The organism is Chloroflexota bacterium, from assembly GCA_016235055.1.
In the GTDB taxonomy this organism is placed as follows: domain Bacteria; phylum Chloroflexota; class Anaerolineae; order JACRMK01; family JACRMK01; genus JACRMK01.
On sequence record JACRMK010000032.1, the window covers coordinates 1 to 57,671 of the forward strand.

Below are 57,671 nucleotides of genomic sequence, written 5' to 3' on the forward strand. Positions count from 1 at the left end.
GATGCGCCAGGGACGCACACTCGCGCATGGAAATGGGCGTGTCGTTGTAGGGACGGGTCTTTGACCCGTCCAGTTGGCCAGGTCAAAGACCTGGCCCTACGCCTGGAGTTGCCTATTTCCATGGGAGCCGGAATCCAGGCAGACGTAACACAGGCCGCTACGCGCGCCAGATGGTGGCGTGCGCACAGGACAACCAAGACAAATCAGGGCATCTAAAAATCGAAACGGAATAAGTTCACTCGTCCACGAAGTATAACGGGGAACTGACGGAGGGCAAGAAGTCCAGCGCGGCGCAAGGACCGGTCACTCCGGGGTGCATTTCAGATTGGGGGACGGGCACATGCGGCCCAACGAGACGTCACTCCCGCGGAAGCGGGAGTCCAGGGGCAACACCGCTGGATGCCCGCTTTCGCGGGCATGACGTGTGGTTGTGCCGCTCAGGGCGCGTTCAAGTCCGCGCCGTCATCGCTCTGCGCCATCAGCGCCAGGAACGTCTGCACGACCCGCGGGTCGAAGTGCGTCCCCGCCTCGGCGCGGACATAGGCCAGCGTCTCAGCGTCCGGCCAACCGCTGCGGTACGGGCGGTCGGAGCGCAGCGCATCCCACACGTCCACCACCGCGAAGATGCGCGCCGTCAGCGGTATCTGCTCGCCTTTGAGACCGCGCGGGTAACCCGTGCCGTCCCACTTCTCGTGATGACAGTACGGGATGTCGATCGCCGGCCGCAGGTAAGCGATCGGCGCCAGCATCTCGCGCGCATAGTCCGGGTGTTTGCGCATGACCTGCCACTCCCTCTCGCTCAGCGCTCCCGGCTTGAGCAGGATGCTGTCCGGCACGCCCATCTTGCCGATGTCGTGCAGCAGCGCGCCGCGCTGCATGTGCATCAGTTCACTATCGCCCAAACCCATCGAGCGCGCCAGGCGTAGCGCCAAAGCGGTCACCCGCTGGGTGTGCCCCTCAGTCTCCTTGTCGCGCAGATCGAGCGCCCGCGACCAGCCTTCGATCGTGGCGTCGTAGGCGAGCGAGAGGTCCAGATTCGAGCGTTGCAGGTTGTCGAAGAGCTGCGCATTGTCAATGGCAATCGCCGCCTGTCCGGCGAGCGTTTCAAGAAACTCCAGCCAAAGCGGGTCGGGGGCCAGCGGCGTGCGGTGGAACACTTCCAGCACGCCTTTCACTTGCCCTTTGGCGATCAGCGGCACGCCGTAGTAAGCGGCCAGGCCTTCCTGCTGCCACAGCGTTACAAAGTGGGCATTCGCCGCTGTGGCTATGACATCGGTTACATGCATCATGCGTCGCTCCTGCACGGCGCGGCCGGCGAAGTCCTCGCCGACGCGGATGCGCGCCGCCTGCGCGTAGTACGTGCGAAAGCCGCGCCCGCTGGCGTATGCCAGCGTCTGGGCGTAGGGATCGAGCAGCAACACGGCGGCGCAGTCCACCTGCAGTTGCGAGGTGACATGCCCGAGCAGGATGTCGAGCGTGATGCGTAGGTCCATGCTGGCCTTGATGGCGAGGTCAATATCGTGCAGCGCCTGCAATTGGTTGAGATGGCGCACGGTCTCTTCGTGCAGGCGCATGCGGTGCAGGGCGGCTCCGCTCATCTCGGCCAGTGATTCGAGCAGCGCCAGTTGTTCAGCCGTGAAGGAACGTTGTGGCGGCAACGCGATGAACAGCACCCCCACCGCCTCGCTGCCGCTGCGCAGCGGCAGACCGGCGACGCTGCGGACGGGCGGTATCCGTTCGTAGTTATCGGCGCGTGCGCGGGGGTCACTCCGAAAGTCGGCGGTGGAATAGGTCTGACCGCTGGCAAAGATCGCACCGGCGATCCCCTCGCCCGGTTTCAGCGGCATCGTCACGAGCTCCTGGAACCAGCCGCGGTTGATGGCAGGGCGCAGATAGCCGCTATCGGCGTGATAGAGCCAGATCGCGCCGGCGTCCGTGTCCAGCACAGCCAGCGTTTCGTCAAACAGGATCGTCAGCGCGTCGTCGCTGGTCTGCGCCATGCGCAGGGCAACCGAGACGGTGTGCAACGCCTTCAGTTGCGCCACCTGCTGCACGGTCTCCTCGTGCAGGCGCATGCGGTGCAGGGCCGCGCCGGCCATCTCGGCCAGCGACTCGAGCAATTTGACTTGCTCCGCCGTGAGCGGGTGCGCGGCCGGCTTCGATACGAACAACACCCCGACCGACGTTGCGCCGGTGCGGATCGGCAGGCACACGCCGCCCCAGCCGGCCGGCACCTGCTCATGGGTCGTGGCGCGGGAGAGCGGATCGTTTAAGAAGTCGGCACTGAGGTGCGCTTGTCCGCTGGCAAAGACCGTTCCAGCAATGCCTTCGCCGGGTTTCATCGGTGTTTTGCCCAGCGGCGCAAACCAGCCGCGTTCGACGGAAACGCGCAGTTCGCCGCTATCGCCGTGATAGAGCCAGATGGCGCCGGCGTCGGTTTCCAGCGCGGCCAGCATTTCGTCCAATAGAATCGGCAGCGCCTCGTCGATGGTTTCGGCGCTACGCAGTGCCGCGGAGACGGTGTGCAGCGCTTCCAGTTCCGCCATGCGGTGGCGCATCTGTTCCTCGCTCTGCCGGCGCGCCGTGATGTCGCGGGCCACCCACAGCGTCTGCTCCTCGTCCATCGGCGCGATGGATGATTCGAACCACACGCCCGGGTTGCCGCTGAGTTCATATTCGATCTGCGTGGTTTGTTTCGTATCCAGCACCTGTTGTACAACCGTGCGAAAGACGTCAGCCTGTTCGGACGGGAAGACATCGTGCAGCCGTTTGCCCAGCAATTCGTGCGGGGGTATATACCAGACCGCGGGGGCGGTGGGGCCGATCTTGCGATAGATGCCCTCGCGGTCAATGACCAGCACCACGTCACGCATCGAGGCAAACAGGGCGCGCAACTCGGCTTCCGACGCAGCCAGCGCCTGCTCCGCCCGTTTGCGTCCGGTAATGTCATTGAAGACCGTGAGCATGGCCGGTTTGCCGGCGTAGGCAAACGGCATGGCGGAAACCTCAACGTCAATCGGTGTTCCGTCGAGCCGCACGAATTTTTCTTCCATGGTGGGAAGAGGCACACCGTCGCTCAGCGACTGCTGAATGCGTTTCAAGACCAGTGCCCGGTAGTCAGGGTGCACAAACTCCATAACCGGCTTTCCGGCTAGCTCAGCGGGGCTGGCGGCGCCGATGAGGGCGGCGCTTGACGGGTTCGCAAAGACGACGCGCCCCTGGCTGTGGACGATCACGCCATCGGGCAAGGTCTCCACCAACAGGCGGTAACGTTCTTCGCTCGCACGCAACGCCGCTTCCACCCGCTGGCGCTCGGTGATGTCGCGCGCAATGGCCGTGTAGAGTTTCCTGCCGGCTATCTCGACGCCGGAGATCGAAATCTCGACCGGAAATTCCTCTCCGTTCGCGCGGACGCCGGCGAGTGTGGGCAGTTCGTTCATGGCGCGCATTGTTATGCCATCGTTGACAAAGCCGTCGAACTGTCCGGCATGGGCCGCGCGAAAGCCCTGGGGAACAAGCAGGGCGAGCGGCTGCCCGAGGGCCGCCGCCGCCGGGTGGCCGAACATCTTCTCGGCGGCGGCGTTAAAGCCAACGATGCGCTGGTCCACGTCGACGGTAATGATCGCATCCATCGCCGTCGCGATAATGCCGGCCAACTGCGCGCGGCTTTCCGATAACGCCGCTTCCGTGCGCTTGCGGGCGGTGAGGTCGCGAGCGATACCGATCGCGCCGACGATGGTCCCATGCTCCCAGTGCGGCGCCGTACTGAGTTCCAAATCCAGATACGGGCCCGCCTGCGTGCGAATGCGTGTTTCAAAGACCGGCGGTGTTTCACCCGCCATGCCGCGACGGAAATACTCGGCCACACGCGGCAGGTCATCCGGGTGAATCAGCGATGCGAATGGTTGGCCGACCCATTCGGCCGGCGGCCACTGTGTAAGCGCCTCAAAGGCCGGATTCACCGAGGATATGCGGCCATCCGTCTCAACGCTGAAGACAATGTCGCGCGCCACGTCCACCAGGGAGCGATACTTCCGTTCCGAATCCTTCAGCGCCTGCTCCGCCCTCTTGCGCTCGGTGATGTCATGCACGGCGCCGACCAGGTAGTTGCATTGACCGGCCTCATCAAAGAGCGGCGCGATGCTGACGTCCCCGACCAGTGTGCCGGTCGGGTACGCGGAGGTCTCCTCCCAGCGCACAACGTTCTTCTCCCGAATGGCTGCGGCATATTTCTCCAACACCATGCCCAACGAAGGTTGCGGGATGACTGCATCGAGCGGCTGGCCGATCACCTGTGCGGCCGTCAAGCCGGTCACGGCCAGGAACGCCCGGTTAACGTCGGAAAATCGGTAGCGATCCTCGCCTTCGACGGCGAGCTGGAAGATGACATCCCCGACCGTATCGTAGATGGAAAGAAGATGCTGCTCATGTGCCTTCAGGGCGCTCTCTGCCCGCTTGCGTTCGCTGATGTCGGTGGCGACGTTGAGGATGGCTTTTGCGCCGCCCCAGGTAGTGACCCGGGCGCTGATTTCCAGCGGCAGGACCGAGCCGTCTTTGCGAAAGTGGTCGACTTCGAAGGTCGCTTCACCGCGCTCGAGCAGCGCCTGCGTGCGCGGACCGAACAGTTTCTCACTGGCGGGCACATCGAGTTGGTGCAGATTGAGCGCCATAAACTCGTCCCGCTCATAGCCGTGCAGATCCAGCGCCCGCTGGTTGGCAAACAGGAAACGCCCATCCAGGTCATGCACGGTAATGGAATTGGGCGCCGTGTCGAGCAGCAGCGCCATTCGGCGGATTTGGTCCTCCGCATGTTGGCGCCCGGATAGTTCACGCTCGGCCTGTCGCACCAGGTCGCCCACGCGCCCGGCCGCGGCGCCAAGCACCGGCAGGAGCGCCGTTCCCATCACGCCGCCGGCGCTGTGGAACAGAATCTCCCAGCCGGGCTCTCCAGCGACGTTGAGTAGAACCAGATTGATAACAAAGCAGAGCACGCCAAACAGAAAGCCGGGCCACAAACCGAGAAGCCACCCCGCCACGATCACCGGCAGAGCAGACAACGAGGTCGCCGCCGACCCCAGCAGAGGATAAGTCGCGAAGAAAGCGAGCGCGTAGAGGGCGAAAGCCGCCAGTGCGGCCGCCATCTGCGCCCGGCGCGATGTGGCGTTGAACCAGCCGCGCCGCGCCGCACCGGCCGCGGCAGCCTGTAGTTCGTCAGGCGCGGGAGCGTACTCAACGTTCGGTTTCGTCATGCATCCTCCGATCGTTCGCCCTGGACATCAGCGGGCACTTCGGTGCCGCGCGTGTAAGCATAGAGAAGTGGCAATGAACGCATTCTAATGCATACCGGTCACCGCACCGTCGTCCAGTCTGGCAGGTCGCCGCCACGCGGCGGCACGTTAGCAAGTCACCGCAGCAATCAGCGCCGAGCCGACGAGCGTCCAGAGTCCGGCTGATAGCCGTTAAGCGCCGCATACATCAGACCCGCGGCCGGCGGGCCGGCGGCGCGCGCCCATCGCCAGGTAGAACTGTACCGGCGCCGCACATAGTCGGGCGTCCGTTCTATTTGGTTGGTGGTCGTCACGTTTACGTGCCCTCACCAAGAGCACGCTGCCTGGCGATCGTTGCGCAGGCCCGACGCGCGTCAAACAGCGGGCGCAGCCATCGGCTGCTCTCGCTGCCGAAAATCAGGTGTGGCGCCGCATCATGGGCAGGCGTCCTGCGATAGGTTGCGCCGGCTCGCCGGCACAAGCGCCTGGCCGCACCGGCCGCACCACACACTCTATCTGGGGGTTGTTGTCCTTCCGGTCCGAGGCCTGGGTTGAAGCACGTGTACCCAGGGACCGGCCTTGCCATGCGGCGTATCGAGGGTGGGCCGCCTTGCAGAAGCAGAACATGGCTCTAGCTCGCAATCTCGCCGGTCGCCTGCCGGTCGCCATGAACTCCGCGCCATGCGCCGCGCTCTCACCGGGATCGACGATCGCGCGTTGCTCTGCATCGCTCGTCGATTGCGCCGGCGAGACAACCGGCTTCTCGTCTACGCCTTGGACAAACCATTCACGGGCTTACCACGACTCAGAAACGTCGAGTCGCGCCGTGGTTGGAGGTAACGTCACCTTTGATTATAGCACCTGTTTCGGGATTACTTTGGAAAGGCCGGGAAGCCCGTCGTGGTGTGGCGAGGAACCGGGCGCGGAGACCGCGCCCCTACCGACTTGTGCCGCGCCAGGGTAGCGGCGGGCCCTGAGCCTGTCGACGGGACGCGCGCCGCGTCAACACAAGAGCGACGAGTGCGCACAACGCCCCCGCTACCTGCACGCGGCTGTGCAGCGTCCATTTGTTTCAGCTTGATCATGTCCCCATGGCTGGTGGCAAGGCCGTTGTCACCCCCTCATCCCCTGGCCCCTGCTCCCCCGCGCGCGGGGGAGCAGGGGAAAAGCTGATTGGGGATTGGCGCGGCGGCTTTGCCGCCGCGCCAATCCCTTTTGATTCACTCCCCCTCCCAGCTTCGCTGGGAGGGGGCCGGGGGGAGGGCAGCGATTGCTATTAATCGTACTGACACGCAACAATCGCTTGGGGAATTACTCATCACGAGAAAGTAGCACGCATCGCAGAAGAAGTCGCAGAAATAGAAAACGGGCGAATCGTGTGGCACACGATTCGCCCGCATACGCCTTAACAAACGCTTTGACGCAATACTGAGGCACGAGCTTGGTCGGGGAGAAAGGATTTGAACCTTCGACCACTTGTACCCCATACAAGTGCGCTACCAGGCTGCGCTACTCCCCGGCACGAAGAATTATATCAGAGCGCAGCGATGACGCCAAATACTCCTTTGCTTCAAGCTCGCCGGGCGACAGTTCGCGCATGGCGACGCCAAAGGCGCGCCCGAAACCGCGCACGACCGGCTCGAGCATGTCATTCACGTTCACGGCGCGCCCGCTCAGTTGGGCGATCGATGTCACGCCGCGGTCAGGAATACCACACGGCACAATCCATTGCCAGTGAGCCATATCCGGGGCCACGTTCAACCCGAAGCCGTGATAAGTCACCCACCCCTCGATGCGCGCACCGATCGCCGCCACTTTGTCGTTGCCGACCCAGACGCCCGGGGTGCTCGGTTCGTAGACGCCGGACACACCGATCTCGGCCAGCACGTCGACAATCACGGATGCGATCGTCGACACATACCACCCCACATCTTTGCGATAGCCGGCCAGGTCAATGATCGGGTAGCCGACCAACTGCCCGGGCCCATGGTACGTCACGTCGCCGCCGCGCTCGGTGCGCACCACCTCCACGCCCTGTTGGGCGAGCCATGCGCGCGGCGCCAGCACATGCTCGTCGCGGCCGCGCACGCCCAGCGTGATGACCGGCGGGTGCTGGAGCAGCAGCAGCGTGTCGTCAATCCGTCCGGCCTTGCGCAGCGCCACCAGCCGCTTCTGCAGTTCGAGCGCGTCGCGGAAGGGAATCAGCCCGAGGTAAGCCCAGTTCACGCGGCTCCGCCCAGCGATGCGCCGGCAAATTGCGGGCGGCCGCGCACAAACGACTCCGCATCCATCGCGCGCTTGCCGGCCGGCTGTACCACGTGCAATCGCAGGCTTCCCTCGCCGGTTCCAACCAGCACCGAACCGCCGCGCACCGTCACACGCCCCGGCTCGCCGCGCTCGGCGGCCGCCGCGGCGCGAACGATCTTGATCGTCTCGCCGTTCCACGTCGTCACCGCTCCGGGCCACGGCGTATACGCGCGCACTTTCAGCGCGATCTGCGCCGCGGGCGCGCTCCAGTCAATCAGGCCGTCTGCCTTGTTGATCAGGCGCGTCAGCGTAGCTGCTGCATGGTCCTGCGGAACCGGCGTGATCGTTCGTGCGATCCAGGCGGGAAGGGTCTGCGCCAGCAACTCTGCGCCCGTCACGCTGAGCCTGGCTTCCAGCGCGCCGGTCGTGTCGGCGGTATCAATCGGAACCGTGCGCTGCGCGATGATCGGCCCGGTATCAAGCCCGGCCTCCATCTGCATCAGCGTGATGCCGGTTTCGCGCTCGCCGTTCAGTATCGCGTGGGTGATCGGCGACGCGCCCCGATACTTCGGCAGCAGCGACGCGTGGATGTTGATACAGTGGAGCGGCGGGATATCCAGCACGCTCTGCGGCAGAATCAGGCCGTAGGCCGCCACCACGATCAGGTCGGGCTGGAGCGCGCGCAGCGCCTCCACGATCGCCGCCGGGCGCAGCGACTTGGGCTGGAACACCGCGAAGCCGCGCGCCTCCGCCTCGCGTTTGACGGGCGACGCCTCGACTTTGCGCCCGCGTCCGGACGGCCGGTCAGGCTGCGTATACACGCCGACGACGGTGGTCGCCGCGCACAACACGCGCAGGGCAGGCACGGCAAAATCGGGCGTGCCCATAAAGATCACTCGAGTCATGATGGTTCTCGCTTGGCCGTTCGCGCCGCGCCAACAAGCTAAGCGGAAGCGGCGAAGTTGAGTATAGCCGGGCCAAATGGCGGCGCAAAATGATGGCACGCTCTCCGGACTGCGCTATAATGGCAGCGCCCGGCGCGCACCGCCCCATATTCGCGCGCGCCGCGAGGATGAACGGATGACCAAACTGATTTACCCCGTGACGGTCTCAGTGCTGTTCGGCGCCATCATCGCCGAACTGGTGGCCTGGCGCATGCCGCCGCTGGCAGCACCGCTGTTCGCGTCCACGTTCGTACTTTGGCTCGGGTCGTACCTGGTGCCCCCGCGCCTGTTCGGCTACGCGAACGATCAACTAGCGCCCGTCGTGTTGACGGCGCTGATGCGCCGCGCCGGCGTCGCCATCGCCTGCCTCGCAGCCGTCGCGTTCATCGCGCTGGTCGCCACCGGCCTGTGGCTCGACCTGCCATTTCTTGAGGAGCTCTATGCCGTGACGCTGATCGGCATCGTCGTCTTTCACGGCTTCGGCGGTCCCTTCGCTTATCACGTCGTCTACCTGCAGGAGACCAAACAGTATAACTCCAACCAGTTGGCGGCCGTGCTGATTGCGTTCACCCTGATGCTGTTCGTGCTGACGCTGTTCTTCTTCAACCTCGATTTCGGCACGGCGCGCGACGGCCACACGCAACTACGCGATCTGCTGCTCTTTACGACCGTGTTCGTCGGCTACGGCTGGACGATCTATAAGGTCGCGCACCATTGACCGCCGCGATTCGCTACTGCTGTTTGTCCGGCTGTGCGCCGCACGGTATAATCCTTTGGTTTTGAGCATGGAGAGGATTATGCACATTCGTATTCTGGCGGCGTTATTGCTTCTGGCGGCGCTCGGCCTGGCCGGCGCGACACCGGCCGGCGCCCAGGACAATTCGGACCTGTGCGCCACGACCGGCAATCTGATCGTCAACTGCCGCTTCGATGCCGGATTTCGGCCGCAGCCCGGCGCCGGTCGCGTCGCGATCAGCTTCTTTGGTTACGTGGTTACCGGCGCTCCCACCTTTGACGCCGTATGCGACTCGCCGGAGCCGCCCTGCCAGCGCATGTGGTCGGACGGCGGCCTGTGGGAAGCCGGATTGTATCAGCAGGTCAACGTCTCGGCCGGACAGGGTTATCGCGCCCGAGTTGGCTGGCTGACGCCGCAGTGTGTCAATCCAGGCAACGTCGGACGCATCGGCATTGACCCCTACGGCGGCACCGACTCGAACTCGCCCAACATCGTCTGGAACTCGTACATCCAGATGCAGAAAGGCAATCAGTTCGGCATACATCAAATCAAAGCGAGCGCGGTCGGCGGCACGGTCACAGTGTTCGTACAGGCCAAGGTGCAGTTCAACTGCGGCCCCAACCAGGTCTGGATCGACGCGGTCATCTTGGTCCCGGACGGCTCCGCGCCGCCACCGCCAGGTCCCACGCCGGCTCCCACTGTCACACCCGCACCGCCGACCAACACGCCACGGCCGACCGCTACGCGCACCGCCACGCCGGTTCCGCCGCCGACCAACACGCCCCCGCCCACAGCGACCCGCACGGCAACGCCTTTGCCGGCGGCCACAGCCGTGCCGACGAGCGTCCCGACCGTCGTTGCGCTGGCGGCCACGGATACACCGGCACCCAGCAGCACACCGCGCCCGGAGGTATCGCCGACGCGCCGGGCCACCTTGACGCCGACGCCTGCGCCGGACTTGATTCAGAGCAACATGGACGTCATCGCCCTCGGTCTGATTTCGCTCTCTGCCTGCGCACTATTTGTAGCGGTCTCCCTGGGCGTCTTCGCCTACTGGTTCTGGAAGCGCAAATGATCGCGCGCGGCCGGTTGCTGCTTGCGCTTTTGGGCATGCTACTGGCGGTCGGCACGGCGCAGTCAGCCGAGGCACAGGATGCGCCGGATCCGTGCGCCGACGTCGGCGTGCTGACCAAAAACTGCCGTTTCCAGCGGCCCGTCTACGGGGTGGATCCGTTCGGCATCGTATACCACGACTGGTCGCCGTATGTTGCGGCAGGCAGCCCGCGCTTCGACGTCAACTACCACGGCAACTCCTACGACCCCGACGACATGGTCAATGGTGGGCGCGAGCAGAGCATTTATTCCAACACGCACCAGCCGTGGCGCGCCGGCATGTACCAGGTCATCGACAACGTCACGCCGGGCAAAGCGTATTACGCGCGCATCGGCTGGCTGGTGGCCGCGATGACAATGTACGGGCGCGTCGGCATCGACCCGGACGGCGGGAGCAACCCCAATTCACCGTCCATCGTCTGGAGCCAACCGCAGATCATCTTTCGCACGGCCCAGCATAAAGTGCGCGGCGTCTACGCGCGCAGCACGAAGATCACGGTGTTTGCCGATATCACTGTAAATCAGGGCAGCGCCGGCGAGGACCGATTGTGGATGACCGCCATCTCGCTGGCTGCCGACCCGGCCTACGGTCCGGCCACGCCCACCCCGGAACCGACCGCCACACCACGCCCTCCACCGACGCGCACCGCCACACCGCGCTCACCGACGGCTACTGTGCCACCGACATTGACTGCCACCGGAACTCCGACCGCCACACCCACCGAAACGCCGACCGCGACGGCAACCGACACACCGACCGAGACGCCATCCCCGTCGCCGACGCGCCGGCCGACTGCCACGCCGCGCCCGACCGCCACGCCAACGCCCGACCTGCTGGCTACTGGCGGCCTCGTGCTGGGCGTAGTCGGCATCTCCGGCTGCTCGCTGGCTGGCATCGCTGGAATTGCCGTCGGTGGGCTGTATGTGCTGCGCCGACGTGCCTTCAGACGTAAGTAAAAAACGGCGGCCCCCGCCCATGGGAGCCGCCGTTGTCGTTTGACTGGCTGTGCCGAGGTGCGGCTCAGCGAGAACGTACGCGTTTACCGCTCGCGCTCGATCGGGCAGGTCAGGCAGTGCGGGCCGCCGTTGCCGTTCACCAGTTCGTCGCCTTCGACACTCCATACCTTTCCGCCCCGCTGGCGAATTGCATCGCTCAGGCGTGTCGCCCACGACCAGCCGACCGCCTGCAGCGGCGCGGTGGCGACAAAGTTGATGCACATGTCGTGCCGCTCTTGCAGCGACGTCTCGATGAAGTCCACGCCCCGCTTCTGCATGATCGACGAGAAGAAGGTGTATTCCGGCCGCCGGTCGGCGCGGAAGATCACCGACGGGTGGAAATCGAGCGTGCCCAGATGCCCCATCGCCACTTTGGGACCAACGAACATCAACACGCCGTCGATGTGTATGTTACCCTCCGGCACGATGACCATGATCACCTCGTCGAGATGCTCGCCGAGCGTCAGGTCGCAGAACTGTTTGATCGCCACCTCGTTGGCGCGGTCGCACAACGCAATCACAGCCGTGCGCTCGTCCATGAACTGGATGCCGCCGCCTTCCAGCAGGCCCGGCGCCTGGATTTCGCCCAGCACCGGCACGCCCACACGCTCCATGGCGCGCCCGATCACCCACGGGTCGCCGGCGCGCCCCTTGATCGCCATCTTGAGCAGGATCACGCCGCCGTTGGTCGTCACCGCCAGATCGCGCGTGTAGCACATGTTCGGGCGGCGCGCGATGTAGCCCAGCGCCTCGTCGTCGCCCTTCAGCACGTCGGTCAACAGCACGACATCCGTGCCGGCTTCCGACATCGTCTCGGTCAGGTGATCGTACTGGCTCTGAAACTTGGCGATATCGATCGCGCGGCGGTAGTTGTAGGCCGTGTAGGTGTCGTCGCGGATCAGGTTAAGCTCGATGCCGGGGCGATGCATCAGCACCCGCTTGAGTTTGCCGTACTCGGTCTGCGCTCCGTACATGGGGATCTCCTTCGCTCATCCGGACAATGGGTATGAGGACAATGTGCAAAGGGACACGAGTGATGCTCGTGTCCCTTTGCGGTTAAGCGGTAAGTTACCTATTTGCGGCGAGTGAAGATGCGCCGCGACCAGACGACCATCTCGACGCGCATCTCGTCGCCGGACGCGGGCGCTTGCGGACGGATGGCCGGCACGCGCGGCGGGCGCAGCCGATCGGCGAGCGCACTGGCGATGCGCGGCGCAATCCAGCGCACCGCCAGCCACGCCGCGCTCAGACCGACCGTTGTCGCGCCACCGATCATCACGGCGCGGTCCAGCCGATACGGCGCCACGGCGCGTGGCGGCGCAATGACGACCTGCCGCGCGGACTCACCCGCGGCATGCCAGCCGCAGTGTGGGCAGAACGCCTCGCCGGAGCGCCGCCGGGCGCCGCAATTCTCGCACGTTATGCGCGGCATCACGCCTAGATGGCCATACGCCACGCATCGTACGGCGCATCCAAGCCGCGCACGACGTCGTGGTACAGGTCGATCATCCGAGCCGTCAGCGGCCCGATCTGTCCATCGCCGACCGTGAAGCGGTCCACCGACGTGACCGGCGTCACCTCGTAGCCGGTGCCGCACAGGAACATCTCGTCGGCCAGGTACAATTCGGTGCGGTCGATTTCACGCTCCTCACACTTCGTACCGAGTTGCTCTTCGAACATCTGCAGCATCGCGTAGCGCGTGATGCTTTCCAGCACGCCGGCCGTGACTGGCGGCGTGATTACCCGCCCGCGCTTGACGATCATGACGCAGGCCCACGCGCCTTCGGCGACCGTGTGGCGGTCGTTCAGCAGAATCGCCTCGTCGTAGCCGTTGCGGCGCGCCTCGCTGAAGGCCAACTGGCTGTTGCGGTAGTTCGCCTCGGCCTTCACGCGCGGCGGCATCACGTTGTCCGAGATGCGCGTCCACGACGAAATAGCGGCGGAGGTGACACGGCCGGTCTTCAGCGTCGACTTGAACGGCTTGTTGGTGATCAGGATATGCGAAGAACGGTCAAGCTCCGTTGCGCTGCCGTGGTCGAGATACGCGAACGGCCGGATGTACTGGTCGTCTTTGACGCCGTTGGCGCGCGTCAGCTTGAGGACTTCCTCGGTCAGTTGCTGCGCGTTCCATTTCGGCTTCATGCCCATCAGCCGCATCGAGTCGTCGAAGCGACGCATGTGGTCTTCCAGGCGGAAGATGTACGAGCGGTCATCCTCCGGGTTACGGTATGTCTTGATGCCCTCAAAGACCGAGCTGGTGCCGACCCACTCCAGATCGGTGATATGCACGATCGCCTTTTCCCACTCCACCAGATTGCCATCCGACCAAAGATACTTGGGATTTGCGGACGCATTCGACATGTACGGAGCTCCTTTACGAGATTAGTTTGCGCTATTATACTCTCAATCAGGCACGGCCCGAAAGTAATTTGCGCTGGCCGCGCGTGTCGCGGCTGCGCGCCCAGCGCCGCCCGGTGCGGCAGACGGAGATAACTCAGCATGGTGGACATCAACTCAGCAATCGTCGAGGTTACGCTGTTTCCCGACCGCGCGCGCGTCACACGGCGCGGCCAGCTCACGCTGGAACCGGGCGTGCATCGCATCGTCTTTTCTGATCTGCCGCTGTCGCTGGATACCGACTCGGTGCGCGCCGCCGGGCGCGGCACGGCGGTCGCGTCGCTGCTCGGCGTCGACACGCGCAGCACCTACTTCAGCGAAACGCCCGCCGCCAACGCGCGCGACCTCGAAAAGCAGATTGAGGCACTGACACAGATCGACGCGGAGTTGACCAATCGCACGTCGGTCGCCGAGGTTAATATTGCGTTCGTCAAGAAGCTGGCCGACCAGTCGGCCGAGCAACTCGCGCGCGGGCTGGCGCTCGGCCGCGCGCAGATCGGCCAGGGCGACGACCTCGTTTCGTTCGTCTCGCGCCAGATGGCACAGGGCCAGGCCACGCTGCGCGAACTGGCCGTCATGCGGCGCGACAACCAGCGTGAGATCGACCGGCTGAAGAAAGAACTGGAGCGCGTGCAGTCCGCACAGCCGCGCGAGCGTTACGAGGCCAGCGTTGAGGTGAGCGTCCAGAAAGCCGGCGACCTGACGGTCGAACTGATCTATATGCTCGACGACGCCTCGTGGGCTGCGCTGTACGACGTGCGCGCATCGGGCACGGAAGGTGACGGCGCGGCGCTGTCGCTCGCCTACCTGGCCGAGATCACCCAGAATACCAGCGAAGAGTGGAAAGACGTGACGCTTACGCTATCCACCGCGCGCCCGGCGCTCGCGACCATCCGGCCCGGACTGACGCCGTGGTACCTGGACATCTACATGCCGCGCCCGATGTCCGCCAAACGGGCGATGCCGCCCGGTTTCGCCATGGCTGCCGCGCCCGCCCCAATGATGCAAGCTGATATGATGGTCAGCGGCGCGGGCGCACCCGAGGCCGAAATGGAAGCGCCGCAAGCGGTCGTCGACAGCGAGGGCGCAGCCGTCACCTACCGGCTGGCGCAGACGGTCAGCGTGCCGAGCGACGGCACGCCGCACAAAGTCACGATCAGCACGATTGAACTCAAGCCGCGCATGGACTACATCAGCGTGCCGAAACTGACCGAGTCCGCTTTCCGCCGCGCCAAAGTCACCAATGCCAGTGAGTACACGATACTGCCCGGCCGCGCCAATCTGTTCCTGGACGGCGATTTCATTGGCAGCACAAACCTGAAACTCGTCGCCCCGAACGAGGAGTTCGAGCTTGCGCTTGGCGTGGACGACCGCATATTCGTCAAGCGCAAGTTGGTCACGCGCGACGTGGACAAGGCGTTCATCATCGGCGACCGCCGCCGACTGCGCGTCGGCTACGAGATTGAGTTGCGCAATCTGCGCACCGTCAAGTCCGCGCTCGACGTGCGCGACCAACTTCCGGTGCCGCGCAACGAGCAGATCAAGGTCAAGCTGGAAAGCGCCGACCCGCGCCCCGGCGAGCAGACTGACCTGGGTGAGCTGAAATGGCTGCTGGCGCTCGCGCCCAACGAGAAGAAGTTCCTGCGCTTCGAGTTCACGATCGAGCACCCGGCCCAGCAGACGGTCGAAGGGCTGCCGTAGCCGCATGACTGGATGACTTGATGAAGAGATGAAAAAGATGACGGGGTGACAAGGTGACCTGGTGACATGGTGCACTCATCAGCGGGTCACCGTCTCACCCCGTCACCTCTTCACCTTGTCATCTCTTCGTCTCTTCATCTCTATCATCCAGTCAGTTTTTGACCGCCGGGCGCGCCTGTGCTAAACTTTCGCTCATGAACACGGCTCTGAATGCGACCGGCTATTACCATTGCGGCAGCGCCCGTGCGGCGCACGCGACCGGCGGCTTCACGGCGTCTTGATTTTGGACTTGGACGCGCAGGCAAACGTGGAGGCACGCCTCCACGTTTTTTGTTGTCCGCGCCAATTCTGAACCGAGGGTATCCCTATGCGACCTGTTGACGAGCAGATGCAAACCTTGATGCGCGGCGTCGATTTCGGCGACGCGCACACGCACAAGGTCATGGAAGGCGAGTTGCGCGCGCGCCTGGCCGAGAACCGCCCGCTGCGCGTCTACTGCGGCTTCGACCCGACCGGACCCGACCTGCATTTCGGCCACACGGTGCCGATGCGCAAGATGCGCCAGTTCCAGGATCTCGGACACGCGGTGACCTTTCTGATCGGGACGTTCACCGGTCTGATCGGCGACCCGAGCGGCAAGGATAAGGCGCGTCCGCAGCAAACGTCGGAACAGGTGGCGCAGAACGAAAAAGACTGGCTCGACCAGGTCTTCAAGATCCTCGACCGCGAAAAAACGATCATTCGACGCAACGGCGACTGGCTCGGCAAACTCACCTTCGGCGACGTTATCAACCTGGCGTCCAACTTCACGGTGCAGCAGTTCCTGGAGCGCGAGTCGTTCGACAAGCGCTTCCGCAACGGCGACCCGATCTGGATTCACGAGTTCTTCTACGCGCTCATGCAGGGCTACGACGCCGTGGCGATGGATACTGACGTGCAGATCGGCGGCACCGAGCAGTTGTTCAACCTGATGGTCGGCCGCAAACTGCAGGAAGTGCACGGCCAGCGCCCGCAAGTCGCGCTGACGTTCCCGATCCTGACTGGCACCGACGGCACACAGCGCATGGGCAAGAGCCTGGGCAACTACGTTGGCATCAACGAGGCGGCCGAGGTCATCTACGGCAAGACGATGAGCATTCCGGACACATCGATGCGCTCATGGATGGACCTGCTGACCCGTTGGTCGCCGGCCGATATCGCCGCGATCGAGGCGGAGGTCGCCGGCGGCCGCCTGCACCCGCGCGACGCCAAGATGAAGCTGGCACGCGAAATGGTGTCGATCTTCCACAACGACGCAGCGGCCCAGGCGGCCGAGGAGCATTTCAAACGCGTCTACCAGGAGCGCGCGCAGCCAATAGAAATGCCCGAATACACGCTCGCCGCGCCGACCGGCATCGTGGACCTGATTTTGGCCGCCGGGCTTGCGGTCAGCAAGAGCGAGGCGCGCCGCCTGATCCAGCAGAACGCCGTGCGGCTCGATGACCAGACGGTTGCCAGCATCGAACAGGTCGTCGCGCCCAAGGACGGCATGGTGCTCAACGTTGGCAAGCACAAGTTTCTGCGCCTGCGGGCGTAGGTCAATTGGGGCAGACCGCACCCAGACCCGGCGCGGCCTGCCCATGAAAGCCCATGTCGCTGCTCACACGCCTGCGGGCGCGCTACCACTACTGGCTGGGACTTGCCCATCGCTCGCGCGGCAACCGCGCGCTCGCCGAGAGCGCTTATCACGACGCGATCGGCGAGTTCACGCAGGCGATCTTACTCGATCCTCGGTTGACCGGAGCGCACTTCGCGCGCGGCGTCGTGTACTGGCGCGAGTTGAACGACTACGAGCGTGCCATCCGCGATTTCTCGCGGGTGATCGAGTTGGACCCGGCCATCGCCGATGCGCACCTGAACCGGGGGCTGGCGCGCGTATTCGGGCGGTTGGACACCCGCGAAGACGCTGTGACTGATTTTGAAGAATACCTGCGACGCGGCAAGAACGGCTACTGGCGCATCGAAGCCGAGAACCAGTTAGCCCGCCTGCGTGCCGCGCGCTAAATCACGCCTATGCCCGACCGTGCTCAAATCGTTTCCGCACAATTGACCCCGCACTTCCGGTCCGGACAGCACTTGCTCGAGATCGGCGCCGGCGACGGCCATGTCGCCGACGCGCTTCGCCGCGCCACCGGCGCGTATCTGACGCTGGTCGACGTCGTAGACTACAACCGCACGCCTCTAAAGCTGCACACGTATGACGGCCAGAACCTGCCGTTTGCCGACCGCTCCTTCGATTACAGTCTGCTCGTGTTTGTTCTGCACCATACCCCCGATCCGCTTATCGTGCTGCGCGAGGCACTGCGCGTCGCCCGCGATGGGGTGGTGATTGTGGAGAACCATGTTGAAGGTCGGCTGCGGCGTCCGTTCACGCGCGCCATCGACTCGATCCCACATTTCCGCTGGGGCGTACCGGTGTGCCATCACACCAACACGGCGATCCAGTGGTCGACGCTGTTTGCGCGAGCCGGTGTTCACGTGGAGGAACTGTCGCGCTTCGAGATGAACGGCGGCTTCTGGCAGAATGTGGTCCTGCGCCTGACGCCCTAGCGCGCCGGGCCCCAGGTTCGGAGACCGAGTGCTACCACAATCCCATGCGTTTGTCGCCGTCGCCGTCCAGAAATGGCTGGCAGGGCGTGATCTGCGACTGAAGGGCGCCGACTACCGCGCCGTCGCACTGGCCGGCATGTTGCCCGACCTGATCGACAAACCGCTGGCGATCTTCGTACTGCCGCAGACGAAAGCCGGCCTGCTGTTTGCGCACGCCCCGATCTTCCACGTGCCGCTCTGGCTGCTCGCCTGGTTCGTACCGGCGCTGCGCCCGTACGTCATCGCGTTCACCGGGCACATCGTTGGCGACCGCATCTGGTTCTTTCACGATACATTCTGGTTTCCGTTGCGCGGCTTGCGCTTCCACCAGTGGAAGCACATCGGCGACCCCAAAGCGTTTAGCGCCGCCTACAAGGATCTCTTCTCGCGCCGGCCGTACCTGTTCCTGTACGAGCTCGTTGCGCTGGCCGCCCTCATCTGGTTTATTGTGTCATCCGGGCTGGCCGACCGGCGCGCCCTCGTGAACTTCCTGCGAACCGGCCGCGTCCCCAACGCGTAAGCGCGACCGGTCGGTCTCACCGCACAAATGAGGCCAAAATCCTACTTGTCAACGGGGTGCGATTCTGCTACACTTTTACCAAACCAAATCCCGTGACAAGGATCGGTCCGCTGTGAAACGACACCTTTCGCCCGCGCTGATGCTGGCATGGCTCGCGCTTGCCCTTTTGTTGGGCACGCCGGGCATCGTCGCAGCAGCGCCACTTTTCCAGGCAACTAACACGCCGACGCCGACCTCGACGCCTCGTAACGCGACGCCGAGCAGCACGCCGACAGCCACCAACACGTCGTTGCCTCCCACGGCCACAGGGACTGCAACGCCTACAGCGACCGCGACGGCTACCGCGACAACCGCGCCGCCCACGGCGACGCGCACGAACACGCCGACGGCGACTCAGGTGGGCGTGCTGGCAAACACCGCAACACCGACCGCGACCACGCCGCCGACCGGCACGCCAACTATTACGCCGACACCAACCGGCACCATCGTGGGCGTCATCACCGTCGTGCTGAGCACAACGCCGGCCGGCGTGGCGGCGGTGACGGCGACCGCAACCACGGCTGCGGCGAGTGCGGCCGCCGCCACGGCGACCGCCAGCGTCGGAACCTCGGCGCTGCCGACGAGCGGCCTGGACTTCGAGTGGATCTGGGTGATCGCGGGCCTGATGGCCGTGGCGCTCGTTATTGTGGTGAGGTACTTGCGGGGCGCGTTACCGCGCGGTTAGCCGCCCGAACCAGTTGATCTGTATCGCGCAACGGCGCGAAGGCGCCGTTGCGCATTTTTGTGTCCTGAGAAGGGAACGACCGTTCGGATGAACATGGAACGCTTGTGGACGCCCTGGCGCATGCAATATATAGCCGGGGACAAGGCCGCCGGCGGGTGCGTCTTCTGCGCCGCACTGGCACACACCGATGACCGCGAGGCCCTGGTCATCTACCGCGGCGAGTCAGCGCTGGTGATGCTGAACAAATACCCGTACAACAACGGGCATCTGCTCGTCGTGCCGCATCTGCACACGGCTGATCTCTCCGCGCTTGCGCCGGCCACCCGGGCCGAATTGATGCAACTGATTGCGCGAAGCATCGAGTGGCTCAAGGCGGCCTCGCACCCCGACGGCTTCAACGTCGGACTGAACCTCGGCAAGTCGGCGGGCGCCGGCATGGCCGACCACCTGCATTTCCACATTGTGCCGCGCTGGACCGGCGACACGAGCTTCATGACCATCAGCGGCGAAACGCGCGTGCTCCCCGAGTGGCTCGACGAAACGTGGAATCGCCTGCGCCGCGTCATCGAGCCGGCGTGAACCTCTCGGGCCTCCGGCGCCTGCCCGCGCGGATGCGCCCGGGCGACAGCGAAGAGGAGCGCAACTACTGGTACCTGTACGCCGAGGTCGCGTGCTTCGGCTTCATGTTCGGCATCCTCCAGACCTTCCTGAGCGTCTACGCCCTGCGGCTGGGCGCGACCAACGATGTCATGGGCTGGCTCGCGGCCGTGCCGTCGCTCGTGTTTGCCCTATGGTCCATTCCCGCTGCCGGCATCATCGAACGCGCAACCCATCGGCTGCGTTTCATCGTAACCAACGGCGCGCTGTACCGCACGGGCTTGCTCGCGCTGGCACTGGTGCCCATTGCCTTCTCTGCAAACCGGGCCGAGGCCATCGTCGTGGTGGTCACGCTCATGTCGTTCCCGCAGGTTATGTCGAACATTTCGTTCTCCGCGATGTTCGCCGACGTGGTGCCGTCGCCGCACCGCACTCGCGTGGTCGCGGTCCGCAACGTCCTGCTCGGTCTGACATCGACGCTCGGCTCGCTGCTCGGCGGGCTGTTCCTCGGTCTGAATCCGGCCATGCTCGACGGTGTGATCGGGTCGCTGTTCACGTTCCCGCTCAACTACCAGGTGCTCTTCGCCACAGGCTACTTCGCCAGTATGTTCAGCATCCTGTTCCTTTCACGCCTGCGCACCCATGACGAGCGCGTGGTGATGCCGGTCAAGCGCAACTCGCTGCTCAGCCCGCGTGGATTCATCGACCTGATGCGGCGCGGCCCGCAGTTCAGCCGTTTTGCCCTGGCGATGTTCATCCTGCACTGGGGTATCTTCCTGCCCGTGCCGCTGTACACGATCTACTGGGTGCGCCATCTGAACGCCAGTGACACCTTTATCGGCATCATCCTGACCGTGCAGAGCCTGACGTCGATGATCATGTACGCCATCCTGCCGCGCCTGTCCGTCCGATTGGGCGACCGGCGGCTGCTGCTGCTGGCCGTCGCATTGAATGCTGCGTATCCGCTGGCCACGGCGTTTACAACGACGCTGGAGCCGCTCCTGCTCATTTCCATCGTCGGCGGCTTGAGCAATGCGATGTTCGGGCTCAGCTCGTTCAACCTGCTGCTCGACGTGGCCCCCGCGGAACAGCGGCCATCGTACATCGCAGTGTTCAATTCGGCGCTGTTCAGCGCGGGGTTTATCGCCCCGTTCATTGGCACCGCGCTGCTCAATGTGATCAGCATCAACGCCGACATGCTGATTGCCGCCGGGCTGCGCTTCAGCGGCTTGATCGCGCTGCTGCTGCTGGTCGGCGCCAGTGGAAAACAATCATCAGTAAAAGTATAATGAGTGCGGTGGTCGAGCCATCGCGTGTCGGAACCCTCCGCGCGCACGCGGCGGCGTGAAAGCGAGGCAAGCAAATGAATCCAACCTATGTGTTGTCCGGCGTGCGCACGCCAATCGGCAAACTCGCAGGCGCTTTCGCAAATTTCCCGGCGGTTGAACTCGGCGCCACCGTCATTCGCGAGGCGGTGACACGCGCCGGCGTCGAGGCGGCGACCATCGATGAAGTGCTGATGGGCAACGTGCTGCAGGGCGGCGAGGGCCAGGCCCCGGCTCGCCAGGCGGCGATCCATGCGGGCCTGCCGTCCAGCGTGAGCGCCACGACGATCAACAAAGTCTGTGGGTCCGCGCTCAAGGCAATCATCATGGGCGCTCAGGCCATCGGCAACGGCGACGCCGAGTTGATCGTGGCGGGCGGCATGGAAAACATGACGCTCTCGCCGTATATGTTGCCCGGCGCGCGGCAGGGACTGCGGCTCGGTCACGCGCAGATGATCGACTCGGTCATCCACGACGGGCTGTGGTGCTCATTCGAGAACCAGCATATGGGCAATTCCGCGGAGTTCATCGCGCGCGAGTTCGAAATCGGCCGCGACGAACAGGACGAATACGCGCTGCGCTCGCACCGCCGCGCTGTCGCGGCATCGACCGCCGGGCAGTTCGCCGCCGAGATCGTGCCGGTCACGCTGCCCGGCCGCAAAGGCGCGTCGATCGTCGTGCGGCAGGACGAGGGGCCGCGCGCGGACACCTCGCTCGAGGCGCTGTCGCGGCTCGCCCCCGCCTTCCAGAAAGACGGTACGGTCACCGCCGGCAACGCGCCCGGCATCACCGACGGCGCGGCTGCCCTGGTGCTGGCCAGCGAAGCCGCGTGCGACACGACAAGCATCGACCCGCTCGCGCGCATCACCGGCTGGGCCCAGGCGGCGCTCGACCCCAAATGGATCTTCGATGCGCCGTCCCATGCGATTCGCCGGCTGCTCCAGAAGACGGGCACAAAAATCGAAGACTACGACCTGATCGAGGTCAATGAGGCGTTTGCCGCGCAGGTGTTGGCCAACGGGCAGGCGCTCAACTGGGACTGGGAGCGCGTCAATGTGCGCGGCGGCGGCATCGCGCTCGGCCACCCGATCGGCGCCAGCGGCGCGCGGATCGTTGTCACGCTGCTGCACGCGCTGAAAGATCGCGGCGGCAAGCGCGGGCTGGCCTGCCTGTGCCTCGGCGGCGGCGAGGCGGTCGTCGCCAGCTTCGAGTTGGTCTAGATTGCAGTGGAGCATCAGCATGGACTTTGAACTGACCGAGACGCAGCGGCAAATCCGCGATCTGGCGCGCGACTTCGCGCAGAACGAGATCGCGCCGATCGCCGCGCGCATCGACGAAACCGGCGAGTTTCCGGCGGCGACTGTCAAGAAGATGGGCGAACTGGGACTGCTGGGCATCGAAGTGCCGGAAGAGTATGGCGGCGCCGGTCTCGACACCATGTGCTACGTGCTGGCGATGGAGGAAATCTCCAAGGCGTGCGCATCGCACGGCGTGGTCATGTCCGTGCAGAATTCTTTGGTTTGTTCGGGCATCAAACTGTTCGGCAGCGCACAGCAGAAACACGATATTCTCATCCCCCTCGCTTCCGGACGGAAGATCGGCGCTTACTCGCTAACCGAACCGCAGTCAGGCAGCGACGCCGGCAACGTGAAGACGACCGCCGTGCGCGACAACGATGCCTACGTGATCAATGGCCGCAAGTCGTGGATCAGCAGCGGCCCCTACGCCGACACGATCCTGCTGTTCGTTGTCACCGATCGCGCCAAGGGCACCAAGGGTACCTCGTGCTTCATCATTGACCCGACCCAGCCCGGGCTGATCAAGGGCAAGGTGGAGCCGAAACTTGGCATCCGCGCCTCCGCCACCTGTGAGATGACATACGAGAACTACCGCGCGCCGGTCGCCATGCTGCTCGGCCAGGAAGGCGACGGGTTCAAGATCGCGCTCACCATCCTCGACGGCGGGCGCATTGGCATCGCCTCGCAGGCGCTCGGCATCGCGCAGGCCGCCTATGAGGCATCGGTCGCGTATGCGAAGCAGCGCGAGGCGTTCGGCCACAAGATCGCGGACTTCCAGGCCATCCAGTGGATGATCGCCGACATGGCGACCCGCATCGAAGCGGCGCGCCTGCTGATCTACAATGCCGCACAGAAGAAGATGCGCGGCGAGCGCTTTAGCAAGGAAGCCAGCATGGCGAAGGTCTTCGCGTCGGAGACCGCCATGTGGGTCACAACCAAGGCCATCCAGGTGCACGGTGGCATCGGCTACAGCAAGGAACTGCCGTTGGAGCGCTATTTCCGCGACGCCAAGATCACGGAGATCTACGAGGGCACGAGCGAAATTCAGCGGCTCGTCATCGCGCGCAACATCCTCGACACGCGCTAGCAACGCCATAACGGGCAGACTACATCAGACAAGGATGGCCATGAGCACCGATCCCAAGATACTCGAACTGCGCCGGTTGCGCGTGCAGGCCCAGCAAGGCGGCGGCCCGGAGCGTATCGAGAAACAGCACAAGCAGGGCAAACTGACGGCGCGCGAGCGCGTCAGCCTGCTGCTCGACGACAATTCGTTCAACGAGCTTGACGCGTTCGTGACGCATCGCGAAACGAACTTCGGCATGGCGCGCAACAAGTTTCTCGGGGACGGCGTGGTGACCGGCTACGGGACAATCGACGGGCGGCTGGTATACGTATTCTCGCAGGATTTCACGGTGCTGGGCGGCTCGCTCGGCCGCGCGCACGCCGACAAGATCTGCAAGATCATGGATCTGGCGCTCAAGAACGGTGCGCCGCTGATCGGGCTAAACGATTCCGGCGGCGCGCGGATCCAGGAAGGCGTGGTGTCGCTCGGCGGTTACGCCGACATCTTCCTCAAGAACACGCTGGCCAGCGGCGTCATCCCGCAGATCAGCGCGATCATGGGCCCCTGCGCAGGCGGCGCAGTCTATTCGCCGGCGCTCACCGACTTCGTGTTCATGGTCAAGGACAGTTCGTACATGTTCGTGACCGGCCCGGACGTCGTCAAGACGGTTACACACGAAGACGTCACCTTCGAGGAACTGGGCGGCGCGATGACGCACAACAGCGTCAGCGGCGTCTCGCACTTCGCCGCCGATAACGAGGAACACTGCCTGCGCCTGATACGGCAACTCCTGACCTTTATTCCGCAGAACAACCTGTCGGATGCGCCGTCGCGCAAGGCGACCGACGACCCGCTGCGTATGGACGAGGCGCTCGACACGCTGGTGCCGGACAACCCGAACAAGCCGTACGACATGAAGGACGTCATCACGCGTATCGTGGACGACGGCGAGTTCTTCGAGATCCAGCCGCATTTTGCGGCGAATATCCTTATCGGCTACGCGCGACTGAACGGCCGCTCGGTGGGCATCGTCGCGCAGCAGCCGGCCGTGCTGGCCGGTGTGCTGGATATCAACTCCTCGATGAAGGCCGCGCGCTTTGTGCGCTTCTGCGATGCGTTCAACATCCCGCTGGTCACGTTCGAGGACGTGCCGGGCTTCCTGCCCGGCGTCGGCCAGGAGCACGGTGGTATCATCCGCCACGGCGCCAAGTTGCTGTACGCTTATTGCGAGGCGACCGTGCCGAAGGTGACCGTCATCACGCGCAAAGCCTACGGCGGCGCCTACGACGTCATGAACTCCAAGCATGTGCGTGGGGATATCGTGTACGCCTGGCCGAGCGCAGAGATCGCTGTGATGGGACCCGACGGCGCGGTCAACATCGTGTTCCGCCACGAGATCGAACAGGCGGTCGACCCGACGGGCGAGAAGAAGCGGCTGACCGAGGAGTACCGCAACACGTTCGCCAACCCGTACGTCGCCGCATCGTACGGCTATGTCGATGACGTGATCGAGCCGCACGAGACGCGCCCGAAACTGATCTCCGCGCTTGAGATGCTGCAAAACAAGCAAGACAGCAACCCGCCCAAGAAACACGGCAACATCCCGCTGTAGGGGTACGATCCATGTTCCAGCGAATCCTGATTGCCAATCGCGGTGAGATTGCCGTGCGCATCATCCGCGCCTGTTACGAGCTCGGCGTCGAGACGGTCGCGGTCTACTCCGAGGCCGATCGACACGCCCTGCACGTCCGCCGGGCGCATGCGGCCTACCCGATCGGCCCGGCGCCGTCGCGCGACTCCTACCTGCGCATCGACCGCATCATCGACGCCGCGATCAAGTCCGGCGCCGAGGCGATCCACCCCGGCTACGGCTTCCTGTCCGAGAAGGCGCAGTTCGCGCGCGCCTGCGCCGAAGCCGGTATCACCTTCATCGGCCCCAGCCCCGAGGCGATCGAGGCGATGGGCGACAAGGTCAACGCGCGCAAGACCGCCCGCGCGGCCGGCGTGCCGACCGTCCCCGGCTCGGCCCTTGGACTGAGCGACGGCGAGATCGAGGCCGAAGCCGAGCGCATCGGCTTCCCGATCTTCATCAAGGCGGCCGCCGGCGGCGGCGGCAAGGGCATGCGCGCCGTCAACGACGTCGACGAACTGCAGCGCGCCCTGCCGTCGGCGCGGCGCGAGGCCCTGACCGCGTTTGGCGACGACACCGTATACCTGGAGCGGCTGGTCCATCCGGCGCGCCACATCGAGATCCAAATACTGGGCGACAACTTCGGCAACGTCATCCACCTGGGCGAGCGCGAGTGCTCGATCCAGCGCCGGCACCAGAAATTGATCGAGGAGTCGCCGTCGCCTTTGGTCGACGACGAGATGCGCGCCCGCATGGGCGACATGGCGGTGCGCGCCGCCAAAGCCGCCAACTACAACAATGCGGGGACGGTCGAGTTCATCGTCGACAAAAACAAGAACTTCTACTTCCTCGAGATGAACACGCGCCTGCAGGTCGAACACCCGGTCACGGAAATGGTGTATGGCATCGACATTGTCAAGGAGCAACTGCGCATCGCCAGCGGCCGCCGCCTGCGCTACCGCCAGGACGACATCAAGCCAAACGGCGCGGCGATCGAGTGCCGCATCGCCGCCGAGGACCCGTACAACAACTTCCTGCCGTCGATCGGCCGCATCTCGACGCTGACGGAGCCGTCCGGTCCCGGCGTACGCGTCGAGAGCGGCATATTCGAAGGCTTCGAGATGTCGCTATACTACGATCCGCTGATGGCCAAGCTGATCGTGTGGGGCGAGACGCGCGCCGACGCGATCATGCGCATGAAGCGCGCCCTGCGCGAGTACCGCGTGGTCGGCATCAAGACCAATATCCCGTTCCACATGCGGGTGCTGGAGAACACGCCATTCCTGGGCGGGCAGTACAACACATCATTCATCGAAGAGAACAACGATAACCTTTCGGCTCGCCGCGAAGCGTACATCGAACCGGCCGTAGCCGCCGCCGTGCTCCTGCATCACCAGCGCCGGCAGAAGGCGATCGTCATGCCCGCATCCGACGGCCCCGGCGGCGGCAACAGCTGGAAGAACGCCGGGCGCCGGAACAGCCTGCGCTAGGAGAGCTTGCCCATGAAATACATAGCCCGCGTCGACGAACGCGAGTTCCTGGTCGATGTCGGAAACGACAGCACCATCACGATCAACGGGACAACCTTCCGGCTCGACATGCGCAGCATCGGCGACCAGCAGATCTACTCGCTGCTCCTGAGCGACCATTCGTACGAGGTCTACGTCAACCGCATCGACACCGGGTACGACGTGCACCTGGCCGGTGAACGGCACGAAGTGGTCGTGGAGGACGAGTACACGCGCCGGATTCACGGCATCGGCAGCCAGACACGCAGCCCGAAGGGCGATGCTCAACTCAAAGCGCCCATGCCGGGGATGGTCGTCGCCGTAAAGGCCAAAGAAGGCGACCTCGTCAAGAGCGGCCAGGGGTTGGTCATCCTTGAAGCGATGAAGATGGAAAACGAATTGCGCGCCCCCAGTGCGGGCACCATCAAGCAGATCAAGATCGCGGCAGGTCAGAAGGTGGACCAGGGGCAGTTGCTCATGGTCATTTCGGCCGAGTAGGAGTGTTCATGCCCTCGCGCATTCCGCTGGAAGAACTGGCAAGGTTGCCTAGTTTCTTTGCGCCGACGCCCTCCTGGGCCGGCGACCGTGTCGCCTTTTACTGGGACCGCACCGGACGGCTGGAGCTATTCACCGCCGACCTCAACACGGGCGCAGTCACACAGATCAGCCACGGCGAGGTGCCGCGCGCCGTGCGGGCCGGGTTCGTCTGGGACCGCACCGACCGGCAGATCGTATTTGCCAAAGACCGTGACGGCGACGAGCAGCATGACCTCTTCGCGATCGACGTAGCCAGCCGCGCGGTGACCCGGCTGACCGACAACCCGCACTGCCAGGAGGTTCCGGTGCAGTTCAGCCCGGACAACCAGTGGCTGACCGTGCAGACCAATCGCGTGGGGCAGATGAATCTTTGGAAGACGCGCCCGGACGGCAGCGAGTACACGCAGTTGACGGCGTACACATCGCCGGTCGGCGGCGGTTTCTGGAGCCCGGACGGCCAGTGGCTGGCCTACGGCACCAACGAAACGTCGGTATTGAAGAACACGGACGTATACGTAATGCGCGCCGACGGCAGCGCGCAGCGCAAGGTCTACTCCGCCGCCGTCGGCTCGCAGGACTGGGTCGCCGATTGGTCGCCGGATGGCCTCTCGCTGGCGATCACGTCGGATGTCGGCGGGCTGCACCGGCCCGGCATCCTCGACTGGCAGAGCGGCGCGGTGCGTTGGCTCGGCGAAGACGGCGCCGACGAGACCGCAGTTCGCTTTTCCGCCGACGGCCGCTGGTTGGCGTGCATCCGCAACCATGAAGCACAGATTCGCCCCGTGCTGTACGACGTGCAGACCGGCGCGCGTCGCGACCTGAAGCTGCCGGCCGGCATCGCCGTCGGCTCGCACTTTGTGCTGGGCAACCGCGCCCTGCTGACGATGTTCATGAGCGACACGACGCGTCCCTCGCTCGTCCTGTACGATCTGGCCGACGACAGCTTCCGCGCCGTCGTCGCGGCCGAATATGGCACGATCGATCCGTCTGTCTTCGTGGAAGCCGCGCACATCTGGTACCCGTCGTTCGATGGCACGCAGATTCCGGCCATCCTGTACAGACCGCGCGATTTGGCGTCGGGCGAGCGCCGCCCGGCTATCGTCTGCGTGCACGGCGGCCCCACTGCACAATGGCTGCGCGGATTCGACGTGTACGCGCAGTTTTTGGTCGATGCCGGTTACGTCGTCATCGAACCCAACCCGCGCGGCAGCACCGGCTACGGCACCAAGTTCCGCGATATGGCGATCAAGGACTGGGGCGGCGCCGACCTCGAAGACGTGGCTCATGCAGCTATGCATCTCAAGAGCCTGCCCTACGTGGATCCGGCCCGCATTGGTGTCTTCGGCGGCAGCTATGGCGGCTACATGACGTTCATGGCCGTCACGAAGAAACCCGAGCTATGGCGCGCCGGCGCGGCGTGGGTCGGCATCACCGACCTGCACCGCCTCTACGCCGGCTCGATGGAGCACTTCAAGTATTACCTGCGGCAACAGATGGGCGACCCTGATAAGGACGCGGACTTGTGGCGCGACCGCAGCGCCATCAACTTCGTCGAAAACATGCGCGCTCGTTTGCTGATCGTTCACGGCGTCAACGACCCGCGCTGCCCGATCGAGCAGGCGCGCGTGTTCCGCGACCGGCTGCTGGAACTCGACCGTACCGAGGGTAAGGATTTCGAGTATGTCGAGCTGGCCGAAGAGGGCCACGGCTCCAGCGACATCCAGCAGAAGATTCGCGCGTACCAGTTGCTGGTCGATTTCATGCAGCGCAACCTGTGAACGTAAATCCCAAAAGCCAAATCCCAAATTCCAACAACGACGATCGCGCAGCCATGTCGTCGTTGGGGGCGCATCGCGATGCGCCCGCCTGACAGACAGCCATCCGTTGCCTAAAATGACCATGGCCAATCGGGGCGACCGCAAGGCACTGGTATCGTAGGGGCGCATTGCGATGCGCCCGTCCGGCCCAACGGATTACCATTTCCCGGAATTACTATGACCAACCGCAACGCCGAACGCCGCGAGAAGTTTGAGACTACCTCAGGCATCGAGATCAAGCGTCAGTATACCGCCGCCGACCTGCCGCCCGCGCTCGACACGGAACTCGGCGCACCCGGCGCGTTCCCGTTCACGCGCGGCATCCAGCCGACGATGTACCGGGGTCGGCTGTGGACGATGCGCCAGTACGCCGGATATGCGACGGCCGAGGAGTCCAATCGGCGCTACAAGTATCTGCTTGAGCACGGGCAGACCGGCCTCAGCGTGGCCTTCGACTTGCCGACCCAGATCGGCTACGATCCTGACGACCCGATGGTCGAGGGCGAGGTCGGCAAGGTCGGCGTCAGCATCGCGTCGCTGAAAGATATGGAAGCGTTGTTCGACGGCATCGCCCTGCGCGACGTCAGCACATCGATGACGATCAACGCCACCGCCGCCATTCTGCTGGCCATGTATATCGCCGTCGGCAAGCAGCAGGGCGCATCGCCGGCCGACTTGCGCGGCACCGTGCAGAACGACATCCTGAAGGAATACCTCGCACGCGGTACGTACATCTACCCCCCAGCGCCATCGATGCGCCTGGTGACCGATATCATCGCGTACTGCGCCAGCGATCTGCCGAAATGGAACGCGATCAGTATCAGCGGCTACCATCTGCGCGAGGCGGGAGCGACCGCCGTGCAGGAAGTCGCCTTCACGTTCGCCAACGCCATCGCCTACGTCGAATCGGTGCTGGCGCGCGGTTTGGCGATCGACGCGTTTGCACCGCAGTTGTCGTTCTTCTTCGTGGCCCAGAACGACATCTTCGAGGAGGCGGCCAAGTTTCGGGCCGCGCGGCGTCTGTGGGCTGGAATCATGCGCGAGCGCTTCGGCGCCAAAGACCCGCGCAGCCAGATGCTGCGCTTCCACACGCAGACGGCCGGCGCAGCGCTCACCGCCCAGCAGCCGATCAACAACGCCGTGCGCGTGACGCTGCAGGCGCTGGCGGCGGTGCTCGGCGGCACGCAGAGCCTGCACTGCAACTCCTACGACGAAGCGCTTGCACTGCCGACCGAGGAGTCGGCGCGGCTGGCGCTGCGCACGCAGCAGATCATCGCGTACGAAAGCGGCGCGGCCGATACCGTCGATCCGCTGGCCGGTTCGTACTATGTCGAGCGACTCACCGACGAGATCGAGCGGAAGGTGCGCGCGTACCTTGACAAGATCGGTGCGCTGGGCGGCGCGCTACAGGCGATTGAGCTTGGTTGGACGCAGAACGAGATTCACGAGAGCGCGTATCGCATGCAGCGCGAGATCGAGGCCAAACAGCGCACGCTGGTCGGCGTCAACGAGTTTGTGGAACGCGAGGAGATACGTCCGCGCCTACTAGCGATCAGCCCGGAAATCGAGATTCACCAACGGGAGCAGGTCATCGCGCTGCGCGCCTCGCGGGATCATGCCGCCGTTGCGCGGACATTGGCCCGCCTGGCGGAGGCGGCGCACGGCACCGAGAACCTGATGCCACTTATTTTGACTGCCGTCGAGACGTACGCGACCGTGGGTGAAATTGCCGGCGCGCTGAGGCTGGTGTTCGGGGAGTATCGCACGCGCGGATGACCGGCATTCCGCCTGCCTTCGCGGCACGTATGCAGCGGCTGCTCGGTGCCGAGTCCGATGCGTTGTTAGCGGCGCTCGAAAGTCCCCCGGTCGCGGGACTGCGTGTCAACACGCTGAAGCTGGCGGCGCGCGAATTCGAGCGCCTCGCACCGTGGCCGCTGACTGCGGTACCATGGTGCACGGACGGCTACGCCATCGGCGACGAGACTGGCGCCGGCAAGCACCCATATCATGCGGCGGGGCTGTACTACCTGCAGGAGCCTTCGGCCATGTCGGTGGTCGCGGCGCTGAACCCGCAGCCCGGTGAATGGGTGCTCGATCTGGCGGCTGCCCCGGGCGGCAAAGCGACCCAGATCGCGGCGCGGCTGGCGGGCGACGGGCTGCTGGTCGCCAATGATATCGATGCCCGCCGTGCGCGGGTCGTGGCGCAGAATCTTGAACGCTGCGGCGTGCGCAATGCGGTCGTCGTCAGCGCCGAGCCGGCCGTGCTGGCTGAACGCTGGGGCGCGGTGTTCGACCGGGTGCTGTTTGACGCGCCATGCTCGGGCGAAGGCATGTTTCGCAAATCCGAGTCGGCCCGCACCGACTGGAGCGAGGCGCATGTGCGCGGCTGTGCCGTGCGGCAGGCACACGGGCTCGACGCGGCGGCGCGCCTGGTACGTAGAGGCGGCTGGCTGGCGTACAGCACATGCACATTCGCGCCGGAAGAGGATGAGCAGTCGATCGCCGGCTTCCTCGACCGCCATGCCGATTTCGAGGTCGTTCCCTGCGAACTGACCGGCACGGATGCCGGGCATGCCGAATGGTTGGCCGAAGACGACAGGCGGCACGACGACGCGCTCGCGCAGACCCGACGCATCTGGCCGCATCGCGCACGCGGTGAAGGGCACTTCGTGGCCCTGCTCCGGCGCGCGTCGGGCGACGCGGTGGAGCGTCAGTACCGCGAAATGGATGAACCGCCGCGTCGGTTGCTGTCGGCGTGGCAGGAGTTCCAAGCGGCCAGTCTCGGCAGCCAATCATGGGCCGGCGTACGACTTGAGGCACGCGAGTCGAGACTGGCCGCCACGCCCAGGCAGACGCCACCGCTCGATGGGATTCGCGTGGTAGAACTCGGCTGCCCGCTGGGCGACGTGTCCACCGGGCGCTTCGAGCCAGCCCATGCGCTTGCGCTGGCACTGCGGCGTGACGAAACCGCACAGATGCCGGGCGCACGGCTTGACTTTGCGGCGGACGACGAAGCTTTGCGACGTTATCTGCATGGTCACCCGCTTGAGGCCGGCGGCCCGGACGGGTGGGTACTTTTGAGTGTAGCGGGGTTTCCGCTCGGCTGGGGCCGGCGCTCGCAGGGCATCGTGAAGAACCGTTATCCTAAGGGACTGCGAATAGCGTAGAAACCCACAACAAACAAGTCGTCTCCACGAATGGACACGAAGTAACACCAAGAACGACTTGCTTGTCATTCGTGTTTCTTCGTGTCCCTTCGTGGATAGATGTCCGGGAGCACCATGATCAAACGCATCGACCACATCGGCATCGCTGTCAATAGCCTCGACGAGGCGCTCAAAGTGTACCGCGACGCGCTCGGCCTCGACGTGACGCACATTGCCGACGAGCCGGAGCAGAAGGTCAAAGTCGCCTTCCTGCCGCGCGGCGGCAGCGAGATCGAACTGCTGGAGCCGTACCCCGGTGACGGGCCAATCCGCAAGTTCATGGAGAAGCGCGGCGAAGGTATCCATCACATCTGCGTCGAGGTGGACGATATCGAGGCATCACTGGCCGAATTGGCGCGCCAGGGCGTGCAGTTGATCGACGCCGTGCCGCGCACAAACTCGCGCGGTCAGAAGATCGCCTTCATTCACCCGAAGGCCGCACACGGCGTGCTGATCGAGTTGTATCAGTACGTGGAGTAGCCCGGTGGAGCATACCCATGTTTGACCACGCGTTTCTCGCACAACTCGCGCAGGACGAAGACCGCTGGTCGGAGACGACGCTTCAGCAGTCGCTGGCGCGCATGCCCGAGCGGTCCGGGCCGTTCATGACGACGTCGTCTGAGCCGATTGAACGCCTCTATACACCTCTCGACACGGCCGCGCTCGACTATGCACGCGATATCGGGTTTCCCGGCGAATACCCGTTCACGCGCGGCGCGCACCCGACGATGCATCGCGGCCGGCTGTGGACGATGCGCATGTTCGCCGGCTTCGGCAGCGCCGAAGAGACCAACGCGCGCTTCAAGTACCTGCTCGCTGAGGGCCAGACCGGCCTGAGCGTCGCCTTCGACCTGCCGACTTTGTATGGCTACGATAGCGATGCGCCGGAAACGCTCGGCGAATTCGGCAAATGCGGCGTCGCCATCTCGTCGCTGGCCGACATGGAAGTCCTGCTCGACGGGCTGCCACTCGACCAGATCACCACGTCGATGACGATCAATTCGCCGGCCGCGCCGGTCTGGGCAATGTATATTGTCGCCGCCGAGAAGCGCGGCATCCCGCGCGACAAGCTGGGCGGCACGCTTCAGAACGACATCCTCAAGGAGTACATCGCGCAGAAAGAGTTCATCTTCCCGCCGCGCCCCTCCATGCGCCTGGTCACGGACACCATCGAGTTCGGCATGCGCGAAATGCCGCGCTGGAACACCATCTCGATCAGCGGCTACCACATCCGCGAAGCGGGCAGCACGGCCGCGCAGGAGCTCGCCTTCACGCTGGCCGACGGCTTCGAGTACGTGCGCTGGGCGGTGGAGCGCGGCCTGCCGGTCGATGCGTTTGCACCGCGCCTGTCGTTCTTCTTTAACGCGCACAACGACTTCTTCGAGGAGATCGCCAAGTACCGCGCCGCGCGCCGCATCTGGGCGCGCACGCTGCGCGAGCAGTTCGGCGCGCAGAGCGACCTGTCGTGGCGGCTGCGCTTCCACACGCAGACGGCCGGCGCGTCACTCACCGCGCAGCAGCCGGAGATCAATGTCGTGCGCGTCGCCCTGCAGGCGCTGGCAGCCGTGCTGGGCGGCACGCAGTCGCTGCACACCAACTCGCTCGACGAGGCGCTGGCCCTGCCGTCCGAGCACGCCGCGCACACCGCGCTGCGCACACAGCAGATCATCGCGCACGAATCGGGCGTCACCAACACGGTCGACCCGCTGGGCGGCAGCTACTTCGTCGAGGCGCTGACCGACCGCCTGGAACGGGATGCGCTGCGCATGTTCGCGCAGATCGAGTCGCTGGGCGGCGTGATCCCGGCCATCGAGGCTGGCTACTTCCAGCGCGAGATCGCGGACTCGGCCGCGCGCTACCAGCGCGAGATCGAACTTGGACAGCGCACGGTGGTAGGCGTCAACGAGTATGTGGAGCGCCAGCCGATCAATGTGCCGATCCTGAAGATGGATCCCGACGGTGAGCGCCGACAAATGGCGCGGCTGGAGCGCGTGCGGCGCGAGCGCGATAGCGCCGCCGTGGCCGCCCGGCTCGGCGCACTGAGTGAGGCCGCCGCGGGCCGCGCCAATTTGATGCCGTACCTGATCGACGCCGTATCCGCGTACGCCACGCTGCAAGAGATGATGGACGTGCTGCGCGGCGTATTCGGCATATACCAGGAGCCGGTCATTCTGTAGGTTGAGAGGTTGAGCATGACTGACAAGATCCGCGTTCTGATAGCCAAGCCGGGACTGGATGGCCACGATCGCGGCGCCAAGGTCGTGGCACGCGCCTTGCGCGACGCCGGCATGGAAGTGATCTACACCGGTCTGCGCCAGACGCCGGAGATGATCGTCGAGGCCGCCATCCAGGAGGACGTGGATTGCATCGGCCTGTCCATCCTGTCCAACGCGCACATGGCGATCTTTCCGAAGATAGTGGAGATGCTCAGGCGCGAGGAGCGTGGCGACATACTGTTGTTCGCCGGCGGCATCATTCCCGACGACGATGTGCCCGTGCTGAAACAGATCGGCTTCCGGGGCATCTTCGGGCCGGGCGCCGACACGCGCGATATCATAAAGTTCATCGAGACCGCAGTCGCCGGTCGCGACCGGGCGCCGGCCGCCGGATGACCTCCACCTCAAGCGGCGCGCTGGCTGCGTTGGTAGCCGGCGTCGAGCGGGGCGACCGCCGCGCACTGGCGCGGCTGATCACCCATGTCGAGAACCGGCACGCAGGCGTCGACGAAGCGCTGACAGCGCTCTACCCGCGCACCGGGCGCGCGCACATCGTCGGCGTTACTGGCGCACCCGGCACGGGCAAATCCACCCTTGTGGCCGCACTGGCGCGCGAAGAGCGGCGTCGCGGGCGCTCGGTCGGCATTGTCTCGGTCGACCCGACGTCGCCATACACCGGCGGCGCACTGCTCGGCGACCGCATTCGCATGCAGGACCTGACCGCCGATCGCGGCGTCTATATGCGCTCGCTTGCCTCGCGCGGCAGCGTCGGCGGCCTTTCCGAATCGGCGGCCGACGTCGTGCGGGTGATCGACGCCTTCGGGCGAGACATTATCTTCGTCGAGACGGTCGGCGCCGGGCAGGCCGAGGTCGATATTGCGCGCGCCGCACAGACGACGATCGTCATCGAAGCACCCGGTCTCGGCGACGAGATTCAAGCGTTCAAAGCCGGCATCCTGGAAATCGCCGATGTGTTCGTGATCAACAAAGCGGACCGTGAGGGCGCCGACCGCACAGCCAACGCCATTCGCACGATGCTGGATATCGGCATCCCGCAGCGCGGCCCCGGCGAGGGCACGGTCACGTGGCGGCCGCCGATCCTAAAGACGGTGGCGTCGAGCGACGATGGGGTCGCTCCACTTGCCGATGAACTGGATAAGCATTTACAATACCTGCGCGACAGCGGCCATCTGGCAGTCCGCGAGCGCGAGCGGATCGGCGACGAGTTGCGCCGCCGGCTGGCCCGCGCCCTGCTCGAGCGCCGTCTGGCCGCCGTCGGGCTGGCTGAAGTCGACCGGCTGATCGGCGACATCGCCGCCCGCCGCATCGCGCCACAGGCCGCGCTGCGCGATCTGCTTGACGCGCAATCACCGGAAGGAACACGATCATGAAATGCCCGCGCTGTGCCGCCGAGAACACCGAGGCGGCGCGTTTCTGTGCGAACTGCGGCCAGCCGCTCGCCGCGCAGGCTGCACCCCTGACGGCGCTATTTGCGCCGGCCGCCGTGCCCGACCCGAACACGGCGTTTGTACTCGAGTTCGTGCTGGGCATCTTCGGTTTCCTGGGTGTTGGCTGGCTGTATGGCGGGCGCACCGTGCTCGGCCTGGTGATGCTGGTCGGCTGGTGGCTATTTGTCGCTTCCGGCATCAGCGGCTCACTGCTGTCGGGCGGATTCGGCTGCTGCCTGTGGCTGCCGGTGCATTTCATTGCGCCGCTGATCTCCGCGCTGGTCGTGAAGAACGAGCTTGAGCGCAATCCATTCGGATAGGCTGCGTGGGTTTTCGAATTGACCATTGCGCGCACGGTATCGCTGCCGGGCGTGTGGTGTGGCACAACTCGTCGCCGAATCGGGCGCTGAGCGGCAGATTACGCCGTCGAAACGCCTTCGCCGGATTGGGAACCCTTCGAAAAGCTCAGTGGACATTCGCGCTGATTGCCTTGAAACGTCGAAATATCCCTCGATAAGCCAAAGGATCGTTAATGACCGCTAATCGCGTGAGCATGTACGGAGACCTGGCCATTATCAGCGGCGGCGCTCACCCGGCGCTGGCGCAGGAGATTGCCGATCTATTGCGCGTGCCGCTGCACCCGGTGGACATCACGCGCTTCCCCAACGAAAACTTCTTCGTGCGGCTCCAGGCTTCGCTACGCTCGCGCGACGTGTTCATCATTCAGCCGACCTGCTCTCCCGTCAGCGACAATATCATGAAGCTGCTGATCATGATCGACGCCGTACGGCGCGATTCCGCCGGCCGTATTACCGCCGTCATGCCGTACTTCGCCTACTCGCGCTCCGACAAGAAAGACCAGCCGCGCACGCCGATCACCGCCCGGCTGATGGCCGACCTCATCTCCACCGCCGGAGCTGACCGCTTTTTCACGATGGACCTGCACGCCAGCCAGATCGCCGGATTCTTCAATATCCCGGGCGACGAGATGAGCGCCTTCCCGATTCTGCGCGAGTACTTCCAGTCGCGCGACCTGAGCAACGCGATCGTCGTCGCGCCCGACGAAGGCTCGTCGAAGCGCGCGCGCAAGTTCGCCGAGTTGCTCGACTTGCCGCTCGCTATCGTGGAAAAACGGCGCAAGGCCACGCAGACCGAGGCGCTCAACCTGATCGGCGAAGTAGACGGCCTGGACGCCATTCTGCTCGATGACGAGGTGGATACCGCCGGCACGGTCAGCAACGCTTGCACGCTACTCAAGTCCCACAACGCACGCCGCGTGTTCCTGTGCGCGACGCACGCGATCTTCTCGCCGCCGGCCGTCGACCGCCTGCGCAGCGCCGGCTTCGAGGAGATCGTGGTGACCAACACGGTGCCGGTGCCGCCTGAAAAAAGCCTGCCCAACATGACCGTGCTGTCGGTCGGGCCGTTCATCGCCAAAGTGATCGATCGCATCCACCGCGGCGCTTCCGTTGGCGAATTGATCAACGAGTAGCCGGCGGCGAGCCGCTATCCCCCCTCCGCGCATGGACCCGCGCCACGCGCTTGCCGCGTCCGTGATCGTGCTGACCTACGCCGGTGTCGCGCTCGGCGAGTTTCCGCAGTTGCGCATGAACCGTGCCACGATCGCACTCGTCGGCGCGGTGGTGCTGGTTGCCGCCGGCGGCATCGGCGCGCCGCAGGCGTTCGCCGCGCTGGACGGCAACACGCTGGTGCTGCTGTTCGCCATGATGGTGCTGAACGTGCACCTGCGCCTGGCCGGATTCTTCAATTGGATCGCCGCGCTGGTCGTGCGGCACGCCGGGTCGCCGCGCTGCCTGCTCGGCTGGATCATCATCGCGTCCGGCGTACTCTCGGCACTGTTTCTGAACGACACGGTCGTCCTCATGTTCACCCCGCTGGTCGTCCAGGTCGCGCAGCGCCTGCGTCGCAACCCGATCCCCTACCTGATGGCGCTTGCGACCTCGGCCAACATCGGTTCAGCAGCAACGATCACCGGCAACCCGCAGAACATGCTGATCGGCATGTCGTCGCACATCGCGTACCTCGACTTTGCGCGGGCGCTCGTCCCCGTGTCGCTCGCCGGCATGCTCATTGCGTGGGTGGTGATTGTGGGCGTCTACCGAGCCGAGTTTGCCGAGCGGCGCTTTCCCGAGCGCTACGACATGGCGGCCGAGATCTACACGCCGCTGTTCCGTAAGACGGTTACGCTGAGTGGCCTGCTCTTGGCGGCGTTCCTGCTCGGCGCGCCGATCCCGCTGGCCGCCTTGACGGTTGCCGCCGCATTGCTCGTGACCCGCCGGCTGAAGCCGTCGCGCATCTTCGCACAAATCGATTGGTCGCTGCTCGTCTTCTTCAGTGGGCTGTTCGTCGTCACGGGCGCCATCGGCGCGCTCGGTTTCTCGGACGATCTGTTCGCCGTCGCCGAACCGCTGGCGCGCGGCGGCGTGCTGCCGCTGTCCGCCGTCACGGTCGTGCTGAGCAATCTGGTATCGAATGTGCCGGCCGTGCTGCTGTTCCGGCCCCTAGTCCCGCAGTTTGCAGATCCGGGCCGCACCTGGCTAGTGCTGGCGATGGCGTCCACACTGGCCGGCAATCTAACCCTGCTCGGCTCCGTGGCGAACCTGATCGTGGCCGAATCCGCACGCAGCCAGGGCGTGCGCCTGTCGTTCGGCGAGTACCTCAAGGTCGGCGCTCCGGTCACGGTACTGAGTTTGGCGGCCGGAGTGATCTGGCTAAGTATGTTATAATGAAATGAAGTCTCAACATTAAATATTCGGCCCCGGACCCGCCGGGGCATGCCACAAAGGTACTAACCGAGCATGCTGAAGAGCCTCCTATCGAAAGTCGTCGGCGATTCCAACGAGCGTGTATTGTCGAAACTCTGGCCCAACGTCGAGAAAATCAACGGGCTGGAAGCGAAATTAAAGGACCTGACGGACGCACAGATGCGCGCCTTGACCGGCGATTTCAAGGCGCGCCTCGCGCGCGGCGAGTCGCTGGACGACATCCTGCCCGAAGCGTTTGCGGCCGTGCGCGAGGCATCGCGGCGTACGGTCGGCATGCGGCCTTTTGACGTACAACTCATCGGCGGCATGGTGCTGCACCAGGGCAAAATCGCCGAAATGAAGACCGGCGAAGGCAAAACGCTCGTGGCCACCCTGCCGCTCTACCTGAACGCGCTGACCGGTAAAGGCGTCCACCTGGTCACCCCCAACGATTACCTGTCTAAAGTCGGCGTGCAGTGGATGGGACCTATCTACTATGCCCTCGGGCTGTCGGTCGGCGTTATCCAGCATGAGAGCGCGTATCTATTCGACCCGGCCTATTCACACCATGACGCACGGTTTCACCATCTGCGCCCGTGCGCCCATCGCCGCGAGGCGTATTACGCCGATATCACCTACGGCACCAATAACGAATTCGGTTTCGACTACCTGCGCGATAACATGGTGTGGGACTCGGACGAGCGCGTACAGCGCGATGTGAACTTCGCCATCGTCGATGAGGTGGACAACATCCTGATCGACGAAGCGCGCACGCCGCTCATCATCAGCGGTCAGGCCGACGAGGCGACCGACCTCTACCGCAAGTTCGCGGCCATCGCGGCCACACTGCGCGAAGAGGAAGATTTTACCGTCGACGAGAAGCACCGCAACGTAACGCTGACCGAGGGCGGCATCGACACCGTCGAGCGCAAGCTCGGCATCGACAACCTGTATGCGCCCGAAAGCCTGGAAATGACGCCGTACCTTGACCAGGCGCTCAAGGCTCGGGTGCTGTTCCTCAAAGACCGCGAGTATATCGTCAAAGAGGGACAGGTCATCATTGTCGACGAGTTTACCGGCCGCCTGATGCCGGGCCGCCGCTTTTCCGAGGGACTGCACCAGGCGATCGAGGCCAAGGAAGGCGTGCAGATCCAGCGCGAATCGCTGACGCTGGCCACCATCACCTTCCAGAACTACTTCCGCATGTACGAGAAACTGGCCGGCATGACCGGCACGGCCAAGACCGAGGAAGAAGAGTTCCAGAAGATCTACGACCTCGACGTCGTCCTGATTCCGACCCACCGGCCGATGGTACGCACGGATCATGCGGACCAGGTGTACAAAACCGAGCAGGCCAAGTACCGCGCTGTAGTGAATGAGATTCAGGAGATGCACGGCCAGGGCCGACCGGTACTGGTCGGCACCACGTCGGTCGAGCGGTCCGAGATGCTGGCCGACATGCTCAAGCGTCGCGGCGTGACGCACAATGTCCTGAACGCCAAGCTGCACGAAAAGGAGGCGGTGATCGTCGCGCAGGCCGGACGACCGGGCGCCGTCACGCTCGCCACCAACATGGCCGGCCGCGGCGTCGACATTCTGCTGGGCGGCAATCCCGACGGGCTGGCGCGCGACAACCTCGCCAAGCTGGCGTTGGACGTCACAACCGCCAGCCCGGAACAGTGGGACGAGGCGCTGGCCAAAGCACGCGCGCAGACAGAGGCCGATAAGAAGCGCATCATCGAGCTGGGCGGCCTGCATATCATCGGCACCGAGCGGCACGAGGCGCGCCGCATCGACAACCAGTTGCGCGGTCGCGCCGGCCGCCAGGGCGACCCCGGCTCGTCGCGCTTCTACGTTTCGCTCGAAGACGACCTGATGCGCCGCTTCGGCGGCGAGCAGGTCAAGAAGTTCATGGAGTGGGCCGGTCTTGAAGAAGATGTGCCGATCGAACACAATCTGATCTCCCGCACGATTGAGCAGTCGCAGGTCAAAGTCGAAGGCTACAACTTCGACATGCGCAAGCACGTCCTGCAGTATGACGACGTCGTCAACCAACAGCGCGAGACGATCTACGAGCAACGCCGCCGCGTGCTGAGCAAGGACTCCCTGCGCGACGACGTTATGGAAATGCTCGGCGAAGCGATCGACACAGCCGTGGATGCCCACACCGGCGGCGACCACGAAGACTGGGACCTGAACGCGCTGGCAGCCGACGTGCAGCGCACCGTGCCGCTGCCGGCCGGCTTCGACACCAAACAGTGGGTGAAACTGGACGGCGAAGAAATCGCCGACCAGTTGATGGAACTGGCCGAGCAGTTCTACGACGAGCAGGCCGGGCGCATGGGCCGCCAGTTGTTTGACCATGCACAGCGCAACGGGCTGACAATCGAAACGCTCAGCGCCATCTCGCCCATGTTGCAGCGCGCCGTGGTGCAGGTCGCACAGGCCAGGCTCGGCGACGCGTACGCCACGGCGTCCGCGGAACGGCTCACCGGACTGACGGCGGAACGGGAGAGCGCGCTGCAGGCGCTGTTCACGGACGGCATGGTCCTGTCGCGCGATCGCATCGCCATCTTGCAGGTCATGGATCGCCTGTGGATCCGCCACCTGACGGTGCTGGACGATATCCGCGAAGGCATCGGGCTGCGCGCCTACGGCCAGCAGGACCCGCTCGTCGCGTATAAGCGCGAGGCCTCGGAAAGCTTCGGCCGCCTGCTCGACCAGATGCGCGAACAGGTCGCGCACACGATCTTCGGCATGCAGATCAACTTGCAGCAGACGCAACCGGCCCGCGTTGCACGCGAGGTCGCCACCAACCGTGCCGCCGAGAGCGAAGCGCGCGGACGGCGGGCCAGCGCGGCCGGCGGCGCCAAAGGCGCCAAGCTTGGCCGCAACGATCCGTGCTGGTGCGGCAGCGGCAAGAAGTACAAGAACTGCCACATGCGCAAAGACCTGGGCGGCGCGCCGGCCGCCGCGCAACGCTAGACGGCAGACCAAGCATTGCGACGCCGCGCAGGAGACGGGAACGCGCGCGGCGGATAACCCAACACCATGACCGAGACGTCAAGCGACCTTCGCGAAAAAATGGTGCGATTGCCAAAAGTCGACCTGCACCGCCACTTTGAAGGCTCGATCCGGTTCGAGACGTTTCTCGAACTGGTATTGCCGCAGGACCTGCCACTGCCGACGCGCGACCCGGCCTTGTTGCGCCGGCTGGTGCAAGTCCTGCCGGATGAGCCGCCAAACTTCACCAACTTCCTCGCCAAATTTGCCTGGCTGCACACTATGTACGCCACGCCGGACGTTTACGGACGCATCATGCACGAGGTCGTGGAAGACGCCGCGCGCGACGGGGTGGTGCACCTGGAACTGCGCCTCAGCCTGCGGCATCTGACACGCCACAAAGGCTTCGCCATGCCCGACGTGCTGGGCTGGCTGCACAGCGCGCGGCTGGACGCCGAGAAGCGATTCGACATCTCGGTCGCCCTGATACCGATGCTGAACCGCGAGGCGCCGCGCGAACTGTGTGAGCAGATCATGCGGGCGGTGATCGATCAGCCGGACGGCGTCATCGCCGCCGTGGACCTGGCCGGCGATGAACTGAACTTCCCCGTGCCGCCCGTGGCCGACCTGTTCGACGCCGCACGCCGGCGCGGGCTTGGCATCACCATCCACGCCGGCGAAGCGCGCGAGGCCGCGATTATCGACCGGTGCCTGACGACCTACCGGCCGACGCGCATCGGCCACGGCGTGCATGCGACCGACGACCTGCGCACCATGCGCCGTTTGACGGACGAGGGCATTACGCTGGAGGTCTGCCCGCTCAGCAACATCCAGACCGGCGCGGTGGCCGATCTGCGCACGCATCCGCTGAAGCCGCTGCGCGACGCCGGACTGGCCGTCACAGTCAACACCGACGACCCGAACATTCAGGGCACCTGCCTGTCGATGGACTATGCGGCCGCGATCACCTCGATCGGGCTCACGCTGGACGATCTGCGGCAGATGAATAGCGCGGCGGCCGAGGCGGCCTTCCTGCCGCGCGATCAGAAGCGCAAACTGCTGGCGCGCGTCAAAGCGGGCTGGTGAAGACGCAAAGCGATCAATGCAAAGCCCTCGCTCGTAATTCGAGCGGGCTTTGCATTTCAGAACTCGATTGCGCGCACGTTATCAGGATCGACCGCGTGCAGGGCATCGATCTCCGCCGGCGTCGGCGGCGGCGTACGCGGCGTGCGCTCGTCCGCTGCGATGGGCCATCCCGTCTGCGCGCGCACTTGCTCCGCCGTCACGTACGGGTGGATCGACTCGACCTGCAATTCGCCGTCCTGCATGCAGAAGACGCACAGCGGCGTCACGACACGGTCGACGCGCCCACCGCTCGTGCGAAACGACACCGCCTCGACGAACGTACGCACATCGTGCTTGGTGCGCCATAGAATCGTGCGCCCGGCGCTCGGCATGATCGCCGCCGATCCGGCGCCGCCCGGCAAGCGCACCTTCGGCCGGTGCACGTCTCCGCTAGGGCCCGGAATCAGGCTCATATTGATATTGCCGTGACGGTCGATCTGCACGCCGGACAGGAACGCCGTGTCGAGCTTGCCGCGCGCCGACAGATCAAACAGGTCGGTCAGCGTGACGCGGCTGCGCGTGTGCGCAAACAGCGCGGGGTCCACCGTCGAGCGCGGCAGAGACTCCGGCTGCGGGTTGATGCTGCCGGTGATATTGAGATAAACCAGGTTCGGCGCGTGCAGCCGCTTGGCGATCAGGATCGCCACCATCGGCAGTGGCGACGCCACGCCGTGGAAGACCGTTTCGCCATCGCGTAGCAAGCGCGCCATGACAATCGGCATCATGACGTCAGGCGTCAAGTCGGCGGTCATGCAACAGACTCCGGTATGCTGGCTGAGGCCAGCACATGCCGGCGGATCCAGTCAGCAACCAGCTCGGGCGTCTGCGTGTGAGCCTGGAAGTCGGCCAGAAAGTCGAGGTCGGCATCGTACAGGCCGTGGCACGAGCATGGGTGCGCCCCGCGCGGCGCATGCACCACGCTCGACACCATAAACCCGGCGATCGTGGTCAATTCCGGCTGCGCTTCAAATGACCGGCCATCCACGATCCGCTCCGCGGTCAACACCACCTGCTTCGCGGCCGTCACCATCAGCGCATCTTCAAACACGGAGCCATAGATGCGCGCATTGCCCGTTGCGTCCGCCTCCTGCACGTGGACAATCGCCACGTCGGGCCGGATCGCCGGTACGACATACACTTCATCCTCGCTGTACGGATCGCTTACTTTGCGAAATCCCTGCGCCTGCGGCAGATCGGATTGCGAGAACGCATTGATCGGCATGAACGGCACACCCTGGCTGGCCGCGCGCAGCCCGGCGATGACGCTGTAGCAGGCGTGCTCGTAGGCGTGCACGGTTCCCTGTTCAACGGCGCGGCGGTATAGCGACGCCATGCCAAACAGGTTCTCGTAGCCAATGAAACCGGCCGTGACCGCGCTTGCCACACCCGCGCCACAAAGTAAGTCCACGTCATACGCGCCGGCCGTCTTGACGACATTCAGTCCGCGCCGACCCCGCCGCACCAGTTCGTGCACCGCCGCGACCGGCGCGCGGTGCAGCGTGTTGCCGCCCAGAGCCACCGTTGCGCCGTCGGTCACCAGACTCATCGCCCTGCTCAGTGTGGTCAACTTGCTCTGCATCGGCCCCCCTAGTTGATCCGCTTATCGCGCCCGGCCCATTCCTTGTCCCGCAGCACGTATTTCTGGATCTTACCCGTGCTGGTTTTCGGCAGATCGATAAACTCGACTGACTTGGGGCACTTGAAGTGCGCCAGATGCGCCCGGCAGTGCGCGATGATCTCGTCCGCCGTCGCCGTCGCGTCCGGCTTGAGCGTCACAAACGCCTTCGGCACCTCGCCCCAGCGGTCGTCGGGCACCGCGACCACCGCCACCTCCAGCACCGCCGGATGCTGGTAGATCGCCTGCTCGACTTCGATGGTGGAGATGTTCTCACCGCCGCTGATGATAATGTCCTTCTTGCGGTCGCGCAGTTCGATGTAGCCGTCGGCGTGCACCACGCCTACATCGCCGCTGTGAAACCAGCCGCCCGCAAACGCCTTCGCAGACGCGGCCGGGTCGCGATAGTAGCCCTGCATGACGTTGTTGCCGCGCATGACGACCTCGCCCTGCGTCTGCCCGTCGGCCGGCACGTCGTTCATCGCGTCGTCGACGACGCGCAGCTCGCTGATATGCAGGTACGGCACGCCCTGGCGCGCCTTCATGCGCGCGCGCTGGTCGGACGGAAGCGCATTCCATTCGGCGTGCCACTCGCAGACGCTGTGCGGGCCGTATGTTTCGGTCAGGCCGTACACATGGGTGATCTTGGCCCCCAGCGCCTCGACCGTCAGCAGGATCGTCGGCGACGGCGGCGCGGCGGCCGTGACGATCTGTAGCGGCCGGGTCAGCTTGAGTTCCTTGACCGACGGGTGATTGGTCAGCATGATCAGGACGGCGGGCGCACCGCAAAAGTGCGACACGCGCTCCTGCTCGATCAGCCGCACAATCACCGGCGGATCCACGCGGCGCAGGCAGACGTGCGTGCCGCCCACCGCCACCAGCGCCCAGGTGAAGCACCAGCCGTTGCAGTGAAACATCGGCAGCGTCCACAGGTAGACGCTCTCGCTTGTCAGGCCGTGCTCCAGGCACTCGCCGAGCGCGTTGAGGGCGGCGCCACGGTGCGAGTACATGACGCCCTTCGGGCGGCCGGTCGTGCCGCTGGTGTAGTTCACCGAGATCGTGTCGTCTTCGCGGGCTGCATGCGCGATGGGCTCGCGGCTCCCCCCCGCGATGAACTCTTCGTACGTGACGCCCATTGGTTTCGGTCCGGGTGCGCCCGACTGGTCGTCGACGATCGTAATCACCTGGCGCAGCGACGGTGTCTGCCCGGCGAGCGGCGCGGTGATCGGTGCCAGTTCCGAGTCGACGAACAGCAACTTGACTTCCGCATGGTTGAGGATGTACCCGATCTCGTCGCGGCTAAGGCGCGTATTGATCGCGACCAGGATCGCCCCGGTCAGCGGCACGCCGAAGTGCGCTTCCAGCATTGGCGGGGTGTTCGGGCACAGGAACGCCACCCGATCGCCCGGCTGCACACCGGCGGCGCGCAGGGCGCCGGCCAGCCGGTAGACCCGCTCGGCAAACTGCCGGTAGGTGTAACGCAACGAGCCATGCACGACCGCCGTTTTGTCCGGGAACGTGCGCAGACTTCGGTCCAGAAAGCTCAGCGGCGTCAGCGCCGAATGCCAGACGTCGTAAAACTCGTTGCTCACCCTATCGGCCTTTCCGGCTCACCAGAGCCACATCGGGAAACTGTCGATGGCGTCATCCTGTGTCAGCGCATATGGGTCGCCGCCGAAGAAATCGGCGACCCAGATATCATCGCGCCCGCTGCAGTTGCAGACGAACGTGACGCGCTGGTCATCGGTCGAAATCGACGGTTGGCGCACGCGCTTGCCTGCAAACGCCGTCAACGGGCGCTGCGTGCGCGCCTGCAGATCGATCACCCACAGGTTACTGACCAGCAGTGACGGGTCCAGATCGGCGGCCGACTGCTGAACATTCTCGCGATGCACGTAAATGATCCGGCGGCCATCTGCTGTCCAAATGGGATCGAAATCCTGTGACCCGGCCAGCGTCAGCTTCTGCGGGTCACCGCCATTCGGTTCAGCCAGAAAGAGCTCGCCGGCGTTGTAGGCGTTTGGCTTCTGCATGCTGGCGAAGACCAGTTGCCGGCCGTCGCGTGAAAAGCGCAAGTAGGTGTTGCCTTCGCGCCCATTCGGCGCGACAGGTTGGCGCTTCAAGCCATCGAGTGATAGCAGGTAGGTATTCTCGTAGTCGGCATACGCGATACTGTTGCCGTCCGGCACAAAGGCCGCCGTGAGCACACCGCGCGGCGCCTCCGGGATGCGCAGTTGCGTCACCGTACCTGTCGGCGCGGAGATCCAGATCGTCTGGCTGACCATGTTCTTCATGAGCAGCGAGCGCCCATCGCTGGACCATTGCAGGATGCGGAACACGTCGCCGCCCAGCGCACGCAGTTCCGGCTCGGCATTTGGCGGTAGATCGGGCCGCGGCCCGCTTATCAGCCACGTCTTCAGGCCGCCAGCTTCCTCGACGTTGACCGCAATCACGCCGCCGCCCGGGGCCGCTGCGACCATCAGCGGCGATCGGACCCAGCGGTGGGACGACCAGCGCAGCGGGTCGCGCCCGGTTTCATTGACCGTCCAGAGATCGTACGCGCCATCACGGTTCGAGAAAAAGGCCAGCCGATGGCCGGACGGACGGCGCGCGACGCGCAGCGTGGCAGTGGCATTTACGGTCTGGCGCGCCCTCACGGTGACGATAATCTGCGTGTCCTCATAACCTTCGCTGTGCAAAACGATTTCGTGCTCGCCAGGCTCCAGATCGCGCACCGTCAGCGGCGTATGCCCGCGCGGTTCGCCGTTCACCAGCACGTTGGCGCCGGGCGGCGCCGACGTGACGAACAGCACCCCGCCGCCTGGCTGGGTGTCCGCCCCGCAGGCACCAAGCAAAATGAGCGCTCCAAGCCAGAGAATCAAGCGCCACGGTGGCTTCAACATAGGTGCGACAGCTCTAAAGAACTCTTTTCCTAAAATTTGGACTTTGGGCTTGACTTCCGCAACTGTTTAACATATACTTACATTCAATTGAATAGCGCCGAATCCTCTTCGGAGGAACGGGGGATCCATTACCGGGGTGAATCACGGATGTTTCGTGTAGGGTTCTTCTCCTGACCCAAACCCGACAGCTAACCTCGTAGGCGTATCTAGGGGAAAGCCGTTACCCAGAGCGACTTTCTCTGGGTTTTTGTTTTATTAGGGAGCCCTCTTCCCGTTTTCTCCTCCTTTTGGTAGAGGGGCAAGGAGGGTCAGGTTGCCCTCCTTGCTCCCTCGACCAGACCCTGGTCGTCACGCCTTTTCGAGTTGTTTGTCGCGCTCCTTGAACTCGTCGTACACCCGCTGCAGGCTCGCCTTTAGGCGCTGTTCGGATCGCGCCCGATCATCCACATCAATCGGGAAACCGTCAAGTGACTTGACCTTCGAGACGACATCTTTGCGACTCATGCCGGCTGCGTAGTACGCGCCCACCGTGTCGACGAGTGCGCGGATATACGTATCGAGTTGCGCCAGCGTCTCCGTCGTCGCCAGGTTGCCGTGTCCCGGCACAATCACCGCCGGCTTGAGCGTCGCGATGCGCTCGAGCGCAGCCAGCCACTGCTGGCTGTTGGCATCGCCGAGATTGGGGTACGCGCCCTCGATGACCACGTCGCCGGCAAACAGCACGCCCTCCTCCGGCACATGCACCAGCTGCGTTCCGGACGTGTGGCCGCCAACATGGATAATGCGAACGGTGAAGTCGTCGAGGTGCAGCGACATCTCGTCCACGGCCCCGATGGTCGGGCGCGGCATCGGCAGGCTCTCCAATTCCAGAGCCACCGCCGGCTGCGTGCTGCGGAACGACTCGATCAGGCGTGTACGGAACGTCGCGTCATACTTTTCCAGCATCACATGCGCCGCGTGCCGGTGCGCGATGACCTGCGCCTCCGGAAATGCCCAGTTGCCGAGCGCATGACCCAGGTGGTGATCCGTGTTGATGATGTAGATGGGCCGCTGTGTGCTCATGTGCTGGACGGCGTCGCGCAAGGCGCGCGCATCGTCCGGTAGCAGCGGGCTATCGACCAGCACCGGTCCGCGCGGGGTCACGATCATACCGAGGTTCGTCTTGCGACTGTCCCGGAACACATAGCAGTGAGCGGAGATTCTTTCCATAGATGCTCCTTATGCGCGGGCGGGCTAGCGCCCGCCGGCTTCCGCTACGGCGGTCGCGTGCGGCTCGACCGCCGCGTGCATTGATTGCGATCCGCGCACAATCGCCTCCTGCCGGGGCAGGAACAACGTGCAGATGGCCGAGACCAGCGGCAGCACCGACAGCAGCAACATGCTCGGCGTCAGCCCGAACCGTTCCGCCACATAGCCGGTCACGGCGTTGCCAAGCCCGCCCGTCGCAAACACGAAGCCGAGCGTCAATCCCGAGGCGATGCCGGCGTTGCGCGGGAACAGTTCCTGGCCCATGACCAGCATCGGCGGCCATGACGCGCCCGTCGCAAAGCCCAGCAGGGCCGCTGACAGGTAGATGTTGACGGTGTGCACCCCAAAGAACGCATACATGGTTGGGGCCGTCAGCAGCAACGACAGCACCATCACGGTTCGGCCGCCGATACGGTCGCTGAGAAAGCCGCCGGTCAGCGAGCCGATCGCCAGGCACGCAAAAATCACAAACGACAGATTGCTCACCTCAGCCACGGTCAGGCCGTATTCGGGCTGGGTGAAGAACGGCGGTACATACAACGACACCGACGATTGCGACCACGCCCGCAGCGTCATGGCCGTCAGCAGGGCGAACACCGCAATGCGTGAGAAGGCCGGGTTCAACGCGATCTTGCGATTGACCTGCGCCATGGTCGGGCGCGCGACCGGGTAGCGTCCCAGCACATAGGCCAGCACGACGGACAGCACCAGGCCGATGATCGCCATCACGGCCGTGCCATGCAGCCCCCAACCCGACACCGAAATCAGCGACCCGACATCGAACCCGTCGAGGATCGCCTTGGCGACGAGCGGCCCCACCGCAAAACCGACGTTGCCACCCAGCATAAAGATCGCCACGCCCGCCGTCTTGCGGTCGCCGCTGGCACGATTGGCGCTTGACGCGCTCGGTGGATGAAACGCCGCCGCCCCAAATCCGGCCAGCGGTGCGACCAGCAACAGGGTCGTAAAGTCGCCCAGGTAACCGATTACGCCTTGGAACAGCGCCATCCAGAACACGCCGCCGGCGGCCAGCCAGCGGCCCCCGTGGCGGTCCGCGATATAGCCGAAGATCGGCTGCGACACCGATGAGCAGATCGAATACAACGCCGACACCAGGCCAACCTGCTCAAGCGATAGCGACAGGCCCGTGCGCAGGAAGAAGAACACGATCGGCATTGCGCCCGAGTACAGATCGCAGGCGAAATGACCAAGCGTCAGGCTCCACAGCGCCGGATTGGTCAACAGTTTGCGCATTCCCGTTCCCCGTTACCGCAAGTTCTCGACGGCCATTTGCACGGCGCGCGCAAGGTCGCTGCCGGGCGCCACGCCGCCCTGGGCCATTTCTGGCTGCCCGCCGCCGCGTCCGCCAAACGCCGCGCTCACCTCGCGCAGCAGGCGGCCCATATCGCCCGGCGCGTTCGCTGCGCGCGCAAAGATCAGTCCCGGCTTCTCGCCCGCCACGGCAAACAGCACGACCGTGCCCGGCTTCGCTTTGAGCCGCATCGCCAACAACCGCGCATCCTCGGTCGCGCGGTCGGAAAAGACCTGCGCGACGACGCGCGTGCCGTTGTGCTCCGCCGCCGCCGCCCAGAGCCGTTCGGCCTCGAACACGGTCAACTGGCCCTTCGCGAAGTTCAACTGGCGGCGTAGATCCTTGTTCTCGTCGGCGATACCCTGCACTTTGCCTGCCAGTTCCGAATCCTTCACAGTGAACTGGGAAGCCATGGCCTGCAGGGCCTGGCTCTTCCAGCCATAGTCGCGCAGCGCGCGCATGCCGCAGGTGAACTCAATGCGCTGCTCGTTCCCGCGCCGCTCGGCGCGCAGCACCTTAATCATGCCGACGGCGCCGGTCGTCGGGACGTGCGTACCCCCGCACGCCGACCAGTCGAAATCCTTGATCTCGACCACGCGTATTTTCTGATGCTTGGCGGCCGGCGGCCTGCGCAGTGGTAGACGCGCCAACTCCTCGTCGTCGACGAAGCGGGCCATGACCGGCCGGTCTTCCTGTGCGATCTGGTTTGCCAGTTCCTCGGCCTGCGCGTGCTGCTCGGGCGTCAGCACGCGCGCCAGATCCAGCGTGCAGTTGGCCTCGGTCATGTGCACCGAAACGGTCTCGGCATGACACGCCTGGTAGAACGCCTGCGAGAGGATGTGCTGCCCCGTATGCTGCTGCGTCAGGTCGTGCCGGCGCTCCCAGAGCACGTGTCCGCGCACCGGTCCCGGCGCGAGCGCCCGGTCGAGCAAATGGACATTGTCCCCGTTGGCGTCCTGCACGCTTAACACTTGAGCCGTTGCCTGTCCGTCGCTCAGCGTGCCCGTATCGTACAGTTGCCCGCCGCCCTCGGCGTAGAATGCGGTGCGGTCCAGCACGGCGGCGAACTGCGCGCCGCGCGCCTCCAGCGACAAAAGTTGTGCATCGAATGTACGCACGGTCGGGTCGGAGTAATAGATGCGTTCGGTCATCACGTCTCTTTCAAGCGGTGCGCCGCGCCACGCGGAACGGCGGTCACGGCCATACTCGACAACACACGCCCCCGGCGCGACTCGAACGCGCAACCTGCGGATTAGCATCCACCATTAGGTTTCCCTAACGAGCATCATGCGCCCTTGGTGGCTGGACTATCTCTTCGCCTTCGGGCATTGACCCGTTCAGGCGTCTCGCGTATAGTCTCTGAGGAGTCCATTTATCTGCTATGCGAGGAACCATTTGCGCGTCGTGCCGTCGAGAAACAGGCAGGTCAAGGGCATCAGGTCATTTGGCGCATATACAGATTTGTAAGGTTCCCTGCTGGTTACCCATGACGTTATCCGCCGCGCTTTTTCGCCGTCACGCATGCGCTCCCGCGCTTCGTTGTGGCGGCGACGGCTCTTAGGGCGTCCCAGCATATAGCGAGATTTCGCCGTGCGCATTTCGGCGCGGGCGCTCCGTTAAAAGTCCGTTGCTCTATCCTTTGAGCTACGGGGGCAATACGGAACAATTATAGCCGCAATCAATGCGCTACTCAAGCGCCTTGCGGCTTTGCGGCCGCGCCCGTATAATCCGCCCTATGGACTACACTACCGCAGCCGCGCCGGGCGCGTACGTACAGCTAATCGGCGCCGACGACCGGCGCTTTTTTGTGCGCCTGATGCCCGGCCAGTCGTTTCATACCCACCACGGCTTCATCAAGCACGACCAGATTGTCGGCACGCCCTATGGCGGCACCGTGTTCACCCACAACGGGCACCCGTACATCGTGCTGCAGCCGTCACTATTTGACCTGATCATGCGCGTCAAGCGCAACACGGCGATCGTATACCCCAAGGAGATTGGGTACATCTTGCTGAAGATCAACGCCGTGAACGGGGCGCGCATCGTGGAGGCCGGCACCGGCAGTGGCGCGCTGTCGCTGGCACTGGCCACCTCCATTGCGCCCGAGGGGCGCCTTTACACCTACGAAGAACGCGTCGAGATGCAGAACCTGGCGCGCAAGAACCTCGAAAACGCCGGCGTGGCCGGCAACGTGACGATGAAACTGCGCAATATCGTCGAGGGCTTCGACGAAACTGGCGTCGATGCCGTGTTCCTCGACGTGCGCGAGCCGCAGGACTTCCTGGGTCAGGCGCGCGCCGCGCTCAAGGGCGGCGGATTCTTCGGCTCCATTGTGCCGACCACGAACCAGGTCTCCAATTTGCTCACCGGCTTGCAGGCAGGCGGCTGGATGCACATCGAGGTCGAGGAAATCCTGATGCGCTCATACAAGCTTGTGCCCGAACGGCTGCGGCCCGAAGACCGCATGATCGGCCACACCGGCTTTCTGGTCTTTGCGCGCAAGGTGGACCCGTCGCCCCCGCCGCCGCCGCGCCCGCCCGCGCCGGTCGAGCAGGCCGCTCCGGTCGAGCCGGTTGACGACGAAATGCCTGGCGAGGAGCCTGTGCCGTTCAGCGAGGAGACAGATGCCGGAACCGACGCATGAGTTGGTGAGCGTGTACGTCGCGCAGGGCCACCTCGAAGCCGAAGTGGTGCGCGGGCGGCTTGAATCTGAGGGGGTACCGGCGATGCTTTCGTACGAGTCGCTAGGACTCGTTTACGGGCTAACGCTGGACGGTCTCGGACAGGTGCACGTCCGCGTGCCCGGTGCATTTGCAGCGCGCGCGCGGGCCATCCTGGCCACCCCGCCCGACCCCGGCGACGCCGACACCGAAACAGAACCCCCTTCGACCTGACGGGCCGACAGGGGCGGCGTTATCGGTACCGGTGTTCCGAATTGACCGAAGCGTATTGCGGCTCGCGGAGCTACGCCGGCAGTTTCACACTGAACCGCGGGTCCTGCGAAGTCATCAGTCGCAGGCCGGCCCGCAGATCGGTCTGCGGTGACCACCCCAGCACGTCACGCGCGCGCGAAATATCGGCCACTAACCGAGACACCCCGCCGCTCTCACCCGGCCGCTCGATGCGGTGCGCATCACGGCCCAGCACCGACTCAATGGTCGAGACGAGTTGCGCCACCGATGTTTCCTGCCCGCTCCCCACGTTGACGACCACCCGGTTCAGTTGCGGTCGTTCGGCCGCCGCGCGCAGTGCGTGCACTACGTCGTCGATGTACACAAAGTCGCGCGACTGCACGCCGCCGCCGTAAACGATCAGCGAACCGCCGCCCTGCACCTGCCGGAGGAAGCGCGGAATCACTGGCGCATGCGCCGGCGGCAGCGGCTGCCCGGGCCCATAGGCGTTGAAAATGCGCAGAATGACCGTTTCGATCTTCCACAGTGCGCCAATCGCGAGCACGTACTGTTCGGCGGCGAGCTTGCTGACCGCATACGGCGTTTGCGGGTTGACCGACATCGCCTCGGAGACCGGCTGCTGCGGCTGCTCGCCGTAGATCGCGCCTGAGGACGCCAGCACGACGCGCTTGACGCCGGCGTCGCGCACGGCGGCCATCAGGCTCACCGTGCCGCCGACGTTCACCTCGTTGTACTCCACCGGATACAGCACCGACTCCGGCACCGAAACGCGCGCCGCCAGATGCACCACGCAATCCACGCCGTTGAGCAGCGTCCACAGCTTCGGGATGTCACGCACGTCGCCGCGCGTAAACAGCACACGCGGATCGAGCACCTGCCGCTCGCCGCCCGCGCTCAGATCGTCGATCGCGCGCACCTGGTGGCCCTGCGCGACGAGGAAATTAGCGAGCGCCGAGCCGATAAAGCCGGTGCCGCCTGTGACCAGAAAGTTCATGCGTTAGTGATTTCCTTTAGGTTCCGGCTCGTTGAATTTCAATCGCCAAACAGGTCGTCGACGTCCTTCCGGACCTGGGCCTGCCGCTCCGCGCGGGTCAGATCGCCCATTGCTTTGTAGAAGTCGCTGTCGTATTTGCGCGTGCGAATTTGAATCGGCATCGGCACCGCGTGCCCGATCAGCAGCACTTCCTGCTTCGTGTCGAGGCTTTCCAGCGCGCCGCGCAGGGTGCTGCGCCCGCTCGCACCGGTAAACACGGCGTCGATGTCGTGCTCGTCGGTCAGCTTGCCCGTCACGCGCGTGCCGAGCTGCGACATCACTTCCGCATCGATGCCGCTCGGGCGCTGATCAATGACCATCAGCGTCACGCGGTATTTGCGCAGCTCGCGGGCAATGGTGCCAAAGATCGTCTGGCGCGCTACGCCGGGATTAAGGAACTTGTGCGCTTCCTCGATCGTAATGACCAGCGGGTGCGCCTCGCCGCCGCCTTCGGTTGCCTGCTCGTGCTCCTCGGCCAGCTTGACGTACTGCTCGCGCACGCGCCGTGTGATGATGTTGGACACCAGCATGTAGTCGAGCACGCTGTTGAACTTGCCGAATTGCAGCACGACGTGCTCTTTGCGCTTGAAATGCTCCAGCATCATGTCTATCGTGGAAAACTCGGCCAGCGGCGAGATATACTCCTGCCGCGCGATGCGCTTCAGATTGCGCTGGAGCGCGGTGAGCGTGCCCTCGTGCGCGTTGTTCTGCTTGCAGAACTCCTGGGCTTCCTCCACCGACATATCCAGCAGGTGTGACAGCCATGCGTCGCGGAAGCGGTCGCGCAGCAGGCCGATGGTCGCCTCCGCCGTTGCGCGCAGGTTAAGCTCCTCGGCCAGCAGCAGCACATCCTCCGGCTCAATCTGGTTCAGCCCGATCTTGAGGACGCCATCCACGCTGCGCCCGCGCTTGCGCGTGCTGGCCTCGTCAAGCGAGTACGTGTGGATGGCCGTTCCGAATAGCTCGCGCAGCCCCTTGACGCGCACGCCGTCCTCCGACTCTTTGCCGTAGGCGTACTCATCGTGCATGTCAAAGATCAGGTTCGACGCAATCTGCGACTTGACGATGCCGCACAGCAGCAGGCGCGCCAGGAACGACTTGCCGGTACCCGACTGGCCGAAAATGCCGTTGGAGCGCTGCACCCACTTGGTCAGGTCGAGGCAGATCGGGATATCCATCGTCAGCGGCGTGCCCATCTCGAAGTGCGTGTTGTCCGGCTCGCCGAACACGGTGTGGAAGTCGAACTCATTCGCCTCGCGCAGCGCGGCGAAGTGCATCGGGATCGTGCGCACCGGCTCGATGCCCGCTTCGCTCAGGTCGCGGGTCATGTCGAGCATCAACTGCGGCTTGATCTGCACGGTCGCATAGGTCGACGTGCCATCCAGCGCGCGGCGCACAAACGTGCTCGCGTCGCGCGGGGGATCCGCGGCGATCCGCATGTCCGAGGCGCGCAGGCTCATGTCGGCGATCAGGCAGAAGAAGCGGTGGCGCTCGCCTTCCGCCACGACAAACGAGCCGATCCGCAGCCCCTCGGTCGAGGTGCCGGGGTTCAGCCGTACGGTCAGGCCCTGGTTGAATGCACCCTCGGTGACGACACCGATTGGCTTGCTTTCATCTGGCGTGTTCGACATGAGTAAAGGTTCCCGGTCGATAAGTCTATCGTCTACCGCGCTGCCGAGCAAATCACGCGCCTAGCGCAAGAGCGTCAGGATCAGCCGCGCCGCCTCGCGCGCCGCCTCGGGCCGGCCCAACGCGTACGCCCGTTGGCTCAGTGCCGCCAACTCGGTTCCCGCATCAGCCAGCAGCCGTTGCAACAGGCCGCCGAGCTCCTGCGCGGGATTCTTCATGAAGTAGCCGGCAGCATGCGCCATGACGTAATTGACGTTGCCTTCCTCCTGCCCGGGCACGAAACCGCTAATCAGGATCGGCAGTCCGCAGACGAGCGCCTCGCTCAGCGTTGACGGTCCGGCCTTGGTCACGATCAGATCGGAGGCGCGCATCAGTTGCGGCATGTTGCGCACAAAGCCAGAGATGTGCGTCGTGCCACGCCAGGCGTAGGCTCGCAGCCGCTCCTCCAGCGCCTTGTTGCGCCCGGCGACGATCAGCTTCTGCAGGCCGGGCACCGCTTCATCCACGGCATAGGCCATGGCATCGAGCGCGCCCATGCCCTCGCCGCCGCCGACCAGCAGCAACGTTGGCATGTCGCTGACGCCGAGCGTGGCGCGCACCTCGCGGCGCGTCACATAACGATTCATCGAGAACGCCCGGTGCACCGGCAACCCCGTGACGTGGATCTTGTCCGGCGCGGTCCCGGCCGCCAGCGCCCCCGCGCGCAGTTCCTCCGACGGCAACAAGCATATGTCGGCTTCGGGTGTGAACCAAAGCGGATGCGCGCTGGCAAAATCGGTGACCATCGTGGCATACGGCACGCCCGGAAAGTCGCGCCGCAACACCCGTAGCGCTGCGTACTGGAATACGGGATGCGTGCAGATTACCAGGTCGGGCCGGTGCTCCGCGAACAGGCGCTTAATGCCGCGACCGGTGAACGTCGGAATGAGGTGATGGCTGGCCAGCCGGCCAAGACGCCGCCCACACAGCAGGTTGTACCCAAAGGTCCAGAAGCCCGGCGCGTTGTTGACCGTTGGCAAATACAGCTTGGGTACCTGGGTGATCGGCCACGAGAAGTAGCGGAACAGATCCACGACGGTGACATGCGTTTGCCCGGCGTCTTGCAGAGCCTCATTGAGCGCTTCGGATACGCTACGGTGCCCGCCGCCCGTGTCGGCCGTCAGGATGACGATATGTGGAAGGTTGGTCGTCACGTTCACGACTCGCCTGGGTGGTTTATCGAGCTGTCGCGCCCGCGCACGGCGCAGAACACGGCCACGCCCAGGCCGCACAGCGCCACAAGCACGGTTACGCTTGGAATGCCGATCTGGTCGGCCAGCGCGCTCAGAAAGATCAGCGGCAGAATGACGACCAGGCTCGTCACAGTATACAGCAGCGCGAAAACGCGGCCGCGCAGCGCGCTCGGCGAACGGTCCTGCAAGCTCGTCTGCGCCGGAATGGCGATCATCGCGATGCTGATGCCCAGCACCAGCGCCAGCCCCATCACGATCGGAAGATAGCTCAGACCTTGCAGCAGTTCGGCCACGTGCGCCGATTCCGACGACCAGCCAACCAGTGCCATGCCGGCCAGTGCCGCGCTCAGGCCGATTTCCCCAATAATCGAGACCCGATCGCGCTTCATATCGTGCCCGAAGCGGCCGATCAGGTAGGTGCTCAGCAGCATACCGGCGCCGGCCGGCGCAAAGATATAGATGGCGTCTTCGGGCGCCAGTCCGAGCACGCGGCTCGCGAAGCCGGGGCCGATCGTGACCAGCACCATGACCAGCATTGATACCATCGTCAAGTGCAAGATGGGAATGTAGATCGCGACGTTGCGGCGCACGAACCGCCAGCCCTCGCGAATATCGCGCACGGTCTGGCCCGGCGTCGCCACGCGATCCGGGTGATACGGGCGCGTATCCTTGGGCAGGAACAATACCAGTACCGCCGCCAGCAAGTACATGACCGCCGCCAGCGAAAACGCCAGGTCGATGCCGCGCGTCGGGCCAAAACTATTGCCGAACTTGAGCACCAACGGAAAGAGCACCACGAGACCAACCAACTGCGCGCCGGTCATCGTCAGGTTGAACAGCGCGTTGGCGCTGATCAGCGACTCGCGCTCAACTGTCGCCGGGATGGCGGCTAACTCGGCCGGCGCAAAGAACTGGCCGATGGCCGAGATCGCAAACGTCACCGCATAGATGACCGTAAGCGCGGGCCAGTCAC

General features: G+C 64.7%; 47 protein-coding genes and 1 tRNA gene (1 of these 48 running past the window's edge). 30 read left to right on the forward strand and 18 right to left on the reverse strand.

The window, feature by feature from the left end:
* Positions 1-437: 437 nt before the first annotated feature.
* From HZB53_07995 to HZB53_08010, 4 genes are all read right to left on the reverse strand, one after another.
* Positions 438-5,249: a PAS domain S-box protein gene (locus HZB53_07995; GenBank protein MBI5877575.1), complete on the reverse strand. Its 4,812-nt coding sequence runs from the start codon at positions 5,247-5,249 to the stop codon at positions 438-440.
* 1,460 nt (positions 5,250-6,709) lie between these two features.
* Positions 6,710-6,786 (reverse strand) — tRNA-Pro (locus tag HZB53_08000).
* Entirely contained in the window at positions 6,777-7,493 is a 717-nt protein-coding gene (gene lipB / locus HZB53_08005) for a lipoyl(octanoyl) transferase LipB (GenBank protein ID MBI5877576.1), read from the reverse strand. Before lipB ends, HZB53_08000 begins: the two co-directional genes overlap by 10 nt.
* Positions 7,490-8,419, reverse strand: coding sequence for a methionyl-tRNA formyltransferase (locus HZB53_08010; protein ID MBI5877577.1), 930 nt, complete (start codon positions 8,417-8,419; stop codon positions 7,490-7,492). The genes lipB and HZB53_08010 overlap by 4 nt, the downstream gene beginning before the upstream one ends.
* Before the next feature lie 175 nt (positions 8,420-8,594).
* Here HZB53_08010 and HZB53_08015 point away from each other — a divergent pair, with 175 nt between their 5' ends.
* From HZB53_08015 to HZB53_08025, 3 genes are all read left to right on the forward strand, one after another.
* Positions 8,595-9,176, forward strand: coding sequence for a hypothetical protein (locus HZB53_08015; protein MBI5877578.1), 582 nt, complete (start codon positions 8,595-8,597; stop codon positions 9,174-9,176).
* 79 nt (positions 9,177-9,255) lie between these two features.
* Entirely contained in the window at positions 9,256-10,269 is a 1,014-nt protein-coding gene (locus tag HZB53_08020) for a hypothetical protein (protein ID MBI5877579.1), read from the forward strand.
* Positions 10,266-11,264, forward strand: coding sequence for a hypothetical protein (locus HZB53_08025; protein ID MBI5877580.1), 999 nt, complete (start codon positions 10,266-10,268; stop codon positions 11,262-11,264). The genes HZB53_08020 and HZB53_08025 overlap by 4 nt, the downstream gene beginning before the upstream one ends.
* An 83-nt stretch (positions 11,265-11,347) precedes the next feature.
* Here HZB53_08025 and HZB53_08030 read toward each other — a convergent pair whose 3' ends face one another.
* From HZB53_08030 to ilvE, 3 genes are all read right to left on the reverse strand, one after another.
* A complete protein-coding gene (locus tag HZB53_08030) occupies positions 11,348-12,277 on the reverse strand; it encodes a hypothetical protein (GenBank protein ID MBI5877581.1) in 930 nt (309 codons plus the stop codon).
* Positions 12,278-12,375: 98 nt separating this feature from the next.
* Positions 12,376-12,735, reverse strand: a complete 360-nt coding sequence (locus HZB53_08035; GenBank protein ID MBI5877582.1) for a zinc ribbon domain-containing protein — start codon at positions 12,733-12,735, stop codon at positions 12,376-12,378.
* Between the two features lie 5 nt (positions 12,736-12,740).
* Positions 12,741-13,664 carry a branched-chain-amino-acid transaminase gene (gene ilvE / locus HZB53_08040; protein ID MBI5877583.1) on the reverse strand — a complete coding sequence of 308 codons (924 nt, stop codon included), beginning with the start codon at positions 13,662-13,664 and terminating at the stop codon, positions 12,741-12,743.
* Positions 13,665-13,802: 138 nt separating this feature from the next.
* Between ilvE and HZB53_08045 the strand changes: the two genes are divergently transcribed.
* From HZB53_08045 to add, 25 genes are all read left to right on the forward strand, one after another.
* Positions 13,803-15,401 (forward strand): mucoidy inhibitor MuiA family protein, encoded by a 1,599-nt coding sequence (locus HZB53_08045; protein ID MBI5877584.1) that lies wholly within the window; start codon positions 13,803-13,805, stop codon positions 15,399-15,401.
* Positions 15,402-15,768: 367 nt separating this feature from the next.
* Entirely contained in the window at positions 15,769-16,977 is a 1,209-nt protein-coding gene (locus HZB53_08050) for a tyrosine--tRNA ligase (GenBank protein MBI5877585.1), read from the forward strand.
* A gap of 53 nt (positions 16,978-17,030) precedes the next feature.
* Complete coding sequence (locus HZB53_08055) at positions 17,031-17,444, forward strand: tetratricopeptide repeat protein (protein MBI5877586.1); 414 nt, start codon at positions 17,031-17,033, stop codon at positions 17,442-17,444.
* Between the two features lie 72 nt (positions 17,445-17,516).
* On the forward strand, positions 17,517-17,990 hold the full coding sequence (locus HZB53_08060) for a class I SAM-dependent methyltransferase (GenBank protein MBI5877587.1): 474 nt from the start codon (positions 17,517-17,519) through the stop codon (positions 17,988-17,990).
* Between the two features lie 28 nt (positions 17,991-18,018).
* The gene (locus HZB53_08065) at positions 18,019-18,549 is read left to right on the forward strand and encodes a hypothetical protein (GenBank protein ID MBI5877588.1); all 531 of its coding nucleotides are present in this window, start codon (positions 18,019-18,021) and stop codon (positions 18,547-18,549) included.
* A gap of 112 nt (positions 18,550-18,661) precedes the next feature.
* A complete protein-coding gene (locus HZB53_08070) occupies positions 18,662-19,273 on the forward strand; it encodes a hypothetical protein (GenBank protein MBI5877589.1) in 612 nt (203 codons plus the stop codon).
* Positions 19,274-19,366: 93 nt separating this feature from the next.
* Positions 19,367-19,852, forward strand: a complete 486-nt coding sequence (locus HZB53_08075; GenBank protein MBI5877590.1) for an HIT domain-containing protein — start codon at positions 19,367-19,369, stop codon at positions 19,850-19,852.
* On the forward strand, positions 19,849-21,159 hold the full coding sequence (locus HZB53_08080; protein ID MBI5877591.1) for an MFS transporter: 1,311 nt from the start codon (positions 19,849-19,851) through the stop codon (positions 21,157-21,159). The genes HZB53_08075 and HZB53_08080 overlap by 4 nt, the downstream gene beginning before the upstream one ends.
* 74 nt (positions 21,160-21,233) lie before the next feature.
* Positions 21,234-22,415, forward strand: a complete 1,182-nt coding sequence (locus tag HZB53_08085; GenBank protein ID MBI5877592.1) for an acetyl-CoA C-acetyltransferase — start codon at positions 21,234-21,236, stop codon at positions 22,413-22,415.
* A 19-nt stretch (positions 22,416-22,434) separates the two neighbouring features.
* A complete protein-coding gene (locus HZB53_08090; GenBank protein MBI5877593.1) occupies positions 22,435-23,580 on the forward strand; it encodes an acyl-CoA dehydrogenase in 1,146 nt (381 codons plus the stop codon).
* A 34-nt stretch (positions 23,581-23,614) separates the two neighbouring features.
* Positions 23,615-25,171, forward strand: coding sequence for an acyl-CoA carboxylase subunit beta (locus HZB53_08095; GenBank protein MBI5877594.1), 1,557 nt, complete (start codon positions 23,615-23,617; stop codon positions 25,169-25,171).
* A gap of 11 nt (positions 25,172-25,182) precedes the next feature.
* Positions 25,183-26,679, forward strand: coding sequence for an acetyl-CoA carboxylase biotin carboxylase subunit (gene accC, locus HZB53_08100; protein ID MBI5877595.1), 1,497 nt, complete (start codon positions 25,183-25,185; stop codon positions 26,677-26,679).
* A 12-nt stretch (positions 26,680-26,691) separates the two neighbouring features.
* A complete protein-coding gene (locus HZB53_08105) occupies positions 26,692-27,195 on the forward strand; it encodes a biotin/lipoyl-binding protein (GenBank protein MBI5877596.1) in 504 nt (167 codons plus the stop codon).
* A 2-nt stretch (positions 27,196-27,197) separates the two neighbouring features.
* Positions 27,198-29,012 (forward strand): prolyl oligopeptidase family serine peptidase, encoded by a 1,815-nt coding sequence (locus HZB53_08110; GenBank protein MBI5877597.1) that lies wholly within the window; start codon positions 27,198-27,200, stop codon positions 29,010-29,012.
* 216 nt (positions 29,013-29,228) lie between these two features.
* Complete coding sequence (locus HZB53_08115) at positions 29,229-30,827, forward strand: methylmalonyl-CoA mutase (protein ID MBI5877598.1); 1,599 nt, start codon at positions 29,229-29,231, stop codon at positions 30,825-30,827.
* Positions 30,828-30,856: 29 nt separating this feature from the next.
* Positions 30,857-32,218: an RsmF rRNA methyltransferase first C-terminal domain-containing protein gene (locus tag HZB53_08120; protein MBI5877599.1), complete on the forward strand. Its 1,362-nt coding sequence runs from the start codon at positions 30,857-30,859 to the stop codon at positions 32,216-32,218.
* A 114-nt stretch (positions 32,219-32,332) separates the two neighbouring features.
* Positions 32,333-32,737: a methylmalonyl-CoA epimerase gene (mce, locus tag HZB53_08125; GenBank protein MBI5877600.1), complete on the forward strand. Its 405-nt coding sequence runs from the start codon at positions 32,333-32,335 to the stop codon at positions 32,735-32,737.
* A gap of 17 nt (positions 32,738-32,754) precedes the next feature.
* On the forward strand, positions 32,755-34,434 hold the full coding sequence (locus HZB53_08130) for a methylmalonyl-CoA mutase family protein (GenBank protein MBI5877601.1): 1,680 nt from the start codon (positions 32,755-32,757) through the stop codon (positions 34,432-34,434).
* A gap of 15 nt (positions 34,435-34,449) precedes the next feature.
* Entirely contained in the window at positions 34,450-34,869 is a 420-nt protein-coding gene (locus tag HZB53_08135; GenBank protein MBI5877602.1) for a cobalamin B12-binding domain-containing protein, read from the forward strand.
* Entirely contained in the window at positions 34,866-35,864 is a 999-nt protein-coding gene (meaB, locus tag HZB53_08140) for a methylmalonyl Co-A mutase-associated GTPase MeaB (protein MBI5877603.1), read from the forward strand. The genes HZB53_08135 and meaB overlap by 4 nt, the downstream gene beginning before the upstream one ends.
* Complete coding sequence (locus HZB53_08145; protein ID MBI5877604.1) at positions 35,861-36,241, forward strand: zinc ribbon domain-containing protein; 381 nt, start codon at positions 35,861-35,863, stop codon at positions 36,239-36,241. The genes meaB and HZB53_08145 overlap by 4 nt, the downstream gene beginning before the upstream one ends.
* 212 nt (positions 36,242-36,453) lie before the next feature.
* Positions 36,454-37,413, forward strand: coding sequence for a ribose-phosphate pyrophosphokinase (locus HZB53_08150; GenBank protein ID MBI5877605.1), 960 nt, complete (start codon positions 36,454-36,456; stop codon positions 37,411-37,413).
* 31 nt (positions 37,414-37,444) lie between these two features.
* A complete protein-coding gene (locus HZB53_08155; protein MBI5877606.1) occupies positions 37,445-38,668 on the forward strand; it encodes an anion transporter in 1,224 nt (407 codons plus the stop codon).
* A gap of 72 nt (positions 38,669-38,740) precedes the next feature.
* Positions 38,741-41,671, forward strand: a complete 2,931-nt coding sequence (gene secA / locus HZB53_08160) for a preprotein translocase subunit SecA (GenBank protein MBI5877607.1) — start codon at positions 38,741-38,743, stop codon at positions 41,669-41,671.
* Between the two features lie 66 nt (positions 41,672-41,737).
* Positions 41,738-42,775 (forward strand): adenosine deaminase, encoded by a 1,038-nt coding sequence (gene add / locus HZB53_08165; GenBank protein ID MBI5877608.1) that lies wholly within the window; start codon positions 41,738-41,740, stop codon positions 42,773-42,775.
* A gap of 56 nt (positions 42,776-42,831) precedes the next feature.
* On the opposite strand, the gene HZB53_08170 is transcribed toward add, so the two are convergent.
* The 7 genes from HZB53_08170 to HZB53_08200 form a co-directional block, all read right to left on the reverse strand.
* The gene (locus tag HZB53_08170) at positions 42,832-43,566 is read right to left on the reverse strand and encodes a CoA-transferase (GenBank protein MBI5877609.1); all 735 of its coding nucleotides are present in this window, start codon (positions 43,564-43,566) and stop codon (positions 42,832-42,834) included.
* Positions 43,563-44,393, reverse strand: coding sequence for a CoA transferase subunit A (locus tag HZB53_08175; GenBank protein ID MBI5877610.1), 831 nt, complete (start codon positions 44,391-44,393; stop codon positions 43,563-43,565). Before HZB53_08175 ends, HZB53_08170 begins: the two co-directional genes overlap by 4 nt.
* Before the next feature lie 8 nt (positions 44,394-44,401).
* On the reverse strand, positions 44,402-46,021 hold the full coding sequence (locus tag HZB53_08180; protein ID MBI5877611.1) for a long-chain-fatty-acid--CoA ligase: 1,620 nt from the start codon (positions 46,019-46,021) through the stop codon (positions 44,402-44,404).
* 18 nt (positions 46,022-46,039) lie between these two features.
* The gene (locus HZB53_08185) at positions 46,040-47,284 is read right to left on the reverse strand and encodes a PEGA domain-containing protein (protein ID MBI5877612.1); all 1,245 of its coding nucleotides are present in this window, start codon (positions 47,282-47,284) and stop codon (positions 46,040-46,042) included.
* Between the two features lie 396 nt (positions 47,285-47,680).
* On the reverse strand, positions 47,681-48,541 hold the full coding sequence (locus HZB53_08190; GenBank protein MBI5877613.1) for an MBL fold metallo-hydrolase: 861 nt from the start codon (positions 48,539-48,541) through the stop codon (positions 47,681-47,683).
* Between the two features lie 24 nt (positions 48,542-48,565).
* Positions 48,566-49,834, reverse strand: a complete 1,269-nt coding sequence (locus tag HZB53_08195; protein ID MBI5877614.1) for an MFS transporter — start codon at positions 49,832-49,834, stop codon at positions 48,566-48,568.
* A gap of 12 nt (positions 49,835-49,846) precedes the next feature.
* Positions 49,847-51,043 (reverse strand): hypothetical protein, encoded by a 1,197-nt coding sequence (locus HZB53_08200; GenBank protein ID MBI5877615.1) that lies wholly within the window; start codon positions 51,041-51,043, stop codon positions 49,847-49,849.
* 584 nt (positions 51,044-51,627) lie between these two features.
* Here HZB53_08200 and HZB53_08205 point away from each other — a divergent pair.
* The gene (locus HZB53_08205; GenBank protein MBI5877616.1) at positions 51,628-52,536 is read left to right on the forward strand and encodes a tRNA (adenine-N1)-methyltransferase; all 909 of its coding nucleotides are present in this window, start codon (positions 51,628-51,630) and stop codon (positions 52,534-52,536) included.
* Positions 52,517-52,786 (forward strand): DUF2007 domain-containing protein, encoded by a 270-nt coding sequence (locus HZB53_08210; GenBank protein ID MBI5877617.1) that lies wholly within the window; start codon positions 52,517-52,519, stop codon positions 52,784-52,786. Before HZB53_08205 ends, HZB53_08210 begins: the two co-directional genes overlap by 20 nt.
* A 70-nt stretch (positions 52,787-52,856) precedes the next feature.
* On the opposite strand, the gene HZB53_08215 is transcribed toward HZB53_08210, so the two are convergent.
* The 4 genes in view from HZB53_08215 to HZB53_08230 are tightly spaced (at most 60 nt apart) and all read right to left on the reverse strand, a layout consistent with a single transcriptional unit that may run on beyond the window.
* On the reverse strand, positions 52,857-53,798 hold the full coding sequence (locus tag HZB53_08215; GenBank protein ID MBI5877618.1) for an NAD-dependent epimerase/dehydratase family protein: 942 nt from the start codon (positions 53,796-53,798) through the stop codon (positions 52,857-52,859).
* A gap of 38 nt (positions 53,799-53,836) precedes the next feature.
* Positions 53,837-55,468, reverse strand: coding sequence for a DUF87 domain-containing protein (locus HZB53_08220; protein ID MBI5877619.1), 1,632 nt, complete (start codon positions 55,466-55,468; stop codon positions 53,837-53,839).
* Between the two features lie 60 nt (positions 55,469-55,528).
* Positions 55,529-56,659 carry a glycosyltransferase gene (locus HZB53_08225; protein MBI5877620.1) on the reverse strand — a complete coding sequence of 377 codons (1,131 nt, stop codon included), beginning with the start codon at positions 56,657-56,659 and terminating at the stop codon, positions 55,529-55,531.
* A 2-nt stretch (positions 56,660-56,661) separates the two neighbouring features.
* Positions 56,662-57,671, reverse strand: partial view of an MFS transporter gene (locus tag HZB53_08230; protein MBI5877621.1) — the 3' portion only. It continues 313 nt past the right edge of the window; the window shows 1,010 of its 1,323 coding nt (coding positions 314-1,323); the start codon falls outside the window, past its right edge; the stop codon is at positions 56,662-56,664.

Coding starts and splice junctions, on each gene's coding strand:
- HZB53_07995 (MBI5877575.1), bottom strand. CDS start 5,249: ATGACGAAACCGAACGTTGAGTACGCTCCCGCGCCTGACGAACTACAG.
- HZB53_08010 (MBI5877577.1), bottom strand. CDS start 8,419: ATGACTCGAGTGATCTTTATGGGCACGCCCGATTTTGCCGTGCCTGCC.
- HZB53_08015 (MBI5877578.1), top strand. CDS start 8,595: ATGACCAAACTGATTTACCCCGTGACGGTCTCAGTGCTGTTCGGCGCC.
- HZB53_08020 (MBI5877579.1), top strand. CDS start 9,256: ATGCACATTCGTATTCTGGCGGCGTTATTGCTTCTGGCGGCGCTCGGC.
- HZB53_08025 (MBI5877580.1), top strand. CDS start 10,266: ATGATCGCGCGCGGCCGGTTGCTGCTTGCGCTTTTGGGCATGCTACTG.
- HZB53_08030 (MBI5877581.1), bottom strand. CDS start 12,277: ATGTACGGAGCGCAGACCGAGTACGGCAAACTCAAGCGGGTGCTGATG.
- HZB53_08035 (MBI5877582.1), bottom strand. CDS start 12,735: ATGCCGCGCATAACGTGCGAGAATTGCGGCGCCCGGCGGCGCTCCGGC.
- ilvE (MBI5877583.1), bottom strand. CDS start 13,664: ATGTCGAATGCGTCCGCAAATCCCAAGTATCTTTGGTCGGATGGCAAT.
- HZB53_08045 (MBI5877584.1), top strand. CDS start 13,803: ATGGTGGACATCAACTCAGCAATCGTCGAGGTTACGCTGTTTCCCGAC.
- HZB53_08050 (MBI5877585.1), top strand. CDS start 15,769: ATGCGACCTGTTGACGAGCAGATGCAAACCTTGATGCGCGGCGTCGAT.
- HZB53_08055 (MBI5877586.1), top strand. CDS start 17,031: ATGTCGCTGCTCACACGCCTGCGGGCGCGCTACCACTACTGGCTGGGA.
- HZB53_08075 (MBI5877590.1), top strand. CDS start 19,367: ATGGAACGCTTGTGGACGCCCTGGCGCATGCAATATATAGCCGGGGAC.
- HZB53_08085 (MBI5877592.1), top strand. CDS start 21,234: ATGAATCCAACCTATGTGTTGTCCGGCGTGCGCACGCCAATCGGCAAA.
- HZB53_08090 (MBI5877593.1), top strand. CDS start 22,435: ATGGACTTTGAACTGACCGAGACGCAGCGGCAAATCCGCGATCTGGCG.
- HZB53_08095 (MBI5877594.1), top strand. CDS start 23,615: ATGGCCATGAGCACCGATCCCAAGATACTCGAACTGCGCCGGTTGCGC.
- accC (MBI5877595.1), top strand. CDS start 25,183: ATGTTCCAGCGAATCCTGATTGCCAATCGCGGTGAGATTGCCGTGCGC.
- HZB53_08105 (MBI5877596.1), top strand. CDS start 26,692: ATGAAATACATAGCCCGCGTCGACGAACGCGAGTTCCTGGTCGATGTC.
- HZB53_08115 (MBI5877598.1), top strand. CDS start 29,229: ATGACCAACCGCAACGCCGAACGCCGCGAGAAGTTTGAGACTACCTCA.
- HZB53_08120 (MBI5877599.1), top strand. CDS start 30,857: ATGCAGCGGCTGCTCGGTGCCGAGTCCGATGCGTTGTTAGCGGCGCTC.
- mce (MBI5877600.1), top strand. CDS start 32,333: ATGATCAAACGCATCGACCACATCGGCATCGCTGTCAATAGCCTCGAC.
- HZB53_08130 (MBI5877601.1), top strand. CDS start 32,755: ATGTTTGACCACGCGTTTCTCGCACAACTCGCGCAGGACGAAGACCGC.
- HZB53_08135 (MBI5877602.1), top strand. CDS start 34,450: ATGACTGACAAGATCCGCGTTCTGATAGCCAAGCCGGGACTGGATGGC.
- meaB (MBI5877603.1), top strand. CDS start 34,866: ATGACCTCCACCTCAAGCGGCGCGCTGGCTGCGTTGGTAGCCGGCGTC.
- HZB53_08145 (MBI5877604.1), top strand. CDS start 35,861: ATGAAATGCCCGCGCTGTGCCGCCGAGAACACCGAGGCGGCGCGTTTC.
- HZB53_08150 (MBI5877605.1), top strand. CDS start 36,454: ATGACCGCTAATCGCGTGAGCATGTACGGAGACCTGGCCATTATCAGC.
- HZB53_08155 (MBI5877606.1), top strand. CDS start 37,445: ATGGACCCGCGCCACGCGCTTGCCGCGTCCGTGATCGTGCTGACCTAC.
- secA (MBI5877607.1), top strand. CDS start 38,741: ATGCTGAAGAGCCTCCTATCGAAAGTCGTCGGCGATTCCAACGAGCGT.
- add (MBI5877608.1), top strand. CDS start 41,738: ATGACCGAGACGTCAAGCGACCTTCGCGAAAAAATGGTGCGATTGCCA.
- HZB53_08170 (MBI5877609.1), bottom strand. CDS start 43,566: ATGACCGCCGACTTGACGCCTGACGTCATGATGCCGATTGTCATGGCG.
- HZB53_08175 (MBI5877610.1), bottom strand. CDS start 44,393: ATGCAGAGCAAGTTGACCACACTGAGCAGGGCGATGAGTCTGGTGACC.
- HZB53_08190 (MBI5877613.1), bottom strand. CDS start 48,541: ATGGAAAGAATCTCCGCTCACTGCTATGTGTTCCGGGACAGTCGCAAG.
- HZB53_08195 (MBI5877614.1), bottom strand. CDS start 49,834: ATGCGCAAACTGTTGACCAATCCGGCGCTGTGGAGCCTGACGCTTGGT.
- HZB53_08200 (MBI5877615.1), bottom strand. CDS start 51,043: ATGACCGAACGCATCTATTACTCCGACCCGACCGTGCGTACATTCGAT.
- HZB53_08205 (MBI5877616.1), top strand. CDS start 51,628: ATGGACTACACTACCGCAGCCGCGCCGGGCGCGTACGTACAGCTAATC.
- HZB53_08210 (MBI5877617.1), top strand. CDS start 52,517: ATGCCGGAACCGACGCATGAGTTGGTGAGCGTGTACGTCGCGCAGGGC.
- HZB53_08215 (MBI5877618.1), bottom strand. CDS start 53,798: ATGAACTTTCTGGTCACAGGCGGCACCGGCTTTATCGGCTCGGCGCTC.
- HZB53_08220 (MBI5877619.1), bottom strand. CDS start 55,468: ATGTCGAACACGCCAGATGAAAGCAAGCCAATCGGTGTCGTCACCGAG.